Below are 56282 nucleotides of genomic sequence, written 5' to 3'. Positions count from 1 at the left end.
TGCCGGGCACCGGGATCGGAATGGATCGCCGTGACCACGGCGCGGATGGGGTCGCTGGCCGGCTGTGCGGACCACAACGCCACGCTGAACTGCGACTGGCTGCCGGGGCGGCGCAGAAACATCACCATCTCCTGCGCGACGGCGTGGGCGACCTCCCGGCCCAAGTCGTCCTCCACCAAGGCGAGTGCGAGGTCCATCCCCGCCGTCACTCCGGCCGACGTCCACACCCGTCCGTCCCTGAGGAAGATCGGATCGCAGTCGACGACCAGTTCGGGATGCTCCCGGACGAGCTGCTCCTCACGCGCCCAGTGAGTGGTCACCCGCCGCCCGTGCAGCAGTCCGGCGGCAGCCAGCAGGAACACCCCGCTGCACACCGAGGTGACACGCCGAGCGGTGGCTCCTGCGGTGGCGATCCAACGTGTCAGCGCCGGATCGTGCCGAGCCTGGTCGATTCCGCCGCCGCCGGCCACCACCAACGTGTCGATCCCTGCAGGGTTCAGATCGGCCACACCGTAGGGAGCGTGTACCGGAACGCCGCTGCCGGTCCGCACCGGGCCCGGCAGCGGTGCCGTTATCTGGCAGGAGTATCCGCCGGTGAGCTGGTTGGCGTGCTGGAACACCTCGTACGGGCCGAAGAGGTCCAGAGGCTGGAAACCCTCGAAGACGACGAAGACGATGCGGCGCTGCTTCACCCCTCCACCTTGTGATCCGACACCCGGTGGCGTCAACGACACATACCCCACACTTCGCGCCATGCGGATTACGGACATGGGAGACCGTGGCCGACTCCCGCCACACCAACTGGACCGTGGTCGGGTCCAAGTGGTGCATCAGGGCTTCCTGGCGCGGGAAGTCGTACGCGAGATCTGCCAGGCGCGCGCGTGTCGCCGCCGCGAGAACGAGATGGCGGGCACCGGCGAAGGCGATATGGGGCGGGAAGGCCGCATCGAAATCGGCGGCCGGCCAGCCGAGCGAGGCCGGCGTCGGTGATCTTCTCGATATGCGGCTCGACACTGGTGAGTGTGGCCCTGATGGTCCCGCCCTCCTCAGCCACTTCCACCGGCACGGCGCCGGCGCGCGTCGCGAACACCAGTTCCCCGAGGTGCTGATTCACCGGACACGCCTTGGGCGGGCCGGGGAGGCTTGCCCCGGTGAGTACGCTGGTATGGGCATTGACACGGGAACTGCGGAACCGGTGTCGGCGTCCTGGTTGTCAACCTGAGCTCGGGGCGGGGGCGTTGGCATGGCTACGATGATCTCGGTGACCGTCAAGGGGCCGACCGGTCTGGACGATCCGGACCGGATGCTTGACGAGCTGGCGGCGGAGACCGGTCTGTCGTGGCGTTCGTCGGCCGTCGACGACGGCAGGGTGCTGACCGGCGGCATCGTCGAGATCGTCCTCGTGGCCGTGGTCGGCAAGGCCACCGAGATGACCGTGTCGGCCGCGGTGGACGCCGTGAAGCGGGTTGTCGAGCGCTGGCGCGGTGAGCGGCTGGATCCGCCCGAGACTTCGGTCGCCACCCAGTCCGTACCCGACTTGACGGCGGAGCCGACGGCGGAAGGGCTGGACGGCTGAGATGGCGTCTCGTGCGGTGGTGATAGGACCGGCGAGGTACGCCCCCGACTCGGGGATGGACGGCCATCCGCCGATCGGTGCGAGCGCGCGTATGTACGGCGAGATTCTCGCGGGCGACGAGATGTGGGGTACCGACTGCTGCCGGGTCCTGACCGAGGACGAGATCCAGACGGCTGACGGCGTGATGAGGGCGTTGCAGGAGGCCGCGGACGAGACGGGGCCTGACGACATCTTCCTGGTGGTGTATGTCGGCCATGGCCACTACTGGAGTGACGTGCCCGGCGCGCAGGTCCATTTCTCCGTGGGCTCGTCCTACCGGGACAAGCCATGGACCTGGCTTTCCAGCTGGTATGTCTACCGCGTCATGCGCAAGGCCAGGGCGAGGCTGAAGGTCCTGATCGCCGACTGCTGTTACTCGAACCTGCTGCCCCAGCTGGGGGAGGAGCCCGTCCTTCCCGGGGTCCTGGGCGCGCTGGACGAGGGCACCTGCGTGTTCACGGCCGTCAAGAACGCCAGTTTCGCGCCTGCTGACGGTTGCTCAGCCCTGCCGGGGGATCTCTCGAAGTGCACACCGTTCAGCGGGCATCTGCTGCACATACTGCAGGACGGCACGAAGGACCACAATCACCAGCTCACCATCGGCCTCCTGCGGGAGGCGGTGAAGAAGGAGATGGAGAACTGCACAGGTGCCCAGCACCAGGTACCGAGGATGTCGCTGAACGACGCCCGTGACGGCACCCCGCTCTTCACCAACCAGATGGAGCTCAAGAAGCGCGACCCGGTCCCGCAACTCCCGGTCGAGCCCGTGGACTGGGTCAAGACGTTGATGATGGACCGGGATTCCCGCCTCGATGAACTGCTGAAGGACGAGCGGAAGACCGGCGACGTGGTCGCTCTGCTCAGCTCCAGGCCGGACGAGGCCAGCCGGCATCTCGCGCGGCACATCGACGTCAGGGCCAACCAGGCCTTCAACTCGCCCCATTCCTTTGCCCGTTACTGGAACCAGGTGGAGAAGGCACTGCGCGTATGACGGAGGGCCAGCAGGCCGCGGGCTCCGGCGCGGCCGCACGTTCCGAGGGTGACGGTGCGACGGAGCCGTGGCGCTTCGGCTACGAATGGGTGACCAAATGCTCGGTCGCCGCCTTCAGGGAGCGCATGCAGGCCATGCGGGAGGGCGAGCAGCCCGTCACAGAGAGCAGCGAGAGGCCCCGGCCCGCCAACGCGATCAGGGCCCTGCACGCGTTCGCCATGCTCAGCACCATCGACCGGCTCATCGAATGCGCGGTGAGCTTCGACTACCGGGACGCCGTCAACATGGTGGCCACGGCGGCACTGAGCCGGAACATCATCCATGCCGCGGAACTCGCCATCCGGCAATGGGATGCCGAGCGTGCGAACGAGGGCCGGTACCCGCGGCTGACAGACGGCGTCATCCATGACATCGCCTGCCAGCGGACGGTGCTCGACGTCGCCGTCTTCGTCCGGGAGTGCCGTGGCGCCGGAAAGAGCGAGCTGGTGGACAAGACGCTGCGCGTGTTCACCACTCCGAGTTCGGGGCGGACCAATCTCGACAAGGCCCTCCTCTACATCGCGCTGCGTGATGAGAAGTGCGGGGAAGAGGCCGCCGAGCTCCTCCGTCAGACCCTCGTCGCGATCACCGAGCATGTGCAGGTGCCGTCGCAGGCCTCGTACCCGATTCCCAGGGAGTTCCAGGATCTCGCCGGCGCGCTCCACCAGCTCAGTCCCTCCGAGCGGATCCTGGAGGAGTGGGTCGACGCACAGTTGCGGATCCCGGATCACGTACCCGAGACAAGACGGATCGTCGCCCATCTGATCGCCACCCGGACCGACAGCCCGGACACACTCGTGGAGCATGTCGGCAAACGGCTGTCCCAGCACGACATCGCGGAAATCTGCGGGCAGTTGGCCAGGCAGGGGGCCACCGAGAAGTGCGTGCTGATCCGCGAGCACGCCGCGTCGCGCGACAACGTGGAGCATCTGGCGGAGATCGTCATCGCCTGGCACCGCTCAGAGGCTCTCACCAGGACGACCAAGGACCTGCTCGCCGACATCGTGGCCCGGGGGACGGCGAGAGCGGCCGGGCCCCGCTCACCGGTGGAACTCGACTATCTGGACACGGTACTGGGCAACTTCAACGCCCAGCCGGAATGCAGGAGGCTGCTGCGTACCGCCGCGGCGGTACACACGGACGGCCGTTCCGGAACCGACATGGCCGGTCTGCTGGTCAGGATCGAGCGGCCGAGGGACCGTAACCGAATTGCGCAGACGATCGCCCAGCGACTGGCCGCGCGCGTCCTCGAACAGGGCGCCGACGCCGGGCTGTTCGTCGAGTACGTCAGAGGGCTGCGGGCCCACGGCCGCGCCGAGGCCGTCGATCTGGCCTGCAAGGAACTGGCGGACCCCTCCGACCCCGTCGGGGTGCCCCGGGGTTCGGGTGCGGTCATCGCCGAGATCGCCGCCTGCCTGTACGGCGCGGAGCTGCCCCGTGACGGCTGGGACCTGCTCGAACGATGCCTGGAGAACGAGCAGCGTGTCACCCCGCAAGGCGTGGCGCTGGTCGTCGACCGGCTGCGCACCAGCACGATGGAGGAAGAGGACAGGTATTTCCTGCTCCGTGCCACAGTGGGCCGCTGGTCCGACGCGAACCGCCGGGAGGAGGCGGTCGAGGAGCTGCGTGGCAGGGGGTACGAGGCGGAGGCCACGGAGGTCATTCGTTCGCTGCGTTAGCGGCCGCGGCGCGGCGGCCGGTGCCCGGAGTCGGTAGCATGGGCGCCACTTCGGTCATGTGACGTCTGGACGCGCCGACCAGGCCCTCGAAGGCCACCAGCGCCGCAGCGACGGCCAGGAAGCCCCCCAGTGGTTTGGGCAGGACTCCGACCGAGGAATCGCCCAGCAGTGTCAGCAGCGTCAGCACCGCGAGATGGCCGATCAGCCAGAGCCCGGCCTGGGCGGCGGGACTGGTGCGCCAGTGCCGGAACAGTGTCACGTGCACCTTGGCGTCGTACATCCGGCCGAAGTCGGGCAGCCATCGGGCGAGGATAGGCAGGCACAGCAGCAGGGCGCAGCCCACCGTGAGCGTCGCCATGCCTCGCCACAGGGGAGCCCAGCCCGCCCCGTAGAGGATCAGTGCGATCAGGGCGAAACCGGTCCGCGCCAGGACCTCGCGGGCGCCGCGCCGCAGGCGGGACCAGCCGGTCAGGTGGTCGCGGAGCGACACGAGGACGACGCCCGGGACGGCGTAGACGACCAGCGTCAGCACTCCGGTGATCGCGACGAGAGAGCTCCAGCTGCCGCCGACCGCCAGCAACGCGATGCTCGCGACGAAGAAGTCGACGACCAGGACCAGCCAGTACACGTCGTACCGCCGCTTCAGGGAGGCCTTGCGGGCGGTTTGCAGCCCGCGGTGCGTGAGATGGGCCCGGCTGAGCGCTGCCACCTCGCGGGTGAGCGCGTGGGCGAAGACGAGTCCCGCGCCCATGGGTGAGATCACGGCGCCGATCCTGAGCAGCCACCCGAGCCACCACAGGGAGAGGGCGAAGGCGAACTGAGCATAGGGCGACGGCTCGATGCCGGCCGGACTCCAGTAGGACGCCTGATACTTCGTGAAGACGACCTGGAGCGATATGTACAGGACCATCGCCCCGGTGATCGTTCCGAAGACCGCCCTACGGAGCCGGGCCGCCTCGCCGATTCCCCGTCCCCACCGCTTGATGTTCCCGGCCAAGTCCAGCGGTCCTTGGAAGCCGACGTAGGCGAAGATCACGCCGCTGCCGACGACCGCTGCCAGGGCGGCGCCGGCGCCTTTTCCGGTGCCGTCGCCACTCGCGTGGTGACTGTGGTGGTCGAAGCCGGCCGTGATCAGCAGCGCGACGGTCAGGACAGGGACGATGACCTTCGCCACCGTCAGCCAGGAGTTGATCCTGAAGAAGATCCGCGGGGTCGCCAGGTTCACCGCGGAGATCGCCGCCATGAACACCAGCGCGTAGCCCCAGCCTTTGAGGGTGAGCGCCTGGGAGGAGTCCAGGAGCCCGTGGACCTTCCAGGACAGACCCCTGGTCATCGCGACGGCCTCACTGGAGAGGTTGATCGCGTAGAAGATCCACAGGCCGGCCGCGACCACCGTCGCCACCAGCGCGCCGCTGCTCTGCAGCGGCAGGAATATCAGCCCGCCGGTCTTGGGGGCGACGGTGCCCAACTCGACCATGACCGCGGCGATGAGCAGCATGAGCAGGCCGCCGAACACCCAGGCCAGGTAGGCGTCCGAACCGGCCCGGCGGAACGCGTCGTCCGCGCCCAGCAGCCAGCCAGAACCGATCATGCCCCCAGCCGCCAGGCCGACGAGGTGGAACACCGACAGCCGCCGCTGCTCGTCCTCGTCCTCGGCCCGCACCGGCTGCCGGCCCTCAGGCTTCAATTCCCGGACACTCATCCGCCCTGTTCCCCCGCGTAGCATCGGCAGATCCTCACGCACAGTGGCGAACAGGGTACTGGTCGGAGGGGGCCGAGGAAACGCGTTTGCGAGCAGGTACGCACGGGCCCGGCGTTCCTGCCGCTCGCCGCCGTGGTCGGCGGGGCCTGCGATCTCGACCGGGTAGTGCCGCAGGTCGGAGTCGAGGATGGACGTACGCCCCGGGGCGGTGGCGGAGTTACCGGGATGCCGTGATCGATGCCGCTGCGAGTCTGTCCACGGCCGTCGCGACCGCCTCGGGGCTGGAGATCATGGTCAGGTGCCGGGCGCCCGGGATGAGCGTCGCAGGTGGTGCGCCGATGCGCCGGGCGGTCTCCTGTGGCGTCTGCCGGGTGAACACGTCGTCCTGGGCACCGAACACCACCGACTTGGGCAGGCGCACCCCGGCGAGCCGGGCCACCTGGTCCGCGGGCAGCCCCGGCACTCCCGCGGCCAGCATGTTCCAGAGCGCCTTCTCCGCGCCCGGCACCCGGAGCGGGCGTCGCCACTGATCCAGACCGGCGGCGTCCAGGCGCGGACAGGCGGGCCCGCACTGTGCGTCGTACACGCTGCGGATCACCGCGTCGATGCCGAGCCCGAGCCGCAGCAGGCTGGTGCGGTACGGGTCGATCAGCACGTACTTGAACGCCGGTGGTGGCCCGGCACCCGTGTCGAGGGCGTCGCCGTCGAGGAGCATCACACCCCCCAGCCGGCCAGGGGCCCGCAGCGCCGCCTCGGTGACCACGGCGGCTCCGCTGGAGTGTCCCACCAACAGGGGCCGTTCGCCCGGGCCGCCGAGGTGCATGGCGCTCAGGAAGCCCAGGAGCTGCCGGGTGAAATGGTCGACGGTGTACGGGCCGTGGCGCTCGCTGTATCCGTCGCCCGTCAGGTCGAGCGCGTACACGCGGTGGTCGCGGGCGAGCAGCGGGGCAAGGCGCGACCAGGTGTCCACGGTTTCGAAGGCGCCGTGCACCAGGACGACCGGTGGGCCCGCCGTGCCCCAGGTCTGGTAGCGCGTGCGGATATCGGCGGACTGTACGAACCTGAGCCCCCGGGGCGGCGCGGCGCGTCCGGCCGTGACGCCGTTGTAGACGAACGAGGCCGCCGTGACGACCACCAGCACGACGGCACAGCCCAGCGCGGCGCGCCGTAGCCACCGCCCCAGCCGAGAACGGCGTGGCCGGTGGACGCGCTCGGCAGGGAGCGACGGCGGAGTGGATGCCGGACGGGCGCCCGCGTCCCCGTCTCCATTTCCGGCTCCGGCTCCGGCTCCGGCTCGGCGAAGATCAGCTGTCACAGCCCACAGCATCGCCCATGGCACACCAGCGGTCATCCTGCGGGGGGAGCCAACGTGACTACTCCGCCTGGTGTAGTGGCCGAGCGGGAGGTGCCCCTTGGCGATCTGGCCGTTGGCGGCCCGGAAGAAGGACTGATCCGGGTTGGCCTCGTGTCAGGGTCCCTACGCACTGGTGGTTAAGGCTTCCGCCGCGAACCCCCAAGTACGCGAAGACTGCGTCGGTTTCCTGCGGGCGATTGAGCCGCTCCGCACTGTGCGTCCTGACAGTGCGGCCCCTTCTCAGCGCGACGGAGGGACAACCAACCCGAAAGCCCGGCACGAGGGATCCACTCCGCGACATCCGCGGCGGGCGGGCCGCTGCGCGGCTGGTCCGATTCTCTCCGGCCAGGTCAGGAGTAGGTCCAGCGCCAGCGACTACCGCTGAGGGAACATGTGATGGACGTACCGCTGGCGTCGGTCGTCGTGGCACCGTGGTCGCTGTTGCGGCAGAACTCGCCCGCCGAGTAGCAGTTGCCCGCGTTGGAGACGATCGAGCACGTGCCGCTGTTGCTGCTACCGGTATTGAGGCTGGAGTTGCCGGTGTCGGCGGTCTCCGTCCTGGTGACGGTCACTGTCGCAGGGGGAGCGGGCTTGGCCGTCTTGATGACCGTGACAGCGGGTTTGGGCGTGGCCGTCACCGTCGCCGTGGCAGTGACGGTCGGCTTTGCCTCGGCAGCGGCCTTGACGGCCTCGTCGTGGGCCCCCGACTGCCCGATGGCCGAGCCGATCACCATGAGGACGAAGCCGCCTATCCAGACACGCTTGCGCTTGTAGAGCGGGCGGGCGTCCATCGGGCGCGGAGTGGGCGGAGTTATGCGCGGGTTGTTCATGTCGGCCCCCCATGAGCGTTTCTGGGGGGATGACGGTAGTGCTTGAGTGTGAAAATCAAGCAGTAAGTGAGAAGATGGTGACCATCTTGTGATGGCTTGGGGAGTTTCTCGGCGGCAGCGCTCCTGCACGTTCCCCGTCGAGCCGAGAGGTCAGATCCAGTCCTTGCGCTTGAAGACCCAATAGAGCAGCGCGGATGCGACGACCATGACACCGGTGGAAGTCAGGAAGCCGGCTTGGGTGTTGACGCCCGGATAGGGAACGTTCTGTCCGTAGAAACCGGTGACGGCCGTGGGTACGGCCACGATCGACGCCCAGCTGGTGACCTTCTTCATGATCAGGTTCATGCGATTGCCCTGAACGGTCAGATTGGTCTCCATGATGGACGTGACCATGTCCCGCAGTGACTCGGTCCACTCGGTGGCCCTGAGGACGTGGTCGTACACGTCCTGGAAGTAGGGAAGCAAGGGCTCGGCAACGATGTGCAGGTCGCGCCGGAGAAGGCTGTTGACGACCTCTCGCATCGGCAACACCACGCGGCGCAGTTTGGTGAGGTCCTTGCGCAGCGCGTAGGAGTCCCGCTGGACGGAGTCCATCTGCTCGCGACCCTCGTCGAAGAGCAGATCCTCCACTGCTTCGATACGGTCGTCGAGGTCCTGTACGGCTGCGAAATGCCCGTCGACTATGTGGTCCAGCAGTCCGTGCAGCAGGAACCCCACTCCGTACTTGGCGAGATCGCTGTTGTTGTCCCAGCGTTCGACGACCTTCTCGATGTCGAACCGGTGGTCGGGGCGGATGGTGATCAATGCCGTAGGTGTTATGAATACGGACAACTCGCTTGCGGTGAGCTGCCCACTGGTCTCGTCCGCGCTGATGGCGTAGGCGCTGAGGAAGGCATGGGTGCGGTAACGATCCAGCTTTGGCCGCTGATGCTCGTGACGTGCGTCTTCCACCGCGAGCTCGTGCAGGCCGAACTCCTCGCTGATCATCGCGAAGTCGTCGGAGCACGGATCACACAGGTCGAGCCAGACCGCCACATCCGGATCGTTCACGTATTCCGAGATGTCAGCGGTCGGAAAGTCCTCCAGGATCAGGGAGCCATTGCGGTAGAGCCGTGTGCGAGTCATGGCGACGCACCATAAGCCGCCCTGGTAAGAAGCCCGTCTCCGCTCCTTGCCGGCCACGGGTGCGAGGCGCGCTGATCGGCAACGCGCTGATTGGAGGCGCTCGCTGTTGTGGCGCGTTGCGAGGAGGGCGGCGTCCAGCGTTGGCCTGCGCTGCCGGTGCAGGCGGCGAGAGCCAACCGGGTCTTTGTCGATTGTGCCGTTGCTGGAGACGGTGAAACAGCGGCCGCAGACCGGATTGACGATTTCTCTCGCCCTCCCGACGTGCTCGCCCTTACCCCCGCCTCCGACCGATCACCGCGTCGCCGTCGGGATTCTCCGCCGGTCGGTGACGGCGGTCCTGAGCGCCGGGGGTGCCGGCGTCCCGCGGCCGCTCGCCGGTGCATGCGGGTGTGTCCCTCCCGCCGCAAGAGGGGAGGGACACACCCGGTGTGTGCCGCCGCGGGAGCGGGGTGTCAGTGGTGTGCGGCGGATGTGGTGGTGTAGGGGGCCGCGGCGTGCTGGGCGGCGTAGAGGAGGGCAGGTTCGATCTTCGGCCAGAAGTAGCTGTCCTGGCAGGAGTACGCGGGCGTGAAGCCGTCGCAGCCCGCGCCGTCGCTGTCGCCGATCTCGATGGTGAAGCTGGCCAGGCCGAGCTTGTCGTAGGTCCAGTCGTCGGTTCCGCCGGAGGCGTTGTAGAGGATCTCGCCTGCCTGGCCGTACTGGTAGCCGGTCAGTGAGGCCATGTGGGCGGCCAGCGCGCGCAGGGCGGTGTCGTTGCCGGTGTGCACGGTGGCGTCGTACTCCCAGGGGAAGAGCACCATGCTGGCGTCGCTGTGCAGGGTGATCATCATGCCCTTGGCGGTGGACGGCGCGGGGTCGGTGTCGCCGGTGCCGGTGCGCACCGCGGGGAACAGTTCGCGGAAGAGGTTCTCCAGCGCGGTGTTCTCCACCTCGGAGTCGCGCGCGGGACCGCCGTAGGTCTGGTCGCAGGACGCGTCGGAGGTGCCGGAGGCGCCCCAGTGGGTGCCGGCATTGCGGTTGAGGTCGACGCCGATCTGGCTGTAGGCGCTCACCCCGCACTGGGAGCCGTGCGCGTCGTCCGCGTTCTTGCGCTGCAGGACGGGGTTGTCGCCGCCTGCCGCGACCATGTCGACGCCGTCGGGGTTGGCGTCGGGCACCACCCACATCTCAGTGGTGTCCATCAGCTGGGTGATCGCCGAGTCCTTGCCGTAGCCGCTGGTCAGCGCGTCGATCCAGCGCCATGACATCTCACCGGTCGTCAACTCGCGGGCGTGGATCTGGCTCATCAGGAAGAACCGCGGCTTGGTCGAGTTCGGGCTGAGCGCGCAGTCGCCCGCCTGGATCTTGGTGATGCATATCGCCTTGAGGTCGCGGCCGCCGTGCCCTTGCTGCTTGAGCCATGACTGGCCGTACGTCACCACCTTGGCGAGGTCGGGGTGTTGGGACGCGGTGTCGTCCATGTGGGAGTACTGAGCGCTGACCGTGTGGTAGCCGCCGTCATAGGTGTCGCCCACGGCGTGGGGCGCCGCGGTGGAGGAGGGGATTGCCTCGGTCAGTGTGGTGGCGACGGCGGGGCTGAAGCCGAGCCGTCGCAGTCCGGTCGCGGTCGACGTGTCGCCGGAGACGAACAGGTTGTTGCCCTGCCGCTTCTCCAGCAGGTCGAACCCGGAGTCGGCGAGGCGCTCGGCGTCCGTGCGCGGATGGCGCGTGGGCACGCGGTAGATGACGACCGTGCGGTACCCGCCGTGGGCGTGGCCGGAGGCGGTGGCGCGTCCTGCTGCTGCGTTCATGTCGGTGCTGGCATGGGCCAGTTGCGGCAGCAGAGCGGCGGCGGCTATCACGGTACCGGCGGTCAGGCCCGCCAGGCGTTTGTGTGCCATGGAGGTGACCTTTCGTGGGGGATGGTCCCTCTCAATATGGCATGTCCATGATGCAAGTGGTATGGGTTGCGCGGTACGAGCGGGGCCTTCTGACTGCCGGTACGGACTGCGGCGGTTGTTCTTCTGCGGCGGAGGTCCTGCCCGACCGGCCCGGCCGCATCTGTCTTCCGATCCCGATCGTGCCGGGCGCAGCGTCTCGCGCAGCCGGCGGTGGGCCGAGGCGGGCGGTGCCGCTTGCAGTGGGCGAGCCGGCGGAACAGCTGGATGCAGGAGGCCCGGACGTTCCACCTTCTTCACATCGATGTGGACCACGTGCCCGGGACGGCGGGCGGTGATCTTCCGCGGCTCCCGGTTCGATTCGCCGCTCGGGTCGATGAAGCGGCGCCTGTTCAGCCAGAGTGCGAGCAGATGCCGCGACACCGTGACAGATCCGGGTGACGATGTCAGCATCGGTTGCGGTCTGCCGGCGTCGGGGTGCTGAAGAACGGCAAAGCAGACCGAGTTCACCGTGCCGTCGGCAGCGGTTGACCCACTTCGATGCGCACGCACGGGAGATCCCCGTCTCGGCGGCGACGTGGGCGATCGGTCGGCTCTTGCACCGTACGACGAGGCGACGGCGTACTTCGACGGACAGGGGTGCGTTGGCGTGTGACAAGAGGAGTCCTCCGTCCGTGAATGCTCTGCGGCACCTGCGCTTGTCGCCCGGGCCATGAGCAGCAAGGGATGCCGGCGTCCCCGGCCGCGTTCGGATGGACGCGGCCGGTTCCGGATCCGTCGGCGAAGCACGCGATGTACCTCAGAAGGTGATGAGGACCTTGCCGAGGAGGCCGCCGGCTTCGAAGCTCTCGTGGGCGGTGCGGATGTCGTCGAGCGGGAAGCGGCCGGCGATCCGCAGCCGCAGCTCATCGGTGTCGACGAGCTTGGCGAGGTGGGCGAGATCGGTGGCGTTCTCCTGGACGTAGCTCTTTCGGGCGCCCGGCACGTCGGGCAGGGGGTGGTCGGCGATGGAGACGAAGCGCCCTCCGGGGACAAGTTCGCAGCCACGTCCGTGCCGGCGGTGTCGAGGACGGCCTCATACCGGCCGCGGGGCAGGTCCTCCGGGCGGTGCCAGGCCCGCTCCGCGCCGAGCTCCGTCGCTGCCTGCTCATGGCCGGGCCGGGAGACCAGGGCATCGACGTGGGCGCCGGTCAGGCGGGCGAGTTGGACAACCAGGCCGCCGACCGCTCCGGCGGCTCCGACGACCAGAATGCGCTCGTCGGGGCTCAACTCCGTGGCGCGCAGCGCCTGCAGGGCGGTCGTCCCGGCCAGCGGAAGGGCCGCCGCGTCCGCCAACGGCACAGTGGCGGGTGCGGGTGCGAGCAGGTGGCCGGGCAGGGCGACCATCTCTGCCCAGGTGCCGCGGCCGGTGGCGATCTGCGCGGACACGGCGATCACTTGGGTGCCCACCTCATGGGCGGGGTCGTCGCTCGCGACGACCCGGCCGGAGATGTCCCAGCCGAAAGGCAGCGTTCTTACTCATGCCGGGGAAGCCAGAGTCTCACATCGGTGTGAGAGTCAAGCGGCGTTGCCCGCCCGAGGCATCCATGAGGAGGACGACGTGCGGATCGGTGAGCTGTCCCGCAAGACCGGCGTACACGAACGGTTGCTGCGCTACTGCGAAGAGCAGAACCTGCTCCAGCCCGAACGGCGGGCCAGTGGCTACCGCGAATACAGCGACGTGGACGTGGACACCTTGCGCCGCATCCGCAGCCTGCTCGCAGCCGGCCTGAACACCGCCACCATCGCGACAATCCTGCCCTGCCTGCGTGACGACGGCGAGCGCCTGGTGCCAACCTGCTCCGACCTCCTCGCCGGCCTGGCCAAAGAGCGCGAGCGGATCACCCAAGCCATCATCGACCTGCAGACCTCCCGCTCCGCACTCGACAGCGTCATCGCCGCAGCCCCCGCCGAAGTCGCCGAACGCGCGGCAAGCGGCGCAACAGCCAACACCACACGCTGGTAGCAGCGATCAGCACCACCGCAGGGATGAGACGGAGCGTGGCGACAGCGCATCTGCTCGCCTGAGGGGCGGCCTGGGCGGGGCGTTGGCCAGGAGTGCGGTGCGGTCTCCGGCGCCGGACACCAGCCGGCCGCGTCACCAACCTGCCCGAACAGCACACCTAGGGGCACGGCACAGCGCGACGCCACACACGTGAAGGGCCGCAGCCGCTCGGGAGCAGCGGCCCTTCGGACTCACCCCGGGCAGCCGTACGGGCTCACCCCAGGTCGAAGGTGTTGGGCAGCCCCAGCCGATGACGCACCTCGTCGACCCGCTTCAGGGGCTCCAGCTCCGGCGGACGGAACAGCTCCCACACGCGACACCGCTCGACGCTCGAATTGTCCGCATCGAGCAGTGCGTTGACCGCTCGACGCGCGGACTCGTTGGCGCCCTCCATCGTCGCCAGGTCCACGTCCGTACGGACGTAGTCGCCGGCCAGGAAGAAGTTCGGCACCCTGGTGCGGGCCGAGGGCCGGTTGTAGAGGGTGCCTGTGGGGTGGACAAGGAGTTGCTCGCGGTTGCGCGGGTCGGGGCCGCCGAGACCCGTCACGGCCGGGTCCATGAACCAGCCGAGTCGGTCGTCGTCTGTGAGGGTCGTCTTGCCCGAGTCGTTCAGCCCGTCCTTCAGCTGGGCCCAGAGTTCGGCGACGATCTCGTCCTTGGTGCACTCGCGGGCGGTCTTGCCGTACAGGATGCCTGGTTTGTCCCACTCGGAGATGATCGTGGACAGGCATTCATGGGCTCGTCCGTCCCCGTAGTCGCGTGAAAAGTTCCGTACGTCCCAGAACTGGGACTGTCCGATGCCGGTCACCGCCCAGGGTGAGTCGAGGCAGTTGATGTGCCCGTGCACGACGGGGGTGGGCGTGCGCAGATAGAACATCACGCCGGTCATCCAGTCGGTCTTCAACGCGTCGCACCGGCCGAGCTGCGGGTCGGCCGCGCGCAGGGCCCGGCCCCAGGTGGCGCGGGCGTGTTCGACGGGCATCGCCGAGACGTAGTGGTCGGCGGTGACCGTGCGTTCCGGGCCGCCTTCGCGGGGCGCGACGCGGACGCCGGTTATTCGGCCGCCCCCGTACAGCACCTCCCGAACCTCCGTGCCGAGGACGAACTCGACGCCGAGCGAGCGCAGACACCGCTCCCAGGGATCGATCCAGGCTTCGCTCGTCGGGGCGTTGAGGACCCGGTCGATCTCGGCGTCGCCGTCCACGCCCCGGCCGAGCAAGCCCCACAGGAGCAGGGCCTCGATGATGACGCGGCCGACCGTTCGCGTGGAGGCGATCTCGGCGCGGGTGGCGACCAGATTGCGGGTCTGGCCGATTCCGAGGAGCACCTGGTACTCGGCGCTCATCTCGCCGGCCCGGATGAAGTCCCACCACGGAGTCTTCTCCCACTGGTCCTCACGGCGGGCGTCGCAGCTGGTGAGGTGGACCAGCAGACGGTCGGCGAAGTAGGCGGCCTCATGGGCGGGCAGCCGGGTGCCGACGTCGAGGACGGACAGGATCTGGTCGCGCAGCCAGGCCGGGGTGATGTCACCGGGTGCGGGCGGGGTGGTGACCCGGCGCAGGGGGAAGTGAAGGTCCGGGCGGCCGGAGCCGCGCGCGAACAGCGCCTCGGTACCGCTGCGGAGGTTCTCGTGGACGCCGCCCGCATTGCCGGGGAAGGGGATGCGGCGCATGGTGTCCGGCAGGTTCCGGTAGAAGCCGGGGAAGAAGCGGAAGCCGTGCTCCGCGGGAAGCGGTGCGCGACCGTCGGCGGCCGTACCGGGGACGTCCATGGAGCGCGCCTTGCCGCCGAGGGCGTCGTAGTACTCGTAGACGGTGACGGCGTAGCCGCGTTCGGCGAGTTCATGGGCGGCGCTGAGGCCGGAGACACCGCCGCCGAGTACGGCGACGCGCTTCTCGGACGGCGCGGCCGCGGCGCTGTCGGCGGGCCATAAGGCGGTGGCCGCGCCCCCGGTGACCGTCGCGCCGGCGGCGGCCAGGAAGCGTCTGCGGGAGTGTCCGGCGTTCTCCTGGGACTGCTGCGCGTGTTCTGTTGTCATGTGCACCGGAGCGTAGGGAGGGACACCGGAAGCCGGAACCCTGTTCCCCCGCCACCCACAGCATCCTCACAACCACAAAGAGACACCCACCGGAGACCCGACGCGGATCGGTGCGCCGATCGCCCCAGGTCGGGGCATCGGGGTGGGTGGACCCAGCGTGTGACGGCGAGGACCGAGTCCGGGTGCAGGATCTGGAAGGCTCCGGTCTCGGACCTTGTGCAGGACGTGCTCGGGCATGAAGTGCGTGGGGACGTCGGCCAGCGCGGGCAGACCGAGCCGGCTCCAGAACGAACAGACCTCGTCGGCCTTGGTGATCCGGCACTGTATGCGGGGCCGTGGGCGTGGTGGGGCCGGCAGGGGCGAGGGGTGCCTTGCGGTGATCGTCCATGCCGCCCACGAACGACCTCGGTGAGGGAGTGGTTCCCCCCTGGCCGCAGTGGGCGGCTGAACGATGCGTTACCCGGGCCGCGGCGGTGAGGTGCCGTATGCGGCCTCGCGCCCGCGCCCTGACGATCGGGGTCAAGGCCAAGGCCCCAAGCGGACTTCCCGTTGAGCTGGCAGGGCGCGCCGACTGTTCCCCCATGGGCGTCAGGAGGTGCCGCTCGCGCCCGTGTCCGTCGTGGCCGGGAAGAGCCGCTGAACGGCTGCGACGACAGTGCGGCGGGATGCCGGGGGAGGGGTCTCGGACCTGGTCGGCGGCTGCCTGGACGAGATCGAGCTGCCCGGCCCACGCCATGGCCATCTGGTTGACGAAGACGAGGATGTCGATGGGCCCCAAGCGCCATCCAGGCGGCCGGGTTCGTGAGCGTTTATGCCCGGAACGTCAGGCGCCTCATGCCGGCGCGCGGTGGCCCGGCCGCCCGTCGTCCTACGATGGGTGAAGATCAAATACCAGTAGGGAGCGTGAAGTGATCTTCATTACGGCCAAGTTTCGGATCAAGCCGGAGCACGCGGAGAGGTGGCCTGAGATCTCGCGCGAGTTCACGGAGGCCACTCGCGGTGAGCCCGGCTGTCTGTGGTTCGAGTGGTCGCGCAGCCTCGACGATCCGACCGAGTACGTGCTCGTCGAGGCGTTCCGGGACGGTGACGCCGGTGCCGCGCATGTCCAGTCCGACCACTTCAAGTCCGCACAGCAGACCCTGCCACCCCACCTGGTCGAGACGCCGCGAATCGTCAACGCGGTTCTTGAGCAGGACGACTGGTCCCTGCTCGGGGAAATGGCCGTCCAGGGCTGACGCAGTCGCGGTGGTGTGCGTGGGCGACAGCCAGGCCACGTGACGTGGGCGCCGTCGGTCGACCGGTCCGCCAGGTGGGAAGTCGAGGTGAGCGAGTCACCCGGCCGCCGCCTGGCGGAAGGGATTCGGGTTCATGTGCGTGGCGTGGCGTCAGTTGGTCGCGCTGCCCGAGACCCACTCGCTCCACGGCATGTTCCAGTCGTTGAGGCCGTTGTCCGGGGCCAACGTGGTCTTGTCGTCGGAGTTCTTGACGATCACGACGTCACCGATCATCGAGTTGTCGAAGAACCACGCGGCGGGCTGCTCGCCGTCGCCGCCGCCCTCGACGTCCTTCAGGCCCACGCAGCCGTGGCTGGTGTTGACCTTGCCGAAGATCGAGGCGGCACCCCAGTAGTTGCCGTGGATGAACGTGCCCGAGTCGGTCAGGCGCATGGCGTGCGGTACGTCGCTGATGTCGTACGCGGGCTTGCCGTCCTTCTTCGTGAGGCCGACGCTCGCGCCGTTCATATGGATCTGCCCGAACTTCTCGGAGATGACCATCTGACCGTTGTACGTCGGGTGCTCGGGGCTGCCGGACGAGATCGGGATGGTCTTGATCGTCTTGTTGTCCCGTACGACGGTCATCTGCTTCGTCCTGGCGTCGACGGTGCTGATCTGGCTCCGGCCGATCTTGAACGTGACCGTTTTCTGGATGCCGTGGAGGTTGAGCTTGACGGTGACGGTGGAGCCGGGCTTCCAGTAGTTCTCGGGGCGGAAGTCCAGGCGGTCACCGTTGAACCAGTGACCGACTACCCGCTGGCCGCTGCTGGAGCTGACCTGGATCTTCGACTCCACGGCGGCCTTGTCGCTGATCGCCTTGTCGAAGCTGACCGTCACCGGCATGCCCACGCCGACGGTCGAGCCGTCCTCGGGGGAGAGGTGCCCGATGAAGTCGTTGGCCGGGGAGACCGTGGTGATCGTGGCGTTCCCGGTGGCGGAGCGGCCCTTGGCGTCCACGGCCTCTGCGGCGATCTGATATCTGGTGGCCCGCTCCAGCCGGCCGTTCGGCTTCCAGGACGTGCCGTCCGCGGACAGGGTGCCCGGAATCTCGGCACCGGTCGCGACGGCGGTCATGGTCACCCTGGTGAGCTTGCCGTTGCTGACGGTGACTTTGACGGGGGTGTTGATCCCGACGCCGTAGGCACCTTGCCAGGGCGTGATCTTTATGCGGGCGTCGGAAGTGTCCTGGGCGCCCGGCTGATCTACCTGCGCCTGCGATTTCGGGTGGTTCCCGGTGCCGTTTCCGCTGGTGGCAGCGTTGCTGGTACCGCCGAGGGCCGTGAGTGCGAGTACGCCGCCGAGCGCGCCGGCCGTAGCCATCAGCCCGGTATGTCGCTTACGTACGGTGATCAAACGCTTCTCCCATGCCACTGGTCGTTGAACCCCTGGAGCAGGTCACCGGAGGGGTGCCGCCGGCTTTAAAGAACTACTTTTATGCATTCATCCCTGCTTAAGGGAGTAAATTGTGGCGAATTCCACGCGCGGCGAGAGCGGTCGCCGAGCTCCGCACGACGCGGGCACATGCGGAGGCCTGGTCAGAGGGCGTCGACGCCGCTCACCTTCCAGCCGGCGGAGGTACGGGTGAGCGTCATGCGCACCCGGTTCAGGTCCAGCCGGGGCTCCGGGACCTGGGTGCTCTCGGTGACCTGGTTGACGAAGAGCAGCACGACGGCCTTGTCCGCTGTGGCCGACACGACGGAGACGGCAGGGGTGCCGCCGTCGGCGGGTGCGGCCACGGTCGCCTTCACCACGCCGTGGTACGTCGTCGCGGTCGGCGCGACCACGGTCTTCGTGGTCTTGCCGTACTGGTCGCGGAAGTGCCCGGTCAGCAGGGCGCGGGCCCGGGTGAAGTCCCGGTCCAGATGCCGGTAGTCGTACGACAGCACGACCGGCGCCGCCTGCCGCGCGGCCGCGAGGGCCTCACCGCGGGCCTGCTCCGCCTGCCGCCCCTGCCGGTACTGCCACCCGAGGACGGCGGCCACGACCAGGGCTGCCACGAGGACGAGGCCCAGCACGGCGACGAGCACGCTCCGTCCGATCTTGCGCGGGGGTGCGCTCTCCTCCGGCCCATCCTCGAACGGCTCGGGCTCCGGCGGGTCCTCCCAGCCGTCCGCCGGGGGCTCGATGAGCAGGGTGCGCCCAGGGGCGGCCCCCTCTTCCTGGCGGGCAGCGTGCTCGGGCCGCGCCGGCCGCCCGGCGCGCTTGGCCGCCGCGCGGGCGGCCGCGGTCATGGTGCGGCGGGCCGGGGAGCCGGTGCCGCGAGTGCGGGAGGTCGGGTTCGCCACGGTGTCTCTCCTCATTGATGGCCTCACGGGTGGGTCAGCCCACGAACGCGACGTCGGAGGTCAGCCAGCGACCGGCCACGCGCACGAGGTCGAGCTGGAGCCGGTAGGTACGCGCCTGGCCCTCGGGCGCGGCGGTGTTGGTCACCTTGCTGTCGGCCACGACCAGGACCCGGGCCGAGCGCGCGTCGGACCGCACGATGCCCGCTTCCAGGACCTGCCCCTCGGACACCGACTTGTTCTCGACGACGAGCTTCGTCAACTGCTCGGTCTGCGCAGCGAACTGTTTCCTGAAGTCGCCGGTGGCGTCCTGCAGTACGGTGCGGCTGTCCCGGTCGTAGTGCCGGTAGTCGAGTGATGTGAAGTTCAGCGCCGACTGGCGGGCCGCCGCCACGATGTCCTGACGGCGCTGCTGCGCCGTGCTCTGGTCGGACAGCTTCAGGCCCAGCCAGACACACAGCACCGTCGTCAACACGGTCGCGGCGACGAGCCCTGCCGGCAGCAGCCTCGCCCGGCTCCCTGTCATGCCATCGGTCCCACGAGCAGCCATTGCCATGACTCCTTTCCGAACACGGTCTGTTCGCCACCCGTCGAGGCGATCTCGACGGGCGTTCCGTCCGGGCCGGTCACGGTGCCGGTTTCCGGGTCGTACGGGGCTACGAACGCGGCCTGGTCGGCGCCGTACCGGCTGGCTGTCGCCCCAGGCGCGTTCTGCGCGCCGCGCACCGAGGTCTTGCTGCCGCGCGGTGCCGTGCAGTGCGCGCCGGTGTTCGCCGGGCGCGTGCTGGTGTCGGCGGGGTCGCGCCGCTGGGTGCCGTAGCCCTGGGTGCATGCGGGCGGGTCGTCGGCGTTCACGGTCAGTCCGAAGTGGGTGGTGCCGTCGCCGGGGATGACCGTGTAGCTGCCCGCGACCGTGAGCGGGAGGGTGACCAGGGCCTGTTCGACGCCGGGCAGCCGGGCCAGGGTGATCTGGCCGCCGCTGACGAGGTTGGCCAGCAGGACCGGTACGTGCGGCCGGGTGGACTTCAGCAGGGAGTCCAACTGCTGGGCGGCGGGCGCGGTGTTGCCGATCAGCCTGCGCAGATCGCCGTCGCTCGACTTCAGCTGCTCGGTGAGCGCGGCCAGGTCGCGGGAGAACGACTTGATGGCCGAGCCCTGGTCGGCCTGTGTCCTGAGCACCTTCCGCGAGTCCTCGATCAGCGAGACCGTCTGGGGGAGCGACTCGGATGCCGACTCCACCAGCGCGTTGCCGGAGTCCACCAGTCGGCTCAGGTTCGGTCCGGTGCCGGCGAACGCCTTGCCCAACTCGTCGACGGTGACCCGCAGATCGTCCTTGCCGACCGAGTTGACCAGCCGGTCGAGGCTGAGGACCAGGTCGGTGACCGGCAGCGGGGTCCGGGTGCGGCTGCGCGGGATCGGGCTGCCGTCCATGAGGTACGGCCCGCCCGACCGCCGCGGCTGGAGGTCGACGTACTGCTCGCCCACCGCCGAACGGTCGGCGACCACCGCGAGTGTGTCGGCCGGGATCCTCGGGGCGCCGTCCTCGATCTTCAGCGCCACCGAGACCCCGGACCCGGTCAGCTGCAGATCTCCTACGCGGCCCACCGGCACGCCCCGGTAGGTGACCTCTGCGCCGGGGAAGACTCCCCCGGACTCGGCGAAGTCCGCGCGCACGGTGTACCCGCGGTGCAGGACGTCGTCCACCAGGCCCGTGTACCGGGCGCCGACGTACGACACCCCGAGGGCGGTGACGGTCGCGAAGGCGAGCAACTGGGCCCTGACCGTACGTGTGATCACGGCAGTATCCCCTTCAGCATCAGCTCGGCGAGGCCGAGATCGATCCCGGGTGGGAGGCGGCGCGAGCCGCCCCCGGTGCCGTAGGCCGCGGTGCACACCGGCGGGCACAGCAGGGTGCTGCCGTCGGAGGGTGTCGAGGGCACGGCGGGTGCGGAGGGCACGGGGGGCACGGACGGGGTGCCCGGCAGGGACGGGACGGACGGGAGAGGGGTGGGGGTGGGGAGTCCGGGAAGGCGTGGTGTCCCGGGGGCCGGGGACTTCCCGCCCTTGCCCGGCTTGCCGGTGATGTTGCCGTACAGGCCCGCCAGGTCGAGGTCGGCGGTGATCTTCAGGTTGACGTAGTCGCCCTTGATGGCGTCGGTCGCGTTGCGCGGGAACGGATAAGTCGTCAGGATCTCAAGGGAGTTGGGCAGATCGTCGCCCGCCTTGTTCAGCTCCTGCAGGATGGGCTGGAGCTTCTTCAGGTTGGCGACGGTGTCGTCGTGGGAGGCGTTCACCACCCTGGTGCCGGTCTTGCCGAGTGCTGACAGGGCGGTGAGCATCTTCGTCAGGTCCTTGCGCTGGTCGGCGAGGGCCTTCAGGGCCGGCGGCATGGTGTCGACGGCCAGGGCGATCGTCTTCTTCTCGTTCTTCAGCCGTTTCGCCAGCCGGTCGACGCCCTTCAGCGCGCGCACGATCTCCGCCCGCTGGTCGTCGAGGCCGCCGAGGAACGTGTCGAGCTGCTTCAGCAGGGACCTGACCCGGTCCTCGCGGCCGCTGAGGGCTTTGTTCAGCTCGACGGTGATCGTCTTCAGCTGGGCCACCCCGCCGCCGCCCAGCAGCGCGGACAGGGCCGACAGCACCTCCTCGACCTCCGGGTTGCGGCCGCTGCGGGAGAGCGGGATGCGGTCGCCGTCGCGGAGCCGTCCGACGGGCGCGGTGCCGGCCGGCGCGGACAGGGCCACGTACTTCTCGCCGAGCATGCTGGTCTGCCTCAGGTCGGCGACCGCGTTGCCGGGCAGCTTCACCGAGTCGGCGATGCGCAGCCGCACCCGCGCCTGCCAGCCGTCCAGCTCCACCTTCTCGACCGTGCCCACGGTGACGTCGTTGACCTTGACCGCCGACTGCGGCACCAGGTCCAGGACGTCCCGGAACTCGACGGTGACGTGGTAGGCGTGGCCGTCCGAGGCGGCGCCGCCGGGGAGCGGGACGTCGTACCAGCCGTTGAACTCGCAACCGGTCAGCAGCAGCGAGCCGACCGCCGTCCACGCGGCCAGTTGCCCCTTGCGCAGCACACTCATGCCGGTGCCCCCAGGATTCCGCCGAGGGTCTTGTCGACCGTGCCCGACGACGACGGGGCCGACGGGACCTTGGGCAGGGAGCCGAAGAGCTTCCTCAGCCCGGCGCAGCCGTCGTGGTCGTCGCCGGTCGTCTTCAGGATCGAGCAGAGCAGCGACGACGGATCCTGCGGGGCCCCCGCGTTGTTGCGGGTGTCGAGGGTGCCGGCGGCGGGGTTGTAGGCGTTCTGCAGGTTCGACAGGCCCGTGGGGGCGACGCTCAAAAGCTCCTCCAGTGCGGCCCGTTGGCTGACGAGGACCTCGGTGACCTTGGCCAGGCCCTGAACGTCCGAGGTCAGCGCCTTCTTGTTGCCCTTCACGAAGCCGGCCACGTCACCGAGCGCGGCGGCCAGGTACTTCAGCGCGGCGGCGAGATCCTTGCGCTCCCCGGCGAGCTGCCCGGCCACGTCGGCGAGGTCGGTGTCGAACGACCGCACGCTGGTGTCGTCCGCCGCCAGCGCGGCCGTGAACACCTGAAGGTTCCGTACGGTCCCGAACAGGTCGCCGCGCCCGTCGGACAGCGTGGTGACCGCCTGGGACAGATCGTCCACCGTCTGGTGGAGGTTCTCGCCCTGCCCCCGGAGGTTGTCCGCGCTCACCGCGAGCAGCCGGGACAGCGAGCCCTGCTTGTTGGCGCCGTTCGGGCCGAGCGCCTCGGCGGTGGTGTGCAGGCTGTCGAAGATCCGGTCCAGCTCGACGGGGACGGCCGTACGGGACTCGGGGATGACGTCTCCGTCCCGCATGACCGCGCCCTTGCGGTACACCGGCAGCAGCTGGACGTAACGGTCGCTGACCACCGAGGAGTTGACGATGGCAGCCTGCGCGCCGGCGGGGACCTTGCGGCCCCGGTCGTACTCCAGCTCCACCCGTACCCGGTCGCCCTCCGGCGTGATCTTCCTGACCTCGCCGATGCGGACGCCGAGGACGCGGACGTCGGAGCCGGGGTAGATACCTACGGTGCGCGGGAAATACGCCGTGACGCGGACGGGGCCGGGGCCCGGCCAGAGGACGACGGCGAGGCCGGCGACGACCGCGAGCGCGGTGAACAGGGCCAGGAGTCTGCGGGTCATCGGGTGCCTCCCGTCCGTGGGGTGACCGGGGCGGCGACCAGGTTCTGGACGTAGGAGTCGAACCAGCGGCCGTTGCCGAGGGTGTTGGTGAAGAGCCGCACGTAGGGGGCGAGCAGCTGGACGCTGCGGTCGAGGCTCGCCTGGTTGCGTCCGAGCATCTCCACGAAGGTGTTGAGGTTCTTCAGCGCGGGCCCGATCTCCTTGCCGTTGTCGTCGACCAGGCCGGACAGCTCGATGCCCAGCAGCGCGGAACTCCTGAGCAGCGTGTGGATCGCCGCGCGCCGCTTGCCGATCTCCTTGAACAGCGCGTCGCCGTCCTTCACCAGCGCGGAGAAGTCCTTCGTGTGCCCGGCCAGCACCGTGGTGACGCCATGCGCATGGCCGAGGAGCCCACGCAGCGCCTGGTCACGCGCGGCGACGGCCCGGGAGATCCGCGACAGTCCCTTGATCGACGCCCGTACCTCCTCGGGGGAGTCCTGGAAGGTGAGGGAGATCGTGTCCAGCGCCTTCGCGAGCCGGTCCGTGTCGACCGCCTCGGTGGTGGTCGTCAGGTCGCTGAATGCCTGGACGACGTCGTACGCCGACACGGTCCGCCCGAGCGGGATCTCGCTGTCCGGTTTCAACTGGCCGGGCCCCTTCGGGTACAGGGCCAGGTACTTCGCGCCGAGGATCGTCTTGACGCGGATCGACGCGCCCGTGTCGGTGCCGAACCCGGGGTGGCCCTTCACCTTGAAGGTGACCTTGACGTGGTCGCCGTCCAGGTCGACGCCCTCGACCTTGCCGACCTTGACCCCGGCGATCCGTACCTCGTCGCCCGGCTTGAGCCCGCCGGCCTCGGAGAAGGCCGCGCTGTAGGTGTCGCCGCCGCCGATCAGCGGCAGGCTGTCGGCGTTGAAGGCGGCGAACGTGAGCAGCGCGAGGACGGTGAGGCCGACGGCGCCGACGACGACCGGGTTGTGCTCGCGGAAGGGCTTCAGGCGTGGGCGCCCCAGCCGGATCCTGGGCAGCTTCGGTGGCAGGACGCGCACCTTGACCAATGGCTGGGGGCGGGGCTTGCGCTTCGGCAGCAGCCGGGGGAGTTTCGGCAGCTTCGGTGGCAGGACCCGTACCTTCACCAGGGGCTCGGGGCGGCGCCGCCGCCTTGGGACACGCAGTCTCATCCGCCACACCTCGCCCGCGCCACGTGCAGCTCCGGGGTGATCACCTGCTTGGTCTTCGGCAGCACGATCCGGCCGTCGAAGTCGCAGAGGTAGAAGTTGAACCAGGAGCCGTAGGACGCCGTCCCGGTCAGCTTGTCGAGCTTGTTCGGCAGCCGCTTCAGGACGCCCTCCACGGTGTTCTCGTTCTTGTTCAGCGTTCCGGTGAGATCGCCGAGTCCGGCGATGTCGTCCTTCAGCGGGGGACGCGCGTCCTTCAGCAGCCCCGATGTGACGTCCGTGAGGTCGCCGATGCTCACCAGCGACTCACCGATGGGACTGCGGTCGGCCGCCAGTCCCGAGACCACCCGGCGCAACTGCGTGAGCAGCCCGGAGAAGCGGGAGCCGCGCTTGTCGAGCGTCTCCAGGACGGTGTTGAGGTTGTCGATCACCGAGCCGATCAGCCGGTCGCGGTCGGCGAGGGTGCTGGTGAGCGAGGCCGTGTGCGCGAGCAGGCTGTTCACCGTGCCGCCCTCGCCCTGGAGGGTCTGGACGATCTCGGTGGCGAGCTGGTTGACGTCGCTCGGGCTGAGCGCGGCGAACAGCGGCTTGAAGCCGTTCAGCAGGGCGTTGAGGTCCAGTGCCGGCTGGGTCCGGGACAGCGGGATGGTGCCGCCCGGCCGCAGCCGGGTGGTGCCGTCGCCGGTGCCCTCGGTCAGCGCGATGTACCGCTGTCCGACCAGGTTGCGGTAGCGGACGACCGCGTGGGTGCTCGCGAGCAGCGGCCGCTGCGCGGTCACGGTGAAGGTGACCTCGGCCAGGGTGCGGTCCTTGATATGGATGTCCTCGACCTCCCCGACCCGCACGCCGGCCACTCTGATGTCGTCGCCGGTCTCCAACCCGGTCACGTCGGTGAACACCGCGTGGTAGCGGTCCTTCGGGGTGAAGGAGACGTTGACGATGGTGGCGGCGAGCAGGGCCGTCGCCACGGTCGTGACCAGTGCGAAGAGGGTGAACTTGATCAGTGGGGCGGCGGTCTGCCGGGCTCCTGACCTGCTCATACGACACTCACCGCCGTTCCGCGCGCGAGCGGCCCGAACAGCAGGGTGGCCACGGGCGGCACCTCGTCCGCGGGGACGCCCATGACGGGGGCCACGAGCGAGCCGACGGCCCGCTGCTCGGCCCGGGTGGCGGACACGTTGAGACCTCCGGGGAGTGCGCCGCCGGAACCTCCGGCCGACGTACCGTCGTCGAGATGGGGTTTCGGCCCGGGCACCTGCGGATCCGGCAGGCCGCGGCAGTTCGGGCCGGACCGCTCGCCGTACACCGGCTCCTCACCGGGCTGGTACGCGCCCTGCGGCCGGACGACTTCGAGGGTGATCCGCATCTCCCCGCCCCGGAACGCGTCCTCCGACGCCTTCTCCTGCCGGGCGAGGCCCTGGAACAGGCACGGGTACTCGGGGGAGTAGCGGGCGAAGAGCTCCAGCGTGGGGCGGGAGACCCGGCCCAGGGTGATCAGCCGGTCGCCGTTCTCGGACAGGAAGCCGTTCGCCGTGTCCGCCACGGAGGCGGTCGAGCGGAGCGCGGCGGCCAACTGGTCCTTCTTCTCGACGATCGTGCGGCTGGTGGTGACCGTGTTGCGCAGGATCCGCATCAGGTCGGGCGCGGCGTCGCCGTACACCTCGGCGACGTCCGCGAACCGCGAGATGTCCTCCTTGAGGGAGGGCATGTGCGGGTTCAGCCGGCGCAGATAACCCTCGACCCGGGTGAGGTTGTCGCCGATGCGGTCGCCGCGGCCCTCCAGCGCGGTGGCGAACGCCGAGAGCGTGGCGTTGAGTTCACCGGGCCTGACCGCGCGCAGCAGGGGCAGCAGGTCGTTCATCAGCTGCTGCACCTCGATGCCGACCTTGGTGCGGTCCTGGGTGATGACGTCTCCGGCGTGGATGGGCCGAGCCGAGGAACGCGGGGGCGGGACCAGGTCGACGTACTTCTCGCCGAACAGTGTCTTGGGCAGCAGGCGGGCGTGCACGTCCGAGGGGATGTACGGGACGTACCCGGGCTTGAGCGCGATGTCGAGCGTGGCCTTCGTGCCGTCCGCGTGCACCTCGCGCACCTCGCCGACCAGCAACCCGCGCAGCTTGACGTCGGCGCGTGGATCGAGCTGGTTGCCGAGTGTGCCGGCCTCCAGGGTGATGGGCACGACGGACGTGAACGCCTGCTGGTAGACGGCCACCGCGAGCGACAACAGCAGCGCGAGTACGGCGAGGAACACGATGCCGTACAGCCTGAGTCTCATTCTGTGCATGCGCACCGCTCTCACCCCGCTATTCGTACGGTCGTGTTGGCGCCCCAGATCGCGAGGCTCAGGAAGAAGTCCAGGACGTTGATGGCGACGATCGAGGTCCGCACAGCCCGGCCCACCGCGACGCCCACACCGGCCGGGCCGCCGCTCGCGTGGTAGCCGTAGTAGCAGTGCACCAGGATGATCAGCACGGCGAAGACGATCACCTTGCCGAAGGACCAGAACACGTCGACGGGTGGCAGGTACTGGTGGAAGTAGTGGTCGTACGTGCCCGTCGACTGCCCGTAGTAGCCGGTGGTGATGGTGCGGGCGGCCAGGTACGAGGACAGCAGCCCGATCACGTACAGCGGGATCACCGCGACGAAGCCGGCGATCATCCGCGTCGTCACCAGGAACGGCAGTGACGGGACGCCCATCACCTCCAGCGCGTCGGTCTCCTCGCTGATCCGCATCGCACCGAGCTGCGCGGTGAACCCGGCGCCGACCGTCGCGGACAGGGCGAGTCCGGCCACCAGCGGGGCGATCTCCCGGGTGTTGAAGTACGCCGACAGGAACGCCACGAAATTGGAGGTGCCGAGCTGGTTGAGGGCCGCGTAACCCTGGAGGCCGACCTCGGTGCCGGTGAAGAAGGACAGGAACGCGATCACGCCGACCGTGCCACCGACCACGGCGAGCGCGCCCCGGCCGAAGCTCACCTCGGCGAGCAGCCGCAGGATCTCCTTCTTGTAGCGGCGCAGGGTACGGCCCGTCCATGCCAACGAGCTTCCGTAGAAGGACAGTTGGGCACCCAGCTCTTCGAGCGAGCGCAAGGGGCGATCGAGGACTTTCTGAGGTCTCATCGGCTAACCCCTCTGCGGGACGACCTGGAAGTACACCGCGGTCATCACGAAGTTGGTCACGAACAGCAACATGAAGGTGATCACCACGGACTGGTTGACGGCGTCGCCCACGCCCTTCGGACCGCCCTGCGCCGTCAGCCCCTTGTACGAGGCGACGATCGCCGCGATGGCCCCGAACACCAGCGCCTTGATCTCCGCCGCCCACAGGTCGGACAGCTGGGCAAGGGTGGTGAAGGACGCCAGATAGGCGCCGGGCGTGCCGTGTTGGAGGACGACGTTGAAGAAGTAGCCGCCCGCGACACCGACCACCGAGACGAGGCCGTTGAGGAGGACGGCCACGACCATCGACGCCAGTACGCGCGGTACCACGAGCCGGTGGATCGGGTCGACGCCGAGCACCTGCATCGCGTCGATCTCGTCCCGGATCTTTCGCGCCCCGAGGTCCGCGCAGATCGCCGTGCCGCCCGCGCCTGCGACCAGCAGCGCGGTGACGATCGGCGAGGCCTCACGCAGCACGGCGAGCACGGACGCGGCACCGGAGAAGGACTGCGCGCCCAACTGCCGGGTCAGACTGCCGATCTGCAGCGCGATGACCGCCCCGAAGGGGATCGAGACCAGCGCCGTCGGCAGGATCGTGACGCTCGCGACGAACCACGCCTGCTGGATGAACTCCCTTGCCTGGAAGGGCCGTCGGGGCAGGGTCCGGACGACGTCCAGCGCCATCGCGAACAGGTTGCCCGAGTGCCGCAGCGCACCCGTGGGGGAGAGGCTCATGCGCTGTTCACCGCCTTCCCGTGCAGTTCGGCCTCCCGCCTCGCGATCGCCTCCCAGCGGGGCGGTCGGGGGATACCCGGGCTCGGCAGCAGGCGGGGAGTCATTTCCTGCACTCCGCCGTCCTCGTCGATCCCGGCCAGTTCCTGCTCGACCTGGGCCGCGTCCTTCTCCTCGGCCATGCCGATCGGCCCCTGCATCCGGCCGTTCAGGAACTGCCGTACGACGGGCTCGTCACTGGTCAGCAGCTGCTCGCGGGGCCCGAACATCACCAGCTCGCGCCGGAACAGCAGCCCGATGTTGTCCGGCACCTGGCGGGCCGAGGCGATATCGTGGGTGACGATCAGGAAGGTCGCGTCGATCTGTGCGTTGAGGTCGACGATGAGCTGGTTGAGGTAGGCCACGCGCACCGGGTCCAGGCCCGAGTCCGGCTCGTCGAACAGGATGATCTCCGGGTCGAGGACCAGGGCGCGGGCCAGCCCGGCCCGCTTGCGCATCCCGCCGGAGATCTCCCCGGGCAGCTTCCCCTCGGCGCCCAGCAGCCCGACCATCTCCATCTTCTCCAGCACGATGCGCCGGATCTCGCTCTCGGACCTGCGGGTGTGCTCGCGCAGCGGGAAGGCGATGTTGTCGTACAGGTTCATCGAGCCGAACAGCGCGCCGTCCTGGAACAGCACCCCGAACAGCTTCCGCACCTCGTACAGGTCGTGCTCGCGCAGACGGGTGATGTCCCGGCCCGCGACCGTCACCGAGCCGCGTTCCGGCTTCAGCAGCCCGACAAGCGTCTTCAGGAACACCGACTTGCCCGTCCCCGAGGGGCCGAGCAGCACCGAGACCTCCCCGGCGGGCAGCGTCAGCGAGACGTCCTGCCAGATGACCTGGGAACCGAAGGACTTGGTCAGCCCTTCCACACAGATCTCCGCACCCATCCGGTCCCGCCCTTCGCCCGTGAAGCAGCTCCGACATCTGCTCTACGGCGAAGGGCGGGGCGTCCGTCGCGGCCGGACGAAGATTTTTTTGCGGCGCGGGTACCGGGCGCTAAGGCAGCTTCGGTGACGGCGTGCTCGAAGGCGTCCTCGGAACGGGGGCGGAGAGCGGAGCGGTCGGTACGGCCGAGGCCGGGGGAAGAGACGGGACCGACGAGGCGGCCGACTTCGTCGGCAGGCCCGGCACCCTCGGCACCTTCGGCACGTCGGGCACCTGAGGGACCCGCGGCGCCGACAGCTCCGGGAGCGGGGACGAGGACACGTCCGGCAGAGACGACACGGGCACCGGCAACGGCAGGGACGTGCCCCCGGTGGGCGAGGGCGTCAGGCCCCGGGCCCCGGGCGCCGGAGGCGAGGGGACGCGCATCACGGGAGCGCGCCCCCGGCCCGTGGCCTCGCCGCGCCGGACCTGCGCGTCGCTGGAGACGGCCGACCGCGGCGCCGGACCCTTCCCGCCCGCGTCGAGCGCGTACGGCAGCACGAATCCCGCCGCTGCCAGGGTCGCCGCCGTGGAGGTGACCGCGACCGCCTGGGCCTTGCCGCCCGCGCGCAGCCGTCCGCGCCCGACCAGGAACAGCACCAGCCCGAGCGTCCCGGCCAGCGAGGCACGCAGCGTCCGCCGGGCCCGGGCGAGCAGCGACTCGACGGTCCGGTAGCTGAGCCCCATCCGCACCGCGACCTGGCTCACGTCCAGGTCCTCGGACTTCAGCCGAAGTGCCTCCGCCTGCCGGGCGGGCAGCTCACCGCTGCGCACGGCGAGCCACTTCGCCTCGGCCCGGTCGCACACCGCCTCCTCGACGGGTACCGGGCCCGGCGCGACGAGCGTGGGGCGGCTGCCCACCTCGGCCTCGCGGTTGACCTGCCGGTACCGGTCGACGCACAGCCGCATCGTCACCGTCGTCAGCCAGGCGCCGAGCCGCTCGTCATCCAGGTCCGGGCGCTCCGCGGCCCGCAACATCGCCTCGTGCACGGCGTCCTCGGCGTCCTCCTGGCTCATGGAGCGCCGCCGGGCCACCTTGAGCAGCTGCTCGCGATGGCTCCACATGCGCTGCCAACGCTCGTCGGCGGCCGCTGTGTCCGCAGGCATGTCCGTCGCCATGAGAGCCCCTTCGCACTCACCCGCCGGTCCTGTGCTTCCGGCGGGTGGCGACATTACCGCCGGGTAGTCGCGGTTGTGGAGGGGGAGACGCTCATCGTGTTCCAGCTGTTGCCCGTGGTCAGCTGCCCTGCGTCGGGCAGCACACCGCCGGGCAGTGTGAGGGTCGGCTCGGAGACGGGGACCAGCGGCGTCCCGGACGCCTTCGGCACGCCGGCCGTATGGGACGGGCCGGGGGAGGGTGAGGCGGGCGGCGTCGAGGGCGCGGGTGAGGGACCAGGGACCGGCTTCCGGTCGTGCGAGGGCTTCGGCCTCTTCGGGCGGGACGGCTTCGGCCGGTCCGACCGGGATCCGGCGGAGGCGTCCGGCACCACGCGGTGTCCGGCCAGGTAGTACGCGTACCAGGCCTTGACGGTGCGCAGATAGGCGTCCGACTGGTTGTAGCCCAGGATCGCCCGGTCCAGGTCGGCGGGGTTCGACAGGTCCCGGCCGCCCGCGCACAGGTAGCGGCCGGCGGCGAGCGCCGCGTCGTAGACGTTGTTCGGGTCCTTCCGCCCGTCGCCGTTGCCGTCCGCGCCCCAGCGGGCCCAGGTGGACGGGATGAACTGCATCGGGCCGACCGCGCGGTCGTACACCGTGTCCCCGTCGTACGCGCCGCCGTCGGTGTCCGTCACGACGGCGAAGGCGCCGCCGGTCAGCCGCGGGCCGAGGATGGGCGTCACGGTCGTACCGTCCGGGGTGACCCGGCCGCCCCATGCCTGCCCGGACTCCACCTGGCCGATGGCGGCCAGCAGCTGCCAGCGCAGCCGGCAGCCGGGCGCGCTGCGCGCCAGCTCCTCCTCGGCACGCCGGTACGCGGTGAACACGGTGGCGGGCAGGGCTCCACCGCCCGTCACTCCCTGTGCCGAGCCACTTTTCTGCGTCCGCAGCGGGGGAAGGCCGGTGCGGTACGGGGTGTCGCCGGAGACGCTGGGGCCGTGCTCGGCGGGTGCCGCCTTCCGCGCATGCTCCGCGGCCTCGGCCGAGACCGCTCCGGGTGCCTGCGACGCGGTCAGCACGGCCATCGCCGCCGCCGCGATCGCCGTACCTCTGGCGCCCCTGACTGCCCCCTTGAGCGCACGTGCTGTCACTGTGCAGTCCCCTCCTTGGGTGAATCCGTCGTCTGCTCTACGCGGCCGCAGGACAGGTCCGTCGCACGGAACCGGGCGGACCGGGCGGGCGCCATGGGGATCGGGGTACGCACGCGTGAGGCAGTGAAGCGATCGAGTTCTGCCCCGAGTGCGGACGTTGACATGTACGGCTGGCGCAATGCAAGATCCGGGCTGCGGAAGCAGCTGCGCCTGTGGCTCTACGTAGACACTCGCTCCACACAGGGTGAATTCCGGTAAACCGGGGCGAAATATTGGTACGAGACCTTGGGGATGGAGCTGCGGGGCGCTGTGACCGAACGGCGTAGAGACGTTGGACGTCCGGGCGTCGCCCACAGCAACCGCAGCCACCGCGGCGTGAGAGCAGAACCTGCGTGTGGATGATCGGGCGTGGTCGACGAAGACAGGAAACGGGTAAGCAGGAAACGGGTCAGGGGGAAGAGCCCACCCGCGATGCTCCGTTCGCTTCCCTGGCTCCCGCTCGGGTCTGGCGATCACGGCGTGCGCTCCGTCGCGAGACACAGCTGATCGTCTCTTCGATGCCGCTGCCGGAGCCTTTCGACCTGGACCAACTGGTCCGGAACATGGAACAGGCCCGAGGCCGGCGGATCGTCATGAAACCTCTGCCGGACCGCATTGCCGGCGTCACCGGTATCTGCGGCCTGTACGTCCGGCACGACACCCGGCCCCTCGACCTGATCTTCCACGTCAACAGCGGTTCCCCGTGGCACGAGAGGCAGGTCAAGCTGCACGAGCTGGTCCACTTGTGGGCCGAGGACTCCACCGGTGTCATCGGCACCGACGAGTTGCTGGCGGACTTCTCGGCGGAGCGTGCCGAGCAACTGGTGGCCGAGGGGCGGGCCTCCGCGCGTCGGCGATACGAGACCCGGGTCGAACAGCGTGCAGAGGACGCGGCCGCGCTCATCAACCGGATGGCGCAGACCCAGCACGCCATCGACGACCCGACCACGCGAAGCCTCGCCCAGGACTTCACCTACGGCAGACCCAAGACTTGAAGGAGAACATGTCCGACCTCCTGGCCTACCTCATCGCGGGCCTGCTCCTCATACAAGGCGGCCTGAGAGCCAAGTCGGCCGTCAGGGGCCATAGGCGAGACCGGTCGTTGTGGGGGGCCTTCGTGGCCTTCGCCGCCGCATGGCTGAGCCGTACAACCGCGGGATTCGCCGTGCTGGACAGCCTCGGTCTGCCCGACCTGGCCTACTTCGTGAAGCACGTACTGTCCATCATCGGCATCTGTGTCATCCTCCGCTACGTCACAGCGGTCTACCGCACTGCCGGGCCGGACGGCGAGCGGTCCCGTGCCGTCCGGCTGTCCGCCCTCGTCCACCGCGTGGCCACCCGGGCTTCGGTGGTCACCGTGCTGGTGATGGCGGTCATCTTCTTCTTTCTGCTGGGCAAGCCCGACACTTCCACCCCCTACTTCATCGAGCGGTATCGCGGCGAGGCGGCCCTCGCCGTGTACATGGGTCTGTTCTATCTGTACGCCGGCGTCGCGGCCGTGGTGTGTGCGGTCCAGTGGGGAGGTGCCGTCAAGGAGGCACCGTTCCGTTCCCTGCGCAACGGCCTGCGCATGATGTCGACCGCCATGGTGATCACGACGGTCTACTCGGTGCTCCGCATAGCCTTCCTCCTGGTGGTCACCCTTTCCCGGGTTTCGGACGGCACGGAACAGACCCAGGAGATGGTGACCGACACCCTTCTGTACCTGTGCTTTCTGCTCTGGGGCCTCGGTGCCATCGCTCCGGCGACGCACGCCGCCCGCGAGCGGTATCACGCCCTGCGCAGCCTCGTCGATCTCTCTCCTCTCTGGCGGCAGCTCGCACTGCGTTTCCCGGACGCCGTCCGGCACCGCCCCAGCACTCTTTTCACCCGCATCACAGCGAAGGCGGCACGCCTCGACGCTGCCCGAGACCTGCTCTTCAGCCCCGACCCGTCGCTGCCGGCCCGCCTGGACCGGTTCGCCATGGACATCCGCGACGTGGTCTTCCTGCTGAGACGTCACGCGCCTTACGACCTTGCCGAGCGCGCCTTGGAGCGTGCCGAGGACGACCTCAGGCCGAACCATGCCACCGCGGTGTAGGCCGAAGCGCTCTGGATCCGCGCCGCGCTGTCCAGCGTCGATGAGCCCGTGCACGGGTCGACGGGCACGGGCGCGCCGTATCCCTTCGACCCTGGGGCCACCCCGCAAGAGGAGGTCACCCACCTGAGGAACCTGGCATCCGCCTACCGGCTCACCACTGCTGCCGACGCCCAGAATCTCCTCATCTGCCAGCCCACCGGCCGCAGTTGAGCAACCCATACCGAGAACTCCGAGGTTTGCACATGACTTCCCCCAACCCTGCCCGTCCCACGATGTCCGCCGCGGCAGTCCTGCGAGACAGCGAGGGCCGGATCCTGATCGTCAAGCCCGGCTACAAGCCAGGCTGGAACCTTCCGGGCGGCGGTGTGGACGAGGGCGAGACGCCCGCCCAGGCGGCGCGCCGTGAGCTGCTGGAGGAGCTCGGCATCGAGCAGGCGATCGGGCAGCTCCTGGTGAGCGCTTTTGTCCGGACGCCGGCCGGCAGCCACATCTACTTCGTCTTCGACGGCGGAGTCCTCAGCGAGGAGCAGAGGGCCTCGATCGTCTTGCAGGAGAGCGAGCTGACCGACTACCGGTTCAGCGCACCGGACGAGATCGGGCCGGACGAGATCCCGCCTGCCGTGCGGCCCCTCTGGGAGGCGGCGCTGGCGTGTCTCGCGGAGGGAAGCACCACGTACCGCGAGTTCGTGCGCTAGCCGAGAGCAGGAGGCCGGGCGGCGGAGCCTACTCGGACAGGCCGGAGTCAGGGCCGAGGATCTCGGCCATCGTGCTGCTGATGAAGTCCAGAAGTTCGGCCCGCGCGGCGGCGGGAATCTCGTGCTCGCCACCGCGCGCCGCCTCCACCGTGAAACTGTTCCGGACGGCGCGCGTCGACACCACCAGTTGTTCGATCTGCGGATCCGGGCTGTGAAAGAACACGGACGGCACATCAAGGGCCAGCGCCAAGGCGTTAAGGATCTCGTCCGAGGGACCGGCGTACGTCCCCAGCCGCAGGGCCTCGACCAGTGCCTCCGTGAGCACGGGCTCAACGGCTTTACGGTTCCCCTCGGCGGCGATCTCGGCATCCGACGGCAGCGCGCCCTGGAAAACGTCGTCCCGCAGGTGTGCGAGCTTGTGCGCCACCGAGGCCGCCGACGCCCGCGTGGGGGCTCGCACGGGCACGATGTGACCAAAGCTGCGCTTCTGGGCAGCGAGCAGCTCCGGCACGGTGACGCCGTACGCGGCGGCGAGCGCCTCGTGAAACGTGTCCGGCAGCGGCCGCTTGCCACGCTCGGCAGCGCGGACCGACATCGGCGACCGGGTCTTCGTGACCGCGACGGTGTCGGCCTGTGTCATGCCCGCGTCGCATCGCAGGTCGGCGAGGTTGGGCGGCTCCAGGCGCGGAAACAGGTCATCGAGGGCCACGTCGAGTGCTGCGGCGATGCCGGGAAGCCGTTCGGGCGGGGGAGTGGCCTGACCGGTCTCCCAGCGTGACACGGCGTTGGTCCCCACACCCAGGACCGCACCCAACCCGGACTGGGACTGGCGCAGGAGCACGCGGCGGTTGCGCAGTTCACGGCCGTCGAAGGTGCGCTCGGGCATGCAGGTTCTCCATCAGATTGGCGGGCGAGGCCACTCTAGCCACTTGATCAGATCACTAAAAGGGGATAGTTTCACCTTTCGGTGATCGAGGTGTGGTCCTTGCCGCCCACGGGGGTGGTGGCAACGACCACACCCGTCATCAACGGAGCCGGTGGTCCCGCAGGGGTTCACGGCGCCGAACGGATCGCCTGCGGCGGAGCAGAGCCGTCCGTGCGCCATGACAACCGTATCGGCAGCCGTCAACTCGACGGTGGTGGCAGTACGTCTCCGCCCACTCCCCGCCGTCCAGGCCTCCAGCCGGCCCAGGGCGCCATCGGATCGGTGAAGTCGCCGCTCTCGGTGCGCAGATGGGCGACGCTGCCGACCGCGACCGGCCCATGGTCCACGACTTGGGCACCGCAGCGGGTCGGTCGGTACGGCTGCCCCCGCGCCGTGCGCTCCGGGCAGGTCTCTCGCCGGACGCGAGAGCCGGTCCAGGGCGTTCCTGCGGACGCCCGGCATCTCGCCGTCGTACGAGGGTGTGCTGACGAGGAGTGCGTCCGCGTCCCGTACCAGTTCCCTGGCCGGCGTGCACCGCGTAGGTTCCACATGCCCGTTCGACGTCCCGGTCGTACAGTGGGAGTCGCCCCACCGACAGGGTGTCGATTTCGTACTCGTCCCCGTCCGCCCGCTCGGCCAGCAGCCGGCGCACGGTGGCAAGAACGGAGGCGTTGAGCGAGTCCCGACGGATGTTTCCGGGGACGAGGACAATCTTTGTCACGGTGGCTGGCCCTTCACAGGTGTCACGGGTTTCGCGGTTCCCGCTCCTCGCATGCGCGGGCGAGCGGGTCCGTTGCGACGGGGCCCGATCCTGTCGACCGCCATTCCCGAACACCTCCCGCGAACGTCCCGTGCCGGGCCCGTACCGGCTCGGGACGTCTTCAGAAGCCCCCGTCGCACGCCGGCCGTCGCCACCCATCGACCACAACCACGCGGGGACGATGCGATGAAGACTGCGAGCGCACTGATATCCGGCACACCCCTCACGAGCCTGTGCCTGCCCGGCCTGGTGGCCCGTCAGGCCGCGCTGCGTCCGGAGGCCACGGCGGTCACCTTCCGCGATCAACGGCTCAGCTACCGTCAACTCGTCCGGCAGAGCCGGGACCTCGGTGCCCGTCTCGCCCGGCTCGGCGTCGGCCCCGACACCTGCGTCGGTCTGTTCACCGAGCCGTCCCTGGACCTGATGACCGGGGTGTGGGGCATCCTCGGCGCGGGCGCCGCCTATCTGCCGCTGTCCCCGGACTACCCCGAGGACCGGCTGCGCTACATGATCGAGGACTCCGGAGCGCCCGTCATCGTGACGCAGGAACACCTGCGCGAGCGTCTGGCCGCCCTCGCGCCGAGGGACGTCCTGGTGCTCACACCGGCGGAGGCGACGCCGGGCCCGGGCGACCGCGTCTGCGTACCCGGACGGCAGCCCGGCCATCTGGCGTACGTCATCTACACCTCGGGCAGCACCGGCCGGCCCAAGGGCGTGGGGATCGAGAACCGGGCCATCGAAAGCCAGATCCGCTGGCTGACCTCCCGCGGTTATCTCGGACCGCAGGTCACCATCCTGCAGAAGACGCCCATGAGTTTCGACGCCGCCCAGTGGGAGATCCTCGCCCCGGCCGCCGGCACCCGCGTCGTCATGGGCACCCCGGGCGTCCACCGCGACCCGCAGGCCGTCGTCGAGGCCGTACGCACCCACGGCGTCACCCACCTGCAGTGCGTGCCGACGCTGCTCCAGGCCCTCCTGGACACGGAGGGGTTCGCCTCCTGCACCTCACTGCGACGCGTGTTCTCCGGCGGTGAGGCGCTCACCCACAAACTGGCCCGCGACTTCTTCCACGAGCTGCCGGGCGCGTCCCTGGTCAACCTCTACGGGCCGACCGAGGCCACCGTCAACGCCACCTTCCACGAGGTCGACCCCGCGGCCGTCGACGGCGGCACCTCCTGCACCGTACCCATCGGCGTGCCCGTCGACGACATCTCCGCGTACGTCCTGGACGAGAACCTGGCACCGGTCGCCACCGGCGTGGCCGGCGAGCTGTATCTGGGCGGCGCCCAGCTGGCCCGCGGCTATCTCGGCCACCCGGAGCAGACCCTGGAACGCTTCGTCGCCTCGCCGTTCGAGCCGGGCGGGCGCCTGTACCGCACGGGTGACGTGTGCCTGTGGAACCCCGACGGCACCCTGCAGTTCGCGGGCCGCGCCGACAACCAGGTCAAGCTGCGCGGCTATCGCGTGGAGCTGGAGGAGGTGGCCTCGCGCATCGAGGAGCACACCTGGGTGCGCCGCGCCGCCGCGATCGTCACCGACGATGTGCGCACCGGCCATCCGGCGCTGGTCGCGTGCGTCGAGCTGAACCCCCGTACGGCAGCCGTCATGGACCAGGGCTCGCACGGCGCCCACCACCAGTCCAAGGCGTCCAAACTCCAGGTCAGGGCACAGCTGTCCAACCCGGGCCTGCGCGAGCCGACGGAACTCGCGGGCCGCCCGGCCATCGCACTGCCGGGCCGTGCGGAGACCCCCGAGCAGCGCCGGGAGACCTTCGCCCGCAAGACGTACCGCTTCTACGACGGCGGCCCGGTCACCCGCGAGGACCTCCTCGCCGTGCTCGCACCGCGCCCCCTCCCGGCGCACTCCCGGCCGCTGAGCGAGCTGACCCCGGCCGAACTGGGCCGGATCCTGCGCTGGTTCGGCCAGTTCCACAGCGAGGAACGGCTGCTGCCGAAGTACTCCTACGCCTCACCGGGCGCCCTGTACGCCACCCAGCTGTACGTCGAGTCCGGCGGCGTCGCGAGTCTCGTGCCCGGCGTGTACTACTACCACCCGGTCGACCACGGCCTGGTCCGCGTCGGAGACGGCACCGGCCGCTGCCCCGACGGCGGGCTGCTGGTGCACTTCCTCGGCAAACGGCGGGCGATCGAACCCGTCTACCGGACCAATATCGAGGAAGTGCTGGAATTCGAGACCGGCCACATGGTGGGCGTGTTCGAACAGGTGCTGCCCGACCACGGTCTGACCATCGCCCCGCTCGGCCACTTCCCGCCGGTCAAGGACGTCCTGGACGTCGCCGAGGAGGACCACTACCTCGGCACCTTCGAGATCACCGCGAACGACGGCCGGCCCCGCCAGGACCCCACCGAACTGTACGTCCAGGCGCACCCGGGCCGAGTCGAGGGCCTGCCCGGCGGCCAGTACCGCTACCGCGACGGGGCGCTGGAGCGCATCGGCGACCAGCTGATCGAGGCCCGGCACGTCATCGCCATCAACCAGGGCGTGTACGCCCGCGCGAGCTTCGCCATCAGCGCCATCAGCCGGGCCGCCGAGCCCTGGCTGGAGTACATCGCTCTCGGCACCCGTCTGCACCACCTGCAGCGCACGCCGGGCTTCGGCTTCATGTCCTCCGGCTACTCGTCCAAGTCCGGGCACCCGCTGCCCTCCGCCCGCCGCCTCGACGACATCCTCGGCTCGGCCGGTATCCGCAGCGGCCCGTCGTACTTCTTCCTCGGTGGCCGGGTCAGCGACCAGCAGATCGCCGGCGAGGACATGTACGAGGACGCGGTGCACACCAAGGGGCCCGCGGAGATGATCCGCGACGAACTGGCCCGCTTCCTGCCCGACTTCATGCTCCCGAACCGGGTCCTCGTCCTCGACGCACTGCCGCTGACGGCCAACGGCAAGGTCGACGCCAAGGCCCTGGCCGCCTCCCCCGAGGTGGCCGCCGCCCGGCAGCCCGGCGTGTACGTGGCACCGGCGACGCCGACCGGGCAGTGGCTGGCGGACGTCTGGGGCGCGACGCTGAAGTACGAGGACGTCTCCAGCGAGGACGAGTTCTTCGCCTGCGGCGGCAACTCGCTGATCGCCGTGGCCCTGGTCAACCGGATCAACAAGCACTTCGGCACCCGGCTCCCGCTCCAGGTCCTCTTCGAGACGCCGAAGCTGCGCGACCTGGCCGCCCGCGTCGACGACGACGCGAGGACCCCGGTCTCCCGGATGATCCCCCTGGCCACGGAAGGCGGCTTCGCCCCGGTCTTCTGCTGGCCGGGCCTCGGCGGTTACCCGATGAACCTGCGCCTGCTGGGCCAGGAGGCCGCCCTGGACCGCCCGTTCTACGGCATCCAGGCACACGGCATCAACGCCGGAGAGAACCCGTACGACACCATCCGCGAGATGGCCGCCGCGGACCTCGCCGAGATCCGCCGCATCCAGCCGAGCGGCCCCTACACCCTGTGGGGCTACTCCTTCGGCGCCCGGGTCGCCTTCGAGACGGCCTGGCAGCTGGAACAGGCCGGGGAGAAGGCCGAGCACCTGTTCCTGATCTGCCCCGGCAACCCGAAGGTCCACCAGGACGACGGCCACGCCCACGGCCGGGAGGCGTCGTACGACAACCCGGCGTACGTCACGATCCTCTTCTCCGTCTTCACCGGCACGATCCACGGCCCGGCCCTGGCCGCCTGCCTGGCCCAGGCCCACGACGAGGACAGCTTCGTCGCCTGCGTCCACGATCTGCTGCCGTCCCTGGACCAGGACACGATCCGCCGCATCACCCGCATCGTCGCCACCACCTACGAGTTCGACTACACCTTCCGCGAACTGACCGAACGCACGGTGGAGGCACCCGTCACCCTCTTCAAGGCCCAGGGAGACGACTACTCCTTCATCGAGTCCCACGCCGCGTACTCGGCCCTGCCGCCCACCGTCGTCCACCTGAAGGGCGACCACTACAGCGTCCTGAAGCCCCACGGCCTGCCGGAACTGCTCAGAGCGACGCGCACGGCGATGGGGCACCTCACCAAGTAGGAGGTGATCACGGCGAGTTGCGCGGTGATCGCGATGCCGTACGGCGCCTGATCCGGCATCGCGCCGGCCCCTTGGCGAGCAGGGTGATGCCCGCGCCGAGCGGTACCTCGTCCTGGTCGGCGGCCTCGAACTCGTACGCCTGGATCAGCACGGCGAGCCCCAGCACGGACTCCAGCAACGACAGGTGCTGACCGATGCAGGCACGCGGCCCGCCGCCGAACGGGAACCAGGCGTAGCGCGGGCGGTTCGCCTCCGCCTCGGGGGCGAACCGCTCGGGGTCGAAGCGGTCCGGGTCCGGCCAGTAGTCGGGGTGGCGGTGGGTGACCCACGGGCTGACCAGGAGATCGGCACCGGCCGGTATGCGCACACCGTCGATCTCCGTTTCGGCGACCGCGCGGCGGCCGATCACGGGCGCGGACGGATACAGCCGCATCGCCTCCTTCAGCACCATCGTCAGATACGGCAGCACCTCCATGTCCGCCGCGGTGGGCGCCCGCCCGTCGGGGCCGCCGAGCACGTCGTCCACCTCCTCCCGCACCCTTCGCTGCTGCTCCGGGTGCCGGGCGAGGAGGTGCAGGGCGAAGGCGAGTGCCGTGGCCGTCGTATCGTGACCGGCGAGCAGGAAGATCAGGACCTGTTCGCGGAGTTCGGCGGCGTCGAGGCTGCCGTCCTCGGCGTTCTCGGCGCGGACGAGGAGGGTGACGAGATCCTCCGCGGCCTCGTCCCCCCGGCGTCGCCCGACGATACCGTCGCAGAGCGCGAACAACTCCTCCTGAAGGCGGGCGGCACGGCGGTTGGCGGGCGTCGGCCAGCTGCGCGGGGTCCGCACCGGTGAGAAGCCCCTCTTCAGCGAGTACTCCTGGAGCGGGGGCAGCGTCCGCTCGATCACCGTCAGCGCCGTCTCCATGTCCTCCCCGAACAGGATCCGGCCGACCACCCGCAGCGCGAACCGGTGCATCTCACCGACCAGTTCGACACTCCCGCTCCCAGCCGCACTCCAGGCGTCCGTCAGCGCCGCCGCCTCGTCCGTCACCTGCCGCGCATAGCCGTTCACGCGACGGGGAGTGAACAGCGGCTGGACGAGGCGGCGTTGGCGGAGATAGGCGGCGTCCTGGCTGGTGAGCAAGCCGTTGCCGACGGACTGCCGCACTTCCTCGTAGAAGACGTTGTCCTTGCGGAAATTGGCCGCCCGCGTCGCCAGGACCTGCTGGGCGCCCTCGGCCGAGAACACCACGTAGAGGTCCGCGCGCAGACCGGGCGGCCCGGCACGGAACCGCACTACGTCGCCGTGTTCACGCCGCGCCCGCAGATACGCCGCGAGCGGATCGTTCAGCAGGTCACTCATCGAACCGAGCAGGGGCGTCCCTGCCACGACCGGCGCCTCGACGCCCGGGACCGTCGCCGTCATGGTCCTCCAACCTCCGGCAGTCCATGAGTCACGCATTTTTCCGACCGTTCGTCAAGCCGCACAGCCAGGGGACGAGGCGGCCTCCAGTTCGCCAGGCCGGCGTCGAACACCACGATGCACCGCCCGGTTGGTCCAGTGGGTCTCCTCGTCGCCTGGCTCCTCCTGCTGACGCTCGGCGTCAGCGTAGGGGATGCGGTGCCAGGACCGTCAGCCAGAGCAGGACGATGGTCCCGGCCCCCATCAGCGGAGTGAGGATCTCGGTCTCCAGCTTGTTTCCGCTCTTCTTGATCAGCACAACCTCGTACCGGGTCTTCCGCGGCCACAGCCACGGAGCACCTTGCTTGGTGATGGAGTCACCCAGCAGGTGGGCCAGGCAGCCCAGGCCGATCGCGTAGGGAAGCCAACCCGGAGCGGAGGGGATGAACTTGGCGATGGCCGCGGTGCCGAGTCCGGCCAGACCCACGATGGTGCCCCATGCGTGGAAACCGTGCCCGGGCGGGCAGAGGTTGAGCGCGCGCAACGCCAGCGCCAGCAGGAAGAAGCTCGTACCGAGGGTGAACGGCCTGCCCAGGTACGTGATGCCGGCCCAGCTGCCCACCGTCATCAGGGCGACAAAGAACAGCGAGTGGGTGGCATGGCGGTGGCCGCCGGAGATCCAGGCGACGGACCGGCACAACAGCCGGGAGACCGGGCCGAGGAAGTGCGCGATGGTTCCGTCATGGTGGTCCAGGTCGGGCAGCAGGGCAGCGCCCGCGCACAGCACCGTGCCCATGAGCACGTCCCGGGGCGCCAGATGCGTGTGCAGCAGCATGGGTGGCAGGAACGGTGCACTGCCCGCGAACAGGAGCGCCCCGCTGACCGCGTGCGAATGGCCCATCATGGTGAGGTTGTTCTCCCCCGTCCGGCGCCACCGAGGGGGTGGCGCGCCGATGTGTCCGTACGTCAGAGGTTGGTGAGCCGCTCGCCCTTGCGGTCTTCGATGATGTGGTCCACACACACCGCCAGGATGACCAGGAGCAGGGCGTCCGGCTCGCTCATCACGTCGACCGCGTAGGCGTCGCGGATACTGAACCAGCGGCGTGAGATATGTGCCAGGGTTCCGTCGCCATCGGCGATGTCGAACTCGCGGTCCCAGAGGTTCCCGGCTATGCGCAGCCGCCGCCCGTCCCGCAGGCTCACCTTGAAGCGGTCCCCGAAGATCCGGAACGCCCGCTTGCTGATGCGGCCCACCACCTCGCCGTTCTGCTTGATGAGGATCGTGTGGTGGAGGGTGAACGCCTTCTTGACGATGCTGGCGACATGGTCGCCCCGCGAGTCGACGAAGTCGAACGTGGTACGCAGCCGCAGCAGTCTGCGGTTGACTTTGAACAGCTTCTCCCGGTGCTCGGTCTCGACCCAGGCCTCCTCGTGGAAAGCCAGCATGCGGTCGCGTACCAGGTAACGCATGGAGATGCCCCGTTCGGGTTCGACAATGGAGAAGGAACGTCTGCTGCAATGATAGTTGCGTGGTTGCGCAAGGCAGCAGCCGCATCGGCATCTGCATCGGGGAGGAACGCATGGACGTCAGGCATCAGCACCGCCACAGGGGGCGAGCGGCAGCCGTACTGACGGCACTGGTGCTCGGGCTCGCGCTGGCAGTGACCCCGGCATCCGCTCAAAGCCGTGGCGAGACGGTGCACGCTGACCACAGTGCCACGGCCGCCACCGGATCGGAGCGCTCCCTCTCAGCTCGCTCCGGCACGGCGTCCTCCGCCCACTTCGGCCACGCCACATCCGCCCATCGCGCCGCAGCGGCTCAGACCATGAGGGCGAAAACCAAGAAGAAGAGCGGCTTCCTCAAGAAGCTCGGCATCTTCCTCCTCGTGGTCGTGATCATCCTGATCCTCGTCGTAGTCCTGATCGTCTGGCTCCTGGTGCGCCTCGTCCGCCGGGCCTTCGGTCGCAGGCGCGACTGACACCAGCCGCGTACCGCGCACCGCACACCGAACCCGGCCAAGGCCCGGATGCGGATCGGTGTCAGTGGCGCGAGTCGCCTGAACTCCCCGTCCCGTGCAGACCGTCCACACGGCCTGCACGGGATGGACGGACAGCCGTCCTCACCACATGGCCGCCGTGATCACTCCTCGTGCCCGTGATCGAGGTTCAGGCAGAGCGCCCAGACGTCGGAGTAGGTGTTCGGTGAGGGCGACCCCCCGACGTGGACGTCCGCTGTCCACGAGGCGGCCGTGCTGGTCCCGTCACTGACCGGGCTGCCGGCGGAGTCACTGGGGAAACTGCCGATGAGGTGGGTTCCGCCCGACCCTGCCTTGGTGAAGTCGGTCGTCGTCACGTTGCCTCCGCTGGCGGCGGCGCCCCCGCTGACCAACACCTGGTGCTCCCTCGCGTTGCTGCGGTCCCCGGCCTCGTCGGCGCAGCCGGCCGTTGCCCTCTGGCTCGTGCCCGCCGTGGTCGGGCCGCTCAGCTCGCGGAAGTGGACTGTCGTGGTGATGCCTCGGACGTTGACGTCGTTCCCACTGCAGATCGCGTAGGCATAGGTCGTGTTGTCGCTGTCGCGTCCACCGCCGATTCCTCCGACGGCGGTCCAGGAGTCGGGGTTGGTCTCTCCGTCCCCTGCGGCCTTCTGGCCGAAGTCGTGTGCGGCGTCGTCGAAGGAGGGGAAGCCGGCGATCGGCTTGAGGCTGCCGACGCTGGCGGGGGTCGTCCGGGCGCCGCCACCGAGCAGGACCGTGCCGGCCGGACAGGTTGCCACGACGGTCTTCGCCGTCTGCCCGACGGAGGGTCCGGCGATCTTGTTCATGACCACCTGGGTGTGCCTGATCCGGTTGCTCGAAAGGCACACCGCGTAGGGAGTGGTGGAGAACTCGGGGCTGGAGTTGCTCCCACTTCCGCCGAACGCGAGCCAGTGCGTCACGTCGGTACCGACGACCCCGGTCGAGCCGGTGTATTCGCTGACGCCGTCGCGGCTGGGCGCGATGCCCATCACGTGGTTGCCGTTCCCCGCTCTGTCGCTGCCCGTGTTCTGGTCGACCCCGCCCCCGGAAACGAGACCTCGGCCGCAGTCCGCGTGGGCCGAGACACCGGTGAACGGGGTTGCGGGTCCCATCGTCGGTCCGGGCGTCGTCACGGTGACGTTCGCGGTGTCGGCGTACGCGATCTCCGGCACCGCCACGACGAGCAGGGCACCCGGGATCAGTATCTTCGCCAGGGCGGACTTCCGGGAAATGCTCTTCTTCATCGAATCCTGCTTTCTGGTGTCAACGCGGTGAAGGTCACGGGACAACGTCCCTCGTGGGTGACCGGGGCGGGACGGGTGCTCCGCGGGCGGGCCGCCGGGTGCCGTACCCGCCCGCAGGCCAGTGGTGCCGGTGACTCAGACGCCGTCGTTGGCGCAGAGCGCCCAGACGTCTGAGTGGTTGGTCGTCGAGGCCATCCCGCCGGTGTGAGTGAACGCCGTCCAGGACGCCGCCGTCGTGGTCCCGTCACTGACGGGGTTGCCGCTGGAGTCGCTGGGGAAGCTTCCGTTGAGGTGGTCGCCGGCCGAGCCCGGACCGGTGAAGTCGGTGGTGGTCACGTTGCTCCCGCTGATCGCGGCGCCCCCGCTCACCAGGTTCCCGTCCCCCACACCGCAGCTGACGGTTGTGTTCTGGCCGGTGCTCCCGGCGTTCGGGCCGCTGGCCTCGCTGTAGCGGACCTTCACGGTGACGCCGCTGACATTGATGCCGCTACCGCTGCAGATCGCGTAGGCGTAGGTCTCGTTGCCGGCGTTGGCGCTGTTGTCCCATCCGACGGCGCTCCAGGAGTCGGGGTTGGTCTCTCCGTCCGCAGCGGCCTTCTTTCCGAAGTCGTGAGCGGAGTTGTGAAGGTGGGGAAGCTGGCGATCGCCTTGAAGTTGCCCGTATTGCCCGGTGTGACCAGAGCACCGCCACCGAGCAGGGCCGTGCCGGCCGGGCAGGTCGCCGTCACGAGACCCGGTGTCGTCGCGGTGGTGGGTGCGTTCACCTTGTTCATGACCACCTGGGTGTGGTTGATGAGGTTACTGGTGAAGCACACCCCGTAAGGGGTGGTGGAGAACGAGGAGTTGACCTGCCCTCCGCTTCCGCCCTTCGCGATCCAGTACGCCACGTCGGTGCCGACGACCCCGGTCGAGCCGGTGTACTCGGCAGAACCGTCCGAACTGGGCTCGGTGCCCAGCACATGGTTGCCGTTCACCCCCGCACCGGTGCCGGTGGCCTGGTCGATGCCGCCGCCGGAAACGAGACCGCCGGCGCAGTGGGCACTCGTGGAGATCGAGGAGTCGATGGTTGTGGGTCCGAGAGTGGCGCCGGGGGTTCGCACGGTGACGCTCACGGTGTTGGCGTACGCGGCCCCTGGCGCCGCCAGGACCAACAGGGCCCCTACGACCAGCGCTTTTCCTACGGCGAAGCGCCGCAGAGAGGTCTCTGACATCGAATTCTCCCTTTCGAGGTTTCCATGTGGTGCACACGGGCGGGGCGGCGCTGTTCGCTGCGCAGCCGTCGGCCCGTGGTGCCGTCGTGTCGGTCGACGCGCAAGGCCGCCGGACGGAAGGCGGCCAGGTGAAGAGCCGCATGGTGGAAGGCAGTTCGGTGGAAAGCCGCTTGGTGGACAGCTGCCTGGCAGAAAGCCGAATGGTGGTCGGCCCGGAGGCGCAAACGGTGCACATGCCGACCGGCCGGTTGTGCTCCGCTGAACATCGGCACCGGGGAAAGGCCCTTCCGACGGAAGTCAGGTGGGCAGCAACGCAGGGTCCAGGGATGCGGGGAGCCGTACGATCAGACCAGTTGAGGCGGTGTCGGCTTGCCGGTGCACTTCTCCGAGCGCTGAGGAATCGCGCGGGTGCCGCGGCACGGGCTGCCACAGAGCCGGGCGTCGTCGCCGGGCTGTCGGGGGATCACCTCGACACCCGTTGCCGGACGCGGCCATGTGCGCAGATCCATGCCAGATCCTCTGTGTTCGGGGGCGTGAGGGCGGAGCCGATTGAAGCAGCGACCCGAGAGCGCGGACTACTGGTGCGAAGCACAAAAAGACGACAGCTGTTGGCCGAGTCATTGGATGGGCGAACAGGGGTTCGTGCGGGTGCCTGCCGAGTGCGAGCCGCGGAAGTCGACGCCTCTCCGCCGACAGCGACCGCATGTGGCGCAGGCAGGAGTGGGTCCAAGCGGGGGCGGGCGGACATCCCTGTGCCCCAGACCGGGTGGGCCTGGGGCACAGGGGCGCGGGGCCGGGGAGGTGGCTCAGCTGGTGCGGTGCGAGCGCCGTATGCGGCGAATGCCGAAGCAGGCGCCGAGCAGGACGGCGACGGCCGAGGCCGCGGCACCCGCGGTGACGGCTGCCCCGGCGGTCGCCGCGGACGCGCGCGGGGGCGCCGCCGTACCGCCGTAACCGCCGCCCTTGCCCGCCCGGTCGTAGGCGGAACCCGGGAGCTTGTCGCCATATTTCGCGTGTACCAGGCGCTGGTAGGCGACCAGGGTCACACCGCCGTTCCCCACGGCGCGCCGCGCGTCGGGGTCGAGCGGCAGCACACGGCCGTCCCGCACCACGTACCAGGCGTCGATCTGTGGCTCCCGGAAGACGGTTCCGAGGCCGTGTGCCTGGCTGACGTAGTCGGTCTCGTCACCGCCGGTGGCGATGTTGACGACCTTCCACCCCTTCGCCGTCCGTACGGTCCACACCGACGCGACCTGGCCGTCCGCGGAGACCGCCTTGCTCGCCACGAACTGCGGGTCCGCGACAGGGGCGCCCGGGCGTCCGGCGACGAAGCCCGGGGCGAGGGAGGAGACGGTGACCGACGGTCCGACCAGGTGCGGTCGTGCCGCGCTCTGTGCGATCGCGCCATCGCGGGCGAAGAAGCGCGAGAGGGTGAGAAGTGCGGCCGGAGATGACGCCGCCTCGCGCGCCTGAGCGGTGTCGGCGGCGGAGAAGGGCGCAGGGAGGCCGCCGGCTGCCGCAGCGTGGGCGGTGGCGGGGGCGAGTACGCCGAGGGCCGCGGTGGCGGCGAGCACCATGACCGCCGCGCCCTTGCGGACGGGCTTGCGGTCGGCGGGCGCGTGCCGGTTCGGTGACGTCGGGGTCGGTGAAGTGCCGCTCGATGACGTCTGGGCCGGTGTGCTCTGAGCCGTTGTGGTCCGGCTCGGTGACGTGCGGATCGGGGTCATGGGGTCACGCTCCGATCCCGTAGAGCGAATGGGTCCACGTGAACGAGTTGTTGCTCACGTAGTAGTCGTAATCCCCCCAGTTGTAGCGGTAGTTGGAGGGCCACGGGTCGCCCCAGTAGACCTGGTTGGTGGAGGTGTCGTAGCCGTACAGCACATGCATGTGCCCGCCCCCGGAGTTCCACTCGATGCGCGTCTCGATCGGGCGGTCGGCGTTGATTTCGTTCTGCACGGTGCCGTACCGCAGATAACCGCTCACGTATGTACCGGGGTTGATGCCCATCCAGTCGAGGGCGTTCTGCACGTCGTCCAACGCCGCCTGCCAGTTGCCGCAGGTGCTGCCCTGGGGCCGGTTGAAAGCGGCGTCGCAGAACTGGTTCTGGGTGTAGTTGCGCCCGAACCACGACGCGATGGTGTCGCCGCTGGCGGCCCAGCACCAGTTGCTGTTCTGCTGCGCCTGCATGGTGATGTTGAGGCGCTTGGCGGCGGGAGCGGCGGTCCGATGAACGGCGAGGGGAGCGGACTGCGGGGCGGGATTCGGAGCGGCGTGAGCGGTGGCCGTTGACACGAGGGCGGGCGTCAGGACGGCGACGGCCGCGAGGGCCGCCGACGCCAGCCGTCTACGGCCCCGGGTGGTACTGGACATGGCGTTCCTCCCAGTCAGGGTGGGGGTGGAGGAGCGCGTCCGGACGCTGCGACAGCAGCATCGATCTCTTGTTGGGTCCCGGTCAACGAAGTTATCCACAGGGCTGGCGGCGAAGTGAACTCCACCCGTACGGTTGTGAACGCCACGGCAGGTACCAGCAGATGGCAGCGCAAGCGACGCCCCGTTGCGGGATGGGGAAGTGAACGTTCACAGATAAACAATCGGAGGGGGTGGGGGGAGGGGAGGGGCCCAATGACAGCACGCAGTACCGATCGCCGCGCCACCCCGCGCCCCGGTGCCCCAGCCCTCGGCTCGTCCCGCCGGCCCACCCCCGAGGCCGAACTCGCCGAAGCCCTGCGCACCGGCCCGTTCTCCGCCGCGCTCCGGGCCGCGCTCGCCGCACGCGGGCTGGCTCTGCATCGCGTGCAGCACCGGCTCGCCCAGCGCGGCATACGTGTCGGCGTGACCAGCCTCAGCTACTGGCAGCGCGGTGTACGGCGGCCCGAGCGGCCGGAGTCGCTTCGTGCCGTCACCGCGCTAGAGGAGGTCCTGGAGCTTCCCCCGCACTCCCTCACCCGCCTGATAGGCCCACGTACCACGAGCGACCATCCCCCGGCTCGCCCGTATCGCACCCTCCTCGAACCAGCCGCCGCGCTCGAATCGCTGCTGGCGAGTCTGGCGGCACCGGCGGACGGCGGGCTGCACACCGTGATGCACTACGAGCACGTTCACATCGGTGCCCATCGAGAGCTCGCCGCCCGCGACTCACAGCACGTCGTACGCGCCCACCGCGATGGCGTCGACCGCTACCTCGCCATCCATCAGGGCGACCCCGGCTGCGACACGGAACGGGTACGGGTACTTGGTCTCGGCAACTGCCGGGTCGGCCGGATCCGGCGCCACGGCGCTTCGGGGGTGATCGTCGTCGAGCTGCTCTTCGACGGGCGGTTGAGAGCCGGGGAGACCGCCGTCCTGGGGTACCGTTTCGAGGACGGAACCGGCGCGCCCAGCCACGAGTACGTTCGCGGCTTCACCTACGGCGGGGGCCAGTACGTCCTCCAGGTCGGCTTCGACCGCGCCGCCCTGCCCGTCCACTGCCGCCGCTTCGCCCGCCCCTCGGCGACCGCCCCTCGCGAGGCGGTCGCCGATCTGACACTGAACGCCTATGGCTCGGTCCACCTCATGGAGCAGCAGCTACGGCCGGGCGTCCTCGGTATCACATGGGAGTGGGACTAGGGCGCGGATGCGGCGGGCGGCCGGACTTCCTGCCCGGCGACAACAGCGGCTCCATCACTGGCCGCCGCGCAAATGGATCGAGCGGGCAGCACATCCAGTGTTGCGTCTGTGGTCGCGGCGCGGTGGTGGCCTGGTTTCTCACATACCTCTCCCACAACAGATTCATCCCGTTCGTCGTTTACCGGGTGCTGCTGGGAACCGGCATCATCGGACCCGTAACCGTTGGCGCCCTCGCCCTCGCCCCGGACGTGGGTGCCAGGGGCTGGCACGCCGACCTCCGTCCGCAATACGTCAACCACCCTCTGAGGAGCCCGCGTTGGAGCTCGCTGTCAATGTGCTGGATGCCCAGTCGATGATCACCGCCTTCGGGCTGGCCGGCATCCTGGCGATCGTGTTCGCCGAGACCGGACTGCTCGTGGGCTTCTTCCTGCCCGGTGACTCCCTGCTGTTCCTGGCCGGGGTCGGCGCCTCCGGAGCGGCGGACCAGGTCTTCGACCGGCCGGGCTTCCACCTGTCCCTGCCAGGGCTGTTGATCGGTGCGCCGTTGTGCGCGATCGCCGGGGCGCAGCTCGGGCATCTGCTGGGAGCGCGGTTCGGGCCGAAGCTGTTCGCCCGGCCGGACTCGCGGCTGTTCAAGCAGGAGTACGTCGACAAGGCGGAGGCGTACTTCACCCGGTACGGCGCGGGCAAGGCCGTGGTCCTGGCGCGGTTCGTGCCCATCGTGCGTACGTTCCTCAACCCGGTGGCCGGGGTTCTGGGCATGCGGGCGGGGGCGTTCCTGGTGTGGAACGTGGTCGGTGGCACGGCGTGGACGCTCGGGGTGATCCTGCTCGGCTACCGGCTCGGCGACTCCCTCAAGGGCAGCATCGACTCCTATCTGCTGCCGGCGATCGGGCTGATCATCGCGCTGTCATTGCTGCCCGTGCTGATCGAGGTGGTCCGCTCCCGCCGCGCGGCAAGCCGCTGACGTCAGAGATTCCGGGAGGGGCCGGCCGTCGGCCGAGGCGCCGCCGGCCCTCCGTCTTCCCGGCCGGCCTCCCGCTCGGCTCCGGTCAACTCCCTCACTCCGTCAAGACAGCCCTGCCTCCCCGAGTAAGTGCATAAGGCCCGGTGAGAGGCCAGTAAGAGCAGTCGGCGACGGCCGTCACGCCCTGCCGTCGCAGCTGTCGGCTTGGCACACTGGCGGGCGCGTCGACCGCTCCGGAGAAAGCCGTACCCATGGACCATGCGCGACAACGGCTCGCCATCCTGCACCCCCGCCACAGCCTGGGCACCGTGTTCGCCCTCTCGTTCGCCTGCGTCACCGCCGCCACCACTCTCCTCGGAGGCTTCCTGAGCTACAACGCGGCGGCGCGGATGGTGCGGGTCGACCAGGACGACGTATTCCGTGGCGTCGTCAGCGACCTGCACCAGCAGGTCGCCCAGCGACGCCTGTCGCCGTCGGACTACTTCAGCGCCAGCCATGACCACGACGGCCCCCGCGACGACCTCTCGCGCCGCATCCGCACCGACGTCCAGGTCCTCGGCCCGGCCGGACGCGTCGAGGAACACGGCTACCCGGTGCTGCCGGTCCGCGTCGCCGACCGTGCCGCGGCCTCGCACGCCACGGCCGGCCACACCATTTACTACAAGGCCGAGATCGAGGGGGACCGCTACCGGGTCGCCACCGTCGCACTCGGCGGTGGGCGGGGCGCCGTACAAGTCGCCCAGCAGTACAGCGACACCGAGGTCCTGCTCAGGGAGCTGCAGGAACGCACCGTGGAGCTGAGCGCCACCGTCATCGTCGTGGCCGGCCTCGCGGGCTGGTGGCTGGCGCGCAGGATCGCCGGGCGGCTGGTCCGGCTGACGCGGGTCGCCGAGGACGTGGCCCGCACCGGTCGGCTGGACACGGCGGTCCCGGTCGCCGGGCCGGACGAAGTCGGCCGGCTGGGGCGGGCGTTCGACGGGATGCTGGGCCGGCTTGCCGCCTCGGAGGAGGTGCAGCGGCGGCTGGTGCAGGACGCCGGGCACGAACTGCGCACCCCGCTGACCTCGTTGCAGACCAACGTGGCCCTACTGGACCGCATCGACCGGCTGCCGCCGCAGGCCAAGGCGGACCTGATCGCCGACATGAAGAGCGAGACCCGTGAACTGGTCAACCTCGTCAACGAGTTGGTCGACCTCGCCGCCGGCGACCGCGACGCCGAACAGCCCACGGACACTGCCCTTGGCGCCGTGGCGGAGGAGGCCGCCGCCCTGGCCCGGCGCCGTACCGGCCGGGAGATCCTCGTCGAGGCCGACAGCATCGTCGTACGGGCCCGGCCCGCCGCGATACAGCGGGCGCTGACCAACCTGCTGGAGAACGCCGCCAAGTTCGACCAGGACGGAACCGAGCCGATAGAAGTCGCGATCACGGGCACGCGCGTGGAGGTGCGCGACCGCGGGCCGGGCATCGCCGAGGCCGATCTGCCCCGCGTCTTCGACCGCTTCTACCGTGCCGACAGTGCCCGCAGCCTGCCCGGCTCCGGGCTGGGCCTGGCGATCGTGCATGCCGTCGCCGTAACCCACGGCGGCATCGCCTTCGCCCGCAACCGGCCCGGCGGCGGCGCGGTCATCGGCTTCACCCTCGACCCCGCCTCCCGCGTCGAACGCCCTCCTACGACGCCTGCGGCGGACTCCGCCGCCGCGCCGCACTGACCGTCCGCGGCCGTCGGCCCCGCCTGGCTGCGACCACGGTCAGATCGTCCCGCGACGCACCAGCGCTCCCGGCGGCACCAGCCCCGGCAAGTGAGGGCGGCAGCCGCGATGTTCGCGGCGCGGCCGTCGCCGCCACTCCCGACCCCCGAGCCTTCGCCATCCTCGCCATCTCCGCCATGTCCGGCAGCCGGGGCCCGTCCTCGTCACGGCCGCCATGCTGGGCGCCCTCGCCCCCGCCCGGCGCCGCGTCCTGCTCGCCCACGAACACGCCCTCGCGTACACCGCCGTGACGGTTGCCGTCGCCGCCAATCCGGTAGGGACCACCGTCGCCTTCCTCGTCGAACGCTGGAACGACGAGCAGGCGGCGACGGCCGTAGGAGACCGGACGGTCACCGCCCGCGCCTGGCTCGGGCCGTCCTCCTCGCCCACCGCGCGCGCCCGGCCTGTGTTTTGAACTTCACCGATCGCGTCGTCCCCCCGCCGCGTCGCCGTCCCGCAGACCGCTCCGCGACCGCACCTGTGACCGCCCGCCACAGACGTACTCGCCATCGGCCTGCTCCCGGCACGCCGCCGACGCGACAGTTGGGCTCACTGCTGTCCCCGGTCGGCCCGCGCCCTTTCGTCGGCTCCGGCCTGCCATGTACGTCCGATCGCGCGGAGCAGCGCCGGATACACCCCGAGGTATCGGAAGGGCTTGATGGCTGCCATGTAGAGGGTGCCGAAGGGCCCGTTGGGCTTCACCAGGACGGCCATCTGGCCGCGGTAGCCGCCGGAGTCGTCTGCAACCCAGCCGATGTGCAGCACCGCGTGCACGGTCTGGTTCGCCATCTCGGCCGCCCACTCGTCCTGCGTCAGATAGAGGGGTGTGAACTTGCCCCCGCGGAAGGCGGGTCCCCGGGGAGCCTCGCGGAGATCTTCCGGCAAGCGGTCGAGGAGGGTGTGCACGCGCCTGCCGACGCCGGTGCCGGGCTTGTCCCAGCCGAGCAGTGCCCCGAGTTTCCAGCGGACCGCGAAGAGCAGGCGCGCCACCGGGGAGGTGCTGTTCTCCACGAAGTCGCCGCGTGTGAACTGGCGGACCAGGTAAGGGAGATCGTCACGGCCGCCGGGCGTCGGAAGCGCCCACACGTCCTCGACGCGGAAGTCGCCGGCGATCTCGTGGATCCGCCAGGGACGGGAGGTGTGCGCGGTTGCGGGGAGTCTCATGGCAGGCCCCTGTCCATACGATTATCTATACGGTGCCGTATAGCTCAAGCCTAGAGGGAGCTATACGGCACCGTATATTCGACGGGAGACGTGTGAGGGGAGACACATCATGGGCGTGACACGCACGCCTCGCGCCAAGTGGATCGAGGAGGGGCTGCGGGCGCTGGCCGCCGGCGGCCCGGAAGCCGTCCGGGTCGAGTCGCTGGCGCAGGCGCTCCGGGTCAGCAAGGGCGGGTTCTACGGGTACTTCGCCAACCGGGGTGCGCTCCTCGCCGACATGCTCGACACGTGGGAGCGTGAGGTCACGGAGAAGGTGATCGAGCAGGTCGAGAGCGGTGGTGGAGACGCCAGGGCCAGACTTGAGCGGCTGTTCACGGTCGTCGCCTCCGTCGGCGACAGCCCGGCGACCGGCGTCGCCGTGGAGCTGGCGATCCGCGACTGGGCCCGGCACGACGAAGCCGTCGCACAGCGGCTCCGACACGTGGACAACCGGCGCATGGAGTACCTGCGCTCGCTGTTCGGCGCCTTCTGTCCCGACGAGGACGAGGTCGAGGTCCGCTGTCTGCTCACCTACTCGCTGCGCATCGGCAGCCACTTCATCGCCGCGGACCACAGTGGCCGCAGCCGCGAGGAGGTGATGCGGCTGGCCAGGCTGCGCCTCCTGGCGTAGCCGGCTTCCACGGGGTGCCTCTGCTCCTCCCTGCCCGCGGGTTCGAATCCCGCCGGCACCGCAGCCGCCGGCAGCGTCCGTACAACAATTGACGTGTCCTTGACCGCTTCCACCAACTCTGCTCACCCGGCGCAGGGCTACGCTCACCCGGCGACGCACAGCCCAAGTCAGGCCGTTCTTCGGAGAGTTGGGGGTATCGCCATGCGCACACGTACGAGAGCGTCTCTCGTGGCCACCGCGGCCGCGTTTCTGCTCGTCGCCGCTGTGGGCAGTTCCACGGCCGCGGGCGACGCACAGCCGGTCCGTCCGGTCTCGCCCGGTGACCCCTACGCCGCCTGCGACATCAGCGGCGACGGCACGGGCACCAACTACCCGTCCGCAGAGGACGAACCGTACGTCACCGCTTCCCCGCGCGACCCGCGCGACGCGGTCGGCATCTTCCAGCAGGACCGCTGGTCCAACGGCGGCGCCCGGGGTCTGACCGCCACGTACACCCACGACGGGCGGCACTTCACCGAGACCCCGCTGCCGTTCTCGCACTGCGCGCCGGGCGGGCTCGACTACCAGCGCGCGTCGGACGGATGGGTGAGCACCGGCCCCGACGGCACGGTCTACGCCAGCGGGCTGGTGTTCGACGCCACCGACGCGCGCAACGGCGTGGCCGCCTCGACGTCGTACGACGGTGGACGCACCTGGACGCGGACGACTCCTCTGATCGACGACACACAGGCCCAGTTCAGCAACGACAAGAACTCCGTCACGGCCGACCCCGTGCACCCGGGTGTCGCCTACCAGGTCTGGGACCGCATCGACGAGGACGACCCCGCCAAGGTCTACGACGGGCCCGCCTACATCTCCGTCACCCGCGACGGCGGACGGCACTGGTCCACGGCCCGCCCGTTCGTGGACACCTCGGTCGTCCCGCACTCGCAGACCATCGGCAATGTCATCGTCGTCGACCCGCGCACCGACACCCTCTACGACGTCTTCGACTGGCAGACGTACGACATCGACTACACGACCGGCACCTTCACACCCACCGACCTGCACTTCGCCGTCGTCAAGTCGACCGATCAGGGCCGTACATGGAGCAAGCCCGTCACCATCGCAAAGGACACGGCCGCGCCCGAGGTGGACCCCAACGCCCCCGGCGACGCCACCAAGGCGCTGCGGGCGGGCGGCGACCTGCCGAACGTCGCCATCGATCCGCACACCGGTGAGCTGTATGTCGCCTACGAAGGATCGGACTTCAGCGCTGGTGCCTACAACTCCGTGGAGCTGACCCGTTCCACCGACGGTGGCCGGACCTGGTCAGCTTCTCAGCGGGTCAACTCCGTCGCCTCCGCGCCCGCCTTCACGCCCTCGATCAGCGTGGACGCCCACGGCACGGTTGCGATCACCTACTACGACCTGCGCTACCTCACCGCCGGGAACACCACGACCCTGCCCACCGTCGCCTGGCTGCTCACCTTTGCGCGCGGCGCCGAGAACCACGCCACCGAGCGCCGAATCTCCCAGGTGTTCGACTGGCTCCAGGCCCCGTACGCCGGGGGCCACTTCCTCGGTGACTACGAGGGCCTCGCCGCCGATGGCCGCTGCGCCGTGCGGCCGCTGTTCGTCGAGACCAACGCCGGCGCTCCGCAGGATTCGACGGACGCCTACAGCGGGTGGTTCGCAGCCGCCGACACCGGCCATGGCCCCGTCGCCGCCGGCGTCACACCGCGCGCGACGGCCCTCAAGGCGGCCCGCCCGCACCGGATCCTCCGGTGATCAGAGGCTGATCCTGCTCGTCGGCTCCGGGACCGGCCTGGGGGGCCTCAACAGCTGTGGGGGAGTGGAAGTCCGGGCTCCCGTGAGCCGCAAGGTAAACAGCGTGCCATTTTTCCTGTGAGCCCTTTGTGTGACTGTTGTGGTCACGCCAAGATCCCCCCTGCACCGGGACACCCCCATATGCCCGCTGCAGGGAGGAGAGGGCATGCTGCCCACGAGGCATCAGCGGCGGTTCATCACCTGTACCGTCGTAGCGGCCGCGTTCGGACTGGTGACCACCCAGTCGTTCGCGGCCTCGCACGATACGAGACCCCGGCCCTGGCAGGCGCGCCACCAGGCCGCGATAGGCCGTCAGCACATCAAGGCGGTCCACGCGGGCCACGGAATATCCGCCTTCGCCGCAGAGGGGGACGACGGCGGTGCCGACGAGGCGGAGAATTCCGCCGAGTCGACGGCCCAGTTCACCGAGGCGCGCACCGCGCCCGGTGTGGTCGCGCCCGGCGCCTACGGGGCGGCCTGGCAGCAGCTGCAGTCGATGCGGCACACGAGCGGCGGCTGGGACCACGTCACGAAGAAGGCGTACAACGCCGACGATCCCCGCTACCGCGATGTGAACTCCAACTCCAGTGCCGGCGCGGGCGACGTGACCGGGCGGATCACCGGGATCGCCGCCGACGACCAGGGC

General features: G+C 69.7%; 51 protein-coding genes and 2 pseudogenes (2 of these 53 running past the window's edge). 18 read left to right on the top strand and 35 right to left on the bottom strand.

The window, feature by feature from the left end:
• Both AV521_RS15425 and AV521_RS50805 read right to left on the bottom strand, forming a co-directional pair.
• A protein-coding gene (locus tag AV521_RS15425; protein WP_076088578.1) for a GlxA family transcriptional regulator crosses the window boundary here: on the bottom strand, nucleotides 1-692 show its 5' portion. The gene continues 280 nt to the left of window position 1, outside the view; only the first 692 of its 972 coding nucleotides appear in the window; its start codon is at nucleotides 690-692; its stop codon lies beyond the left edge, outside the window.
• A gap of 22 nt (nucleotides 693-714) precedes the next feature.
• Nucleotides 715-1099 (bottom strand): annotated as a pseudogene (locus AV521_RS50805) (PhzF family phenazine biosynthesis protein); the annotation flags it as partial.
• A 144-nt stretch (nucleotides 1100-1243) separates the two neighbouring features.
• On the opposite strand from AV521_RS50805, the gene AV521_RS15415 reads away from it, so the two are divergent.
• Genes AV521_RS15415 through AV521_RS15405 form a run of 3 tightly spaced genes read left to right on the top strand, consistent with a single transcriptional unit; the run spans nucleotide 1244 to nucleotide 4324 of the window.
• The gene (locus AV521_RS15415) at nucleotides 1244-1576 is read left to right on the top strand and encodes a hypothetical protein (RefSeq protein WP_143658611.1); all 333 of its coding nucleotides are present in this window, start codon (nucleotides 1244-1246) and stop codon (nucleotides 1574-1576) included.
• A gap of 1 nt (nucleotide 1577) precedes the next feature.
• Nucleotides 1578-2606 (top strand): caspase family protein, encoded by a 1029-nt coding sequence (locus tag AV521_RS15410; protein WP_107480921.1) that lies wholly within the window; start codon nucleotides 1578-1580, stop codon nucleotides 2604-2606.
• Complete coding sequence (locus AV521_RS15405; RefSeq protein WP_076088572.1) at nucleotides 2603-4324, top strand: hypothetical protein; 1722 nt, start codon at nucleotides 2603-2605, stop codon at nucleotides 4322-4324. Before AV521_RS15410 ends, AV521_RS15405 begins: the two co-directional genes overlap by 4 nt.
• On the opposite strand, the gene AV521_RS15400 is transcribed toward AV521_RS15405, so the two are convergent.
• The 7 genes and pseudogenes from AV521_RS15400 to AV521_RS50795 form a co-directional block, all read right to left on the bottom strand.
• On the bottom strand, nucleotides 4305-6026 hold the full coding sequence (locus AV521_RS15400; protein WP_179023117.1) for an APC family permease: 1722 nt from the start codon (nucleotides 6024-6026) through the stop codon (nucleotides 4305-4307). The two genes, AV521_RS15405 and AV521_RS15400, sit on opposite strands and share 20 nt — an antisense overlap.
• Before the next feature lie 217 nt (nucleotides 6027-6243).
• Complete coding sequence (locus tag AV521_RS15395) at nucleotides 6244-7167, bottom strand: alpha/beta fold hydrolase (protein ID WP_218639351.1); 924 nt, start codon at nucleotides 7165-7167, stop codon at nucleotides 6244-6246.
• A gap of 563 nt (nucleotides 7168-7730) precedes the next feature.
• Complete coding sequence (locus AV521_RS15390) at nucleotides 7731-8210, bottom strand: hypothetical protein (protein ID WP_076088568.1); 480 nt, start codon at nucleotides 8208-8210, stop codon at nucleotides 7731-7733.
• 150 nt (nucleotides 8211-8360) lie between these two features.
• Complete coding sequence (locus AV521_RS15385; RefSeq protein WP_076088566.1) at nucleotides 8361-9335, bottom strand: magnesium transporter CorA family protein; 975 nt, start codon at nucleotides 9333-9335, stop codon at nucleotides 8361-8363.
• A gap of 452 nt (nucleotides 9336-9787) precedes the next feature.
• A complete protein-coding gene (locus AV521_RS15380) occupies nucleotides 9788-11215 on the bottom strand; it encodes a M14 family zinc carboxypeptidase (protein WP_076088564.1) in 1428 nt (475 codons plus the stop codon).
• A gap of 279 nt (nucleotides 11216-11494) precedes the next feature.
• Nucleotides 11495-11870, bottom strand: a pseudogene (locus tag AV521_RS50800) (IS481 family transposase); the annotation flags it as partial.
• Between the two features lie 141 nt (nucleotides 11871-12011).
• The gene (locus AV521_RS50795; protein ID WP_076088560.1) at nucleotides 12012-12197 is read right to left on the bottom strand and encodes a zinc-binding dehydrogenase; all 186 of its coding nucleotides are present in this window, start codon (nucleotides 12195-12197) and stop codon (nucleotides 12012-12014) included.
• Between the two features lie 615 nt (nucleotides 12198-12812).
• Between AV521_RS50795 and AV521_RS15360 the strand changes: the two genes are divergently transcribed.
• Nucleotides 12813-13217 (top strand): MerR family transcriptional regulator, encoded by a 405-nt coding sequence (locus AV521_RS15360; protein WP_076088556.1) that lies wholly within the window; start codon nucleotides 12813-12815, stop codon nucleotides 13215-13217.
• Nucleotides 13218-13470: 253 nt separating this feature from the next.
• On the opposite strand, the gene AV521_RS15355 is transcribed toward AV521_RS15360, so the two are convergent.
• Nucleotides 13471-15294 carry an FAD-dependent oxidoreductase gene (locus AV521_RS15355; RefSeq protein WP_076088554.1) on the bottom strand — a complete coding sequence of 608 codons (1824 nt, stop codon included), beginning with the start codon at nucleotides 15292-15294 and terminating at the stop codon, nucleotides 13471-13473.
• A gap of 908 nt (nucleotides 15295-16202) precedes the next feature.
• Between AV521_RS15355 and AV521_RS15350 the strand changes: the two genes are divergently transcribed.
• Nucleotides 16203-16529 (top strand): putative quinol monooxygenase, encoded by a 327-nt coding sequence (locus tag AV521_RS15350; RefSeq protein ID WP_076088552.1) that lies wholly within the window; start codon nucleotides 16203-16205, stop codon nucleotides 16527-16529.
• 150 nt (nucleotides 16530-16679) lie between these two features.
• Here the strand turns inward: AV521_RS15350 and AV521_RS15345 are convergent, their stop codons facing one another.
• From AV521_RS15345 to AV521_RS15280, 14 genes are all read right to left on the bottom strand, one after another.
• Nucleotides 16680-17888 carry an Ig-like domain-containing protein gene (locus AV521_RS15345; RefSeq protein ID WP_179023114.1) on the bottom strand — a complete coding sequence of 403 codons (1209 nt, stop codon included), beginning with the start codon at nucleotides 17886-17888 and terminating at the stop codon, nucleotides 16680-16682.
• Between the two features lie 215 nt (nucleotides 17889-18103).
• Nucleotides 18104-18853 carry a hypothetical protein gene (locus AV521_RS15340; protein WP_256725557.1) on the bottom strand — a complete coding sequence of 250 codons (750 nt, stop codon included), beginning with the start codon at nucleotides 18851-18853 and terminating at the stop codon, nucleotides 18104-18106.
• 34 nt (nucleotides 18854-18887) lie between these two features.
• Nucleotides 18888-19376, bottom strand: coding sequence for a hypothetical protein (locus AV521_RS15335; RefSeq protein WP_256725556.1), 489 nt, complete (start codon nucleotides 19374-19376; stop codon nucleotides 18888-18890).
• Nucleotides 19373-20647, bottom strand: coding sequence for an MCE family protein (locus tag AV521_RS15330; protein WP_076088546.1), 1275 nt, complete (start codon nucleotides 20645-20647; stop codon nucleotides 19373-19375). Before AV521_RS15330 ends, AV521_RS15335 begins: the two co-directional genes overlap by 4 nt.
• Nucleotides 20644-21927, bottom strand: coding sequence for an MCE family protein (locus AV521_RS15325; RefSeq protein WP_076088544.1), 1284 nt, complete (start codon nucleotides 21925-21927; stop codon nucleotides 20644-20646). Before AV521_RS15325 ends, AV521_RS15330 begins: the two co-directional genes overlap by 4 nt.
• Nucleotides 21924-23033, bottom strand: a complete 1110-nt coding sequence (locus AV521_RS15320) for an MCE family protein (protein ID WP_179023112.1) — start codon at nucleotides 23031-23033, stop codon at nucleotides 21924-21926. Before AV521_RS15320 ends, AV521_RS15325 begins: the two co-directional genes overlap by 4 nt.
• Nucleotides 23030-24193, bottom strand: a complete 1164-nt coding sequence (locus AV521_RS15315; protein WP_371917041.1) for an MCE family protein — start codon at nucleotides 24191-24193, stop codon at nucleotides 23030-23032. Before AV521_RS15315 ends, AV521_RS15320 begins: the two co-directional genes overlap by 4 nt.
• The gene (locus tag AV521_RS15310; protein WP_076088542.1) at nucleotides 24190-25230 is read right to left on the bottom strand and encodes an MCE family protein; all 1041 of its coding nucleotides are present in this window, start codon (nucleotides 25228-25230) and stop codon (nucleotides 24190-24192) included. The genes AV521_RS15315 and AV521_RS15310 overlap by 4 nt, the downstream gene beginning before the upstream one ends.
• A complete protein-coding gene (locus AV521_RS15305) occupies nucleotides 25227-26474 on the bottom strand; it encodes an MCE family protein (RefSeq protein WP_076088540.1) in 1248 nt (415 codons plus the stop codon). The genes AV521_RS15310 and AV521_RS15305 overlap by 4 nt, the downstream gene beginning before the upstream one ends.
• An 11-nt stretch (nucleotides 26475-26485) precedes the next feature.
• On the bottom strand, nucleotides 26486-27310 hold the full coding sequence (locus AV521_RS15300) for an ABC transporter permease (protein WP_076088538.1): 825 nt from the start codon (nucleotides 27308-27310) through the stop codon (nucleotides 26486-26488).
• A 3-nt stretch (nucleotides 27311-27313) separates the two neighbouring features.
• The gene (locus tag AV521_RS15295) at nucleotides 27314-28084 is read right to left on the bottom strand and encodes an ABC transporter permease (protein WP_076088536.1); all 771 of its coding nucleotides are present in this window, start codon (nucleotides 28082-28084) and stop codon (nucleotides 27314-27316) included.
• Nucleotides 28081-29010 (bottom strand): ABC transporter ATP-binding protein, encoded by a 930-nt coding sequence (locus AV521_RS15290; RefSeq protein WP_076088534.1) that lies wholly within the window; start codon nucleotides 29008-29010, stop codon nucleotides 28081-28083. Before AV521_RS15290 ends, AV521_RS15295 begins: the two co-directional genes overlap by 4 nt.
• 109 nt (nucleotides 29011-29119) lie before the next feature.
• Nucleotides 29120-30166: an RNA polymerase sigma factor gene (locus tag AV521_RS15285; RefSeq protein ID WP_076088532.1), complete on the bottom strand. Its 1047-nt coding sequence runs from the start codon at nucleotides 30164-30166 to the stop codon at nucleotides 29120-29122.
• A gap of 53 nt (nucleotides 30167-30219) precedes the next feature.
• Complete coding sequence (locus tag AV521_RS15280) at nucleotides 30220-31293, bottom strand: lytic transglycosylase domain-containing protein (RefSeq protein WP_371917040.1); 1074 nt, start codon at nucleotides 31291-31293, stop codon at nucleotides 30220-30222.
• 557 nt (nucleotides 31294-31850) lie between these two features.
• On the opposite strand from AV521_RS15280, the gene AV521_RS15275 reads away from it, so the two are divergent.
• Genes AV521_RS15275 through AV521_RS15265 form a run of 4 tightly spaced genes read left to right on the top strand, consistent with a single transcriptional unit; the run spans nucleotide 31851 to nucleotide 34107 of the window.
• Complete coding sequence (locus tag AV521_RS15275) at nucleotides 31851-32327, top strand: hypothetical protein (RefSeq protein WP_076088528.1); 477 nt, start codon at nucleotides 31851-31853, stop codon at nucleotides 32325-32327.
• A gap of 8 nt (nucleotides 32328-32335) precedes the next feature.
• Nucleotides 32336-33412: a DUF6545 domain-containing protein gene (locus AV521_RS15270; protein ID WP_107480920.1), complete on the top strand. Its 1077-nt coding sequence runs from the start codon at nucleotides 32336-32338 to the stop codon at nucleotides 33410-33412.
• A gap of 48 nt (nucleotides 33413-33460) precedes the next feature.
• Nucleotides 33461-33622 (top strand): hypothetical protein, encoded by a 162-nt coding sequence (locus AV521_RS49295; protein ID WP_179023110.1) that lies wholly within the window; start codon nucleotides 33461-33463, stop codon nucleotides 33620-33622.
• A 32-nt stretch (nucleotides 33623-33654) separates the two neighbouring features.
• The gene (locus tag AV521_RS15265) at nucleotides 33655-34107 is read left to right on the top strand and encodes an NUDIX hydrolase (RefSeq protein ID WP_076088526.1); all 453 of its coding nucleotides are present in this window, start codon (nucleotides 33655-33657) and stop codon (nucleotides 34105-34107) included.
• A 28-nt stretch (nucleotides 34108-34135) separates the two neighbouring features.
• On the opposite strand, the gene AV521_RS15260 is transcribed toward AV521_RS15265, so the two are convergent.
• A complete protein-coding gene (locus AV521_RS15260; protein WP_076088524.1) occupies nucleotides 34136-34993 on the bottom strand; it encodes a helix-turn-helix transcriptional regulator in 858 nt (285 codons plus the stop codon).
• Between the two features lie 12 nt (nucleotides 34994-35005).
• The gene (locus AV521_RS52685; RefSeq protein ID WP_076088522.1) at nucleotides 35006-35692 is read right to left on the bottom strand and encodes an NAD(P)H-dependent oxidoreductase; all 687 of its coding nucleotides are present in this window, start codon (nucleotides 35690-35692) and stop codon (nucleotides 35006-35008) included.
• A 286-nt stretch (nucleotides 35693-35978) separates the two neighbouring features.
• Between AV521_RS52685 and AV521_RS15250 the strand changes: the two genes are divergently transcribed.
• Complete coding sequence (locus tag AV521_RS15250; RefSeq protein ID WP_076088520.1) at nucleotides 35979-39818, top strand: amino acid adenylation domain-containing protein; 3840 nt, start codon at nucleotides 35979-35981, stop codon at nucleotides 39816-39818.
• Nucleotides 39819-39825: 7 nt separating this feature from the next.
• On the opposite strand, the gene AV521_RS15245 is transcribed toward AV521_RS15250, so the two are convergent.
• The 3 genes from AV521_RS15245 to AV521_RS15235 form a co-directional block, all read right to left on the bottom strand.
• Nucleotides 39826-41226 carry a cytochrome P450 gene (locus AV521_RS15245; protein WP_076088518.1) on the bottom strand — a complete coding sequence of 467 codons (1401 nt, stop codon included), beginning with the start codon at nucleotides 41224-41226 and terminating at the stop codon, nucleotides 39826-39828.
• A gap of 178 nt (nucleotides 41227-41404) precedes the next feature.
• The gene (locus tag AV521_RS15240; RefSeq protein WP_076088517.1) at nucleotides 41405-42106 is read right to left on the bottom strand and encodes a metal-dependent hydrolase; all 702 of its coding nucleotides are present in this window, start codon (nucleotides 42104-42106) and stop codon (nucleotides 41405-41407) included.
• Nucleotides 42107-42168: 62 nt separating this feature from the next.
• A complete protein-coding gene (locus tag AV521_RS15235; protein WP_076088515.1) occupies nucleotides 42169-42672 on the bottom strand; it encodes an LURP-one-related/scramblase family protein in 504 nt (167 codons plus the stop codon).
• A gap of 110 nt (nucleotides 42673-42782) precedes the next feature.
• Between AV521_RS15235 and AV521_RS15230 the strand changes: the two genes are divergently transcribed.
• The gene (locus AV521_RS15230; RefSeq protein WP_143658610.1) at nucleotides 42783-43181 is read left to right on the top strand and encodes a hypothetical protein; all 399 of its coding nucleotides are present in this window, start codon (nucleotides 42783-42785) and stop codon (nucleotides 43179-43181) included.
• Nucleotides 43182-43342: 161 nt separating this feature from the next.
• Here AV521_RS15230 and AV521_RS15225 read toward each other — a convergent pair whose 3' ends face one another.
• From AV521_RS15225 to AV521_RS15210, 5 genes are all read right to left on the bottom strand, one after another.
• Nucleotides 43343-44461, bottom strand: a complete 1119-nt coding sequence (locus tag AV521_RS15225; protein ID WP_076088512.1) for a hypothetical protein — start codon at nucleotides 44459-44461, stop codon at nucleotides 43343-43345.
• Between the two features lie 135 nt (nucleotides 44462-44596).
• Nucleotides 44597-44923 carry a hypothetical protein gene (locus AV521_RS50080; RefSeq protein WP_218639350.1) on the bottom strand — a complete coding sequence of 109 codons (327 nt, stop codon included), beginning with the start codon at nucleotides 44921-44923 and terminating at the stop codon, nucleotides 44597-44599.
• Complete coding sequence (locus AV521_RS15220) at nucleotides 44920-45672, bottom strand: hypothetical protein (RefSeq protein ID WP_218639349.1); 753 nt, start codon at nucleotides 45670-45672, stop codon at nucleotides 44920-44922. Before AV521_RS15220 ends, AV521_RS50080 begins: the two co-directional genes overlap by 4 nt.
• Nucleotides 45673-46478: 806 nt before the next feature.
• Nucleotides 46479-47399: a hypothetical protein gene (locus AV521_RS15215; RefSeq protein ID WP_256725555.1), complete on the bottom strand. Its 921-nt coding sequence runs from the start codon at nucleotides 47397-47399 to the stop codon at nucleotides 46479-46481.
• 4 nt (nucleotides 47400-47403) lie between these two features.
• Nucleotides 47404-48042, bottom strand: a complete 639-nt coding sequence (locus tag AV521_RS15210; protein ID WP_076088508.1) for a papain-like cysteine protease family protein — start codon at nucleotides 48040-48042, stop codon at nucleotides 47404-47406.
• Nucleotides 48043-48294: 252 nt separating this feature from the next.
• Here AV521_RS15210 and AV521_RS15205 point away from each other — a divergent pair, with 252 nt between their 5' ends.
• The 4 genes from AV521_RS15205 (at nucleotide 48295) to AV521_RS15190 (ending at nucleotide 52408) form a co-directional block, all read left to right on the top strand.
• Nucleotides 48295-49278: a hypothetical protein gene (locus AV521_RS15205; protein ID WP_079249253.1), complete on the top strand. Its 984-nt coding sequence runs from the start codon at nucleotides 48295-48297 to the stop codon at nucleotides 49276-49278.
• A gap of 316 nt (nucleotides 49279-49594) precedes the next feature.
• Nucleotides 49595-50245 (top strand): DedA family protein, encoded by a 651-nt coding sequence (locus tag AV521_RS15200; protein ID WP_076088506.1) that lies wholly within the window; start codon nucleotides 49595-49597, stop codon nucleotides 50243-50245.
• A gap of 251 nt (nucleotides 50246-50496) precedes the next feature.
• Nucleotides 50497-51954, top strand: a complete 1458-nt coding sequence (locus AV521_RS15195; RefSeq protein WP_076088505.1) for a HAMP domain-containing sensor histidine kinase — start codon at nucleotides 50497-50499, stop codon at nucleotides 51952-51954.
• A gap of 214 nt (nucleotides 51955-52168) precedes the next feature.
• Nucleotides 52169-52408, top strand: a complete 240-nt coding sequence (locus tag AV521_RS15190; RefSeq protein ID WP_076088504.1) for a hypothetical protein — start codon at nucleotides 52169-52171, stop codon at nucleotides 52406-52408.
• Nucleotides 52409-52542: 134 nt separating this feature from the next.
• Here the strand turns inward: AV521_RS15190 and AV521_RS15185 are convergent, their stop codons facing one another.
• Nucleotides 52543-53157, bottom strand: coding sequence for a DUF2867 domain-containing protein (locus AV521_RS15185; RefSeq protein WP_076088503.1), 615 nt, complete (start codon nucleotides 53155-53157; stop codon nucleotides 52543-52545).
• Between the two features lie 109 nt (nucleotides 53158-53266).
• Here AV521_RS15185 and AV521_RS15180 point away from each other — a divergent pair, with 109 nt between their 5' ends.
• The 3 genes from AV521_RS15180 to AV521_RS15170 all read left to right on the top strand — a co-directional run.
• A complete protein-coding gene (locus AV521_RS15180) occupies nucleotides 53267-53827 on the top strand; it encodes a TetR/AcrR family transcriptional regulator (RefSeq protein ID WP_076088502.1) in 561 nt (186 codons plus the stop codon).
• A 201-nt stretch (nucleotides 53828-54028) separates the two neighbouring features.
• Entirely contained in the window at nucleotides 54029-55597 is a 1569-nt protein-coding gene (locus AV521_RS15175) for a sialidase family protein (protein ID WP_107480919.1), read from the top strand.
• A 205-nt stretch (nucleotides 55598-55802) separates the two neighbouring features.
• Nucleotides 55803-56282, top strand: the 5' portion of a protein-coding gene (locus AV521_RS15170) for a glycosyl hydrolase (RefSeq protein WP_076088500.1). It continues 2193 nt past the right edge of the window; the window shows 480 of its 2673 coding nt (coding positions 1-480); the start codon lies at nucleotides 55803-55805; the stop codon falls past the right edge of the window.

The organism is Streptomyces sp. IMTB 2501 (genome assembly GCF_001953885.1).
In the GTDB taxonomy this organism is placed as follows: domain Bacteria; phylum Actinomycetota; class Actinomycetes; order Streptomycetales; family Streptomycetaceae; genus Streptomyces.
This window is presented reverse-complemented; position numbering and strand designations above follow the sequence as displayed.

What these genes read in the sequence shown, in the direction of transcription:
- AV521_RS15270 (WP_107480920.1), top strand. Translation starts at nt 32,336, where the DNA reads ATGTCCGACCTCCTGGCCTACCTCATCGCGGGCCTGCTCCTCATACAA.
- AV521_RS15380 (WP_076088564.1), bottom strand. Translation starts at nt 11,215, where the DNA reads ATGGCACACAAACGCCTGGCGGGCCTGACCGCCGGTACCGTGATAGCC.
- AV521_RS15345 (WP_179023114.1), bottom strand. Translation starts at nt 17,888, where the DNA reads ATGGCTACGGCCGGCGCGCTCGGCGGCGTACTCGCACTCACGGCCCTC.
- AV521_RS15240 (WP_076088517.1), bottom strand. Translation starts at nt 42,106, where the DNA reads ATGATGGGCCATTCGCACGCGGTCAGCGGGGCGCTCCTGTTCGCGGGC.
- AV521_RS15190 (WP_076088504.1), top strand. Translation starts at nt 52,169, where the DNA reads ATGCTGGGCGCCCTCGCCCCCGCCCGGCGCCGCGTCCTGCTCGCCCAC.
- AV521_RS15400 (WP_179023117.1), bottom strand. Translation starts at nt 6,026, where the DNA reads ATGAGTGTCCGGGAATTGAAGCCTGAGGGCCGGCAGCCGGTGCGGGCC.
- AV521_RS15250 (WP_076088520.1), top strand. Translation starts at nt 35,979, where the DNA reads ATGAAGACTGCGAGCGCACTGATATCCGGCACACCCCTCACGAGCCTG.
- AV521_RS15310 (WP_076088542.1), bottom strand. Translation starts at nt 25,230, where the DNA reads ATGAGCAGGTCAGGAGCCCGGCAGACCGCCGCCCCACTGATCAAGTTC.
- AV521_RS15300 (WP_076088538.1), bottom strand. Translation starts at nt 27,310, where the DNA reads ATGAGACCTCAGAAAGTCCTCGATCGCCCCTTGCGCTCGCTCGAAGAG.
- AV521_RS15390 (WP_076088568.1), bottom strand. Translation starts at nt 8,210, where the DNA reads ATGAACAACCCGCGCATAACTCCGCCCACTCCGCGCCCGATGGACGCC.
- AV521_RS15235 (WP_076088515.1), bottom strand. Translation starts at nt 42,672, where the DNA reads ATGCGTTACCTGGTACGCGACCGCATGCTGGCTTTCCACGAGGAGGCC.
- AV521_RS15325 (WP_076088544.1), bottom strand. Translation starts at nt 21,927, where the DNA reads ATGAGTGTGCTGCGCAAGGGGCAACTGGCCGCGTGGACGGCGGTCGGC.
- AV521_RS15180 (WP_076088502.1), top strand. Translation starts at nt 53,267, where the DNA reads ATGGGCGTGACACGCACGCCTCGCGCCAAGTGGATCGAGGAGGGGCTG.
- AV521_RS15415 (WP_143658611.1), top strand. Translation starts at nt 1,244, where the DNA reads ATGGCTACGATGATCTCGGTGACCGTCAAGGGGCCGACCGGTCTGGAC.
- AV521_RS15315 (WP_371917041.1), bottom strand. Translation starts at nt 24,193, where the DNA reads ATGAGACTGCGTGTCCCAAGGCGGCGGCGCCGCCCCGAGCCCCTGGTG.
- AV521_RS15385 (WP_076088566.1), bottom strand. Translation starts at nt 9,335, where the DNA reads ATGACTCGCACACGGCTCTACCGCAATGGCTCCCTGATCCTGGAGGAC.
- AV521_RS15305 (WP_076088540.1), bottom strand. Translation starts at nt 26,474, where the DNA reads ATGCACAGAATGAGACTCAGGCTGTACGGCATCGTGTTCCTCGCCGTA.
- AV521_RS15410 (WP_107480921.1), top strand. Translation starts at nt 1,578, where the DNA reads ATGGCGTCTCGTGCGGTGGTGATAGGACCGGCGAGGTACGCCCCCGAC.
- AV521_RS15275 (WP_076088528.1), top strand. Translation starts at nt 31,851, where the DNA reads ATGCCGCTGCCGGAGCCTTTCGACCTGGACCAACTGGTCCGGAACATG.
- AV521_RS15295 (WP_076088536.1), bottom strand. Translation starts at nt 28,084, where the DNA reads ATGAGCCTCTCCCCCACGGGTGCGCTGCGGCACTCGGGCAACCTGTTC.
- AV521_RS15215 (WP_256725555.1), bottom strand. Translation starts at nt 47,399, where the DNA reads ATGACCCCGATCCGCACGTCACCGAGCCGGACCACAACGGCTCAGAGC.
- AV521_RS15225 (WP_076088512.1), bottom strand. Translation starts at nt 44,461, where the DNA reads ATGAAGAAGAGCATTTCCCGGAAGTCCGCCCTGGCGAAGATACTGATC.
- AV521_RS15230 (WP_143658610.1), top strand. Translation starts at nt 42,783, where the DNA reads ATGGACGTCAGGCATCAGCACCGCCACAGGGGGCGAGCGGCAGCCGTA.
- AV521_RS15195 (WP_076088505.1), top strand. Translation starts at nt 50,497, where the DNA reads ATGGACCATGCGCGACAACGGCTCGCCATCCTGCACCCCCGCCACAGC.
- AV521_RS15205 (WP_079249253.1), top strand. Translation starts at nt 48,295, where the DNA reads ATGACAGCACGCAGTACCGATCGCCGCGCCACCCCGCGCCCCGGTGCC.
- AV521_RS15245 (WP_076088518.1), bottom strand. Translation starts at nt 41,226, where the DNA reads ATGACGGCGACGGTCCCGGGCGTCGAGGCGCCGGTCGTGGCAGGGACG.
- AV521_RS15265 (WP_076088526.1), top strand. Translation starts at nt 33,655, where the DNA reads ATGACTTCCCCCAACCCTGCCCGTCCCACGATGTCCGCCGCGGCAGTC.
- AV521_RS15290 (WP_076088534.1), bottom strand. Translation starts at nt 29,010, where the DNA reads ATGGGTGCGGAGATCTGTGTGGAAGGGCTGACCAAGTCCTTCGGTTCC.
- AV521_RS15285 (WP_076088532.1), bottom strand. Translation starts at nt 30,166, where the DNA reads ATGGCGACGGACATGCCTGCGGACACAGCGGCCGCCGACGAGCGTTGG.
- AV521_RS15335 (WP_256725556.1), bottom strand. Translation starts at nt 19,376, where the DNA reads ATGACAGGGAGCCGGGCGAGGCTGCTGCCGGCAGGGCTCGTCGCCGCG.
- AV521_RS15210 (WP_076088508.1), bottom strand. Translation starts at nt 48,042, where the DNA reads ATGTCCAGTACCACCCGGGGCCGTAGACGGCTGGCGTCGGCGGCCCTC.
- AV521_RS15175 (WP_107480919.1), top strand. Translation starts at nt 54,029, where the DNA reads ATGCGCACACGTACGAGAGCGTCTCTCGTGGCCACCGCGGCCGCGTTT.
- AV521_RS15355 (WP_076088554.1), bottom strand. Translation starts at nt 15,294, where the DNA reads ATGACAACAGAACACGCGCAGCAGTCCCAGGAGAACGCCGGACACTCC.
- AV521_RS15320 (WP_179023112.1), bottom strand. Translation starts at nt 23,033, where the DNA reads ATGACCCGCAGACTCCTGGCCCTGTTCACCGCGCTCGCGGTCGTCGCC.
- AV521_RS15185 (WP_076088503.1), bottom strand. Translation starts at nt 53,157, where the DNA reads ATGAGACTCCCCGCAACCGCGCACACCTCCCGTCCCTGGCGGATCCAC.
- AV521_RS15405 (WP_076088572.1), top strand. Translation starts at nt 2,603, where the DNA reads ATGACGGAGGGCCAGCAGGCCGCGGGCTCCGGCGCGGCCGCACGTTCC.
- AV521_RS15260 (WP_076088524.1), bottom strand. Translation starts at nt 34,993, where the DNA reads ATGCCCGAGCGCACCTTCGACGGCCGTGAACTGCGCAACCGCCGCGTG.
- AV521_RS15220 (WP_218639349.1), bottom strand. Translation starts at nt 45,672, where the DNA reads ATGTCAGAGACCTCTCTGCGGCGCTTCGCCGTAGGAAAAGCGCTGGTC.